Annotated in this window: 45 protein-coding genes and 1 pseudogene; 28 read left to right on the top strand and 18 right to left on the bottom strand. The window is 54.8% G+C overall.

What is annotated here, in order from left to right; genetic code table 11:
* The coding region (locus KW849_RS26900) for a retention module-containing protein (protein WP_218432392.1) at nt 1–4,149 on the bottom strand (4,149 nt) is incomplete at its 3' end.
* Between the two features lie 588 nt (nt 4,150–4,737).
* On the opposite strand from KW849_RS26900, the gene KW849_RS26895 reads away from it, so the two are divergent.
* From KW849_RS26895 to KW849_RS26885, 3 genes are all read left to right on the top strand, one after another.
* A complete protein-coding gene (locus tag KW849_RS26895; RefSeq protein ID WP_218432390.1) occupies nt 4,738–6,096 on the top strand; it encodes a TolC family outer membrane protein in 1,359 nt (452 codons plus the stop codon).
* 150 nt (nt 6,097–6,246) lie between these two features.
* Nucleotides 6,247–8,406: a type I secretion system permease/ATPase gene (locus tag KW849_RS26890; RefSeq protein ID WP_218432388.1), complete on the top strand. Its 2,160-nt coding sequence runs from the start codon at nt 6,247–6,249 to the stop codon at nt 8,404–8,406.
* Between the two features lie 9 nt (nt 8,407–8,415).
* A complete protein-coding gene (locus KW849_RS26885; protein ID WP_218432386.1) occupies nt 8,416–9,771 on the top strand; it encodes an HlyD family type I secretion periplasmic adaptor subunit in 1,356 nt (451 codons plus the stop codon).
* Nucleotides 9,772–9,871: 100 nt separating this feature from the next.
* On the opposite strand, the gene KW849_RS26880 is transcribed toward KW849_RS26885, so the two are convergent.
* Entirely contained in the window at nt 9,872–10,465 is a 594-nt protein-coding gene (locus tag KW849_RS26880; RefSeq protein ID WP_218432378.1) for a tRNA-uridine aminocarboxypropyltransferase, read from the bottom strand.
* 4 nt (nt 10,466–10,469) lie between these two features.
* On the bottom strand, nt 10,470–11,363 hold the full coding sequence (locus KW849_RS26875) for a LysR family transcriptional regulator (RefSeq protein ID WP_218432376.1): 894 nt from the start codon (nt 11,361–11,363) through the stop codon (nt 10,470–10,472).
* Between the two features lie 335 nt (nt 11,364–11,698).
* On the opposite strand from KW849_RS26875, the gene speB reads away from it, so the two are divergent.
* The 6 genes from speB to KW849_RS26845 all read left to right on the top strand — a co-directional run bounded on the left by speB (nt 11,699) and on the right by KW849_RS26845 (nt 17,291).
* Nucleotides 11,699–12,649: an agmatinase gene (gene speB, locus KW849_RS26870; protein WP_218432374.1), complete on the top strand. Its 951-nt coding sequence runs from the start codon at nt 11,699–11,701 to the stop codon at nt 12,647–12,649.
* A gap of 9 nt (nt 12,650–12,658) precedes the next feature.
* Nucleotides 12,659–13,081: a nuclear transport factor 2 family protein gene (locus KW849_RS26865; protein ID WP_218432372.1), complete on the top strand. Its 423-nt coding sequence runs from the start codon at nt 12,659–12,661 to the stop codon at nt 13,079–13,081.
* Between the two features lie 55 nt (nt 13,082–13,136).
* A complete protein-coding gene (locus tag KW849_RS26860) occupies nt 13,137–14,648 on the top strand; it encodes a cytosine permease (RefSeq protein ID WP_218432370.1) in 1,512 nt (503 codons plus the stop codon).
* 128 nt (nt 14,649–14,776) lie between these two features.
* Nucleotides 14,777–16,156 (top strand): sodium:solute symporter, encoded by a 1,380-nt coding sequence (locus tag KW849_RS26855; protein WP_218432369.1) that lies wholly within the window; start codon nt 14,777–14,779, stop codon nt 16,154–16,156.
* Nucleotides 16,157–16,241: 85 nt separating this feature from the next.
* Nucleotides 16,242–16,967 (top strand): MBL fold metallo-hydrolase, encoded by a 726-nt coding sequence (locus KW849_RS26850; RefSeq protein ID WP_218432367.1) that lies wholly within the window; start codon nt 16,242–16,244, stop codon nt 16,965–16,967.
* Between the two features lie 72 nt (nt 16,968–17,039).
* A complete protein-coding gene (locus KW849_RS26845; RefSeq protein WP_218432365.1) occupies nt 17,040–17,291 on the top strand; it encodes an acyl carrier protein in 252 nt (83 codons plus the stop codon).
* 182 nt (nt 17,292–17,473) lie between these two features.
* On the opposite strand, the gene KW849_RS31535 is transcribed toward KW849_RS26845, so the two are convergent.
* Nucleotides 17,474–17,602 carry a PA1414 family protein gene (locus tag KW849_RS31535; protein ID WP_007972508.1) on the bottom strand — a complete coding sequence of 43 codons (129 nt, stop codon included), beginning with the start codon at nt 17,600–17,602 and terminating at the stop codon, nt 17,474–17,476.
* 135 nt (nt 17,603–17,737) lie between these two features.
* Nucleotides 17,738–18,631: a LysR family transcriptional regulator gene (locus KW849_RS26840; protein WP_218432364.1), complete on the bottom strand. Its 894-nt coding sequence runs from the start codon at nt 18,629–18,631 to the stop codon at nt 17,738–17,740.
* A 104-nt stretch (nt 18,632–18,735) separates the two neighbouring features.
* Between KW849_RS26840 and KW849_RS26835 the strand changes: the two genes are divergently transcribed.
* Nucleotides 18,736–19,917, top strand: coding sequence for an MFS transporter (locus KW849_RS26835; RefSeq protein ID WP_218432363.1), 1,182 nt, complete (start codon nt 18,736–18,738; stop codon nt 19,915–19,917).
* Here the strand turns inward: KW849_RS26835 and KW849_RS26830 are convergent.
* Both KW849_RS26830 and KW849_RS26825 read right to left on the bottom strand, forming a co-directional pair.
* Nucleotides 19,862–20,794, bottom strand: a complete 933-nt coding sequence (locus tag KW849_RS26830) for a DMT family transporter (protein ID WP_218432362.1) — start codon at nt 20,792–20,794, stop codon at nt 19,862–19,864. The two genes, KW849_RS26835 and KW849_RS26830, sit on opposite strands and share 56 nt — an antisense overlap.
* 37 nt (nt 20,795–20,831) lie before the next feature.
* On the bottom strand, nt 20,832–21,668 hold the full coding sequence (locus tag KW849_RS26825) for a S1 RNA-binding domain-containing protein (RefSeq protein ID WP_218432361.1): 837 nt from the start codon (nt 21,666–21,668) through the stop codon (nt 20,832–20,834).
* A gap of 351 nt (nt 21,669–22,019) precedes the next feature.
* Here KW849_RS26825 and KW849_RS26820 point away from each other — a divergent pair, with 351 nt between their 5' ends.
* The 3 genes from KW849_RS26820 (at nt 22,020) to KW849_RS26810 (ending at nt 24,214) form a co-directional block, all read left to right on the top strand.
* The gene (locus tag KW849_RS26820; RefSeq protein ID WP_015096330.1) at nt 22,020–22,208 is read left to right on the top strand and encodes a hypothetical protein; all 189 of its coding nucleotides are present in this window, start codon (nt 22,020–22,022) and stop codon (nt 22,206–22,208) included.
* 246 nt (nt 22,209–22,454) lie between these two features.
* Complete coding sequence (locus KW849_RS26815; RefSeq protein WP_218432360.1) at nt 22,455–23,324, top strand: DUF6279 family lipoprotein; 870 nt, start codon at nt 22,455–22,457, stop codon at nt 23,322–23,324.
* 155 nt (nt 23,325–23,479) lie between these two features.
* On the top strand, nt 23,480–24,214 hold the full coding sequence (locus tag KW849_RS26810) for a thioredoxin family protein (RefSeq protein ID WP_218432359.1): 735 nt from the start codon (nt 23,480–23,482) through the stop codon (nt 24,212–24,214).
* A gap of 159 nt (nt 24,215–24,373) precedes the next feature.
* Here the strand turns inward: KW849_RS26810 and KW849_RS26805 are convergent, their stop codons facing one another.
* Nucleotides 24,374–25,714, bottom strand: a complete 1,341-nt coding sequence (locus KW849_RS26805) for a DEAD/DEAH box helicase (RefSeq protein WP_218432358.1) — start codon at nt 25,712–25,714, stop codon at nt 24,374–24,376.
* 193 nt (nt 25,715–25,907) lie between these two features.
* Between KW849_RS26805 and KW849_RS26800 the strand changes: the two are divergent.
* The 5 genes and pseudogenes from KW849_RS26800 to KW849_RS26780 all read left to right on the top strand — a co-directional run.
* Nucleotides 25,908–26,612, top strand: a pseudogene (locus KW849_RS26800) (mechanosensitive ion channel domain-containing protein); the annotation flags it as partial.
* A 1,257-nt stretch (nt 26,613–27,869) separates the two neighbouring features.
* Nucleotides 27,870–29,219: a site-specific integrase gene (locus tag KW849_RS26795; RefSeq protein ID WP_218432357.1), complete on the top strand. Its 1,350-nt coding sequence runs from the start codon at nt 27,870–27,872 to the stop codon at nt 29,217–29,219.
* A gap of 2 nt (nt 29,220–29,221) precedes the next feature.
* Nucleotides 29,222–31,120: a hypothetical protein gene (locus tag KW849_RS26790; RefSeq protein WP_218432347.1), complete on the top strand. Its 1,899-nt coding sequence runs from the start codon at nt 29,222–29,224 to the stop codon at nt 31,118–31,120.
* Nucleotides 31,117–33,090, top strand: a complete 1,974-nt coding sequence (locus tag KW849_RS26785) for a hypothetical protein (protein ID WP_218432345.1) — start codon at nt 31,117–31,119, stop codon at nt 33,088–33,090. The genes KW849_RS26790 and KW849_RS26785 overlap by 4 nt, the downstream gene beginning before the upstream one ends.
* Before the next feature lie 8 nt (nt 33,091–33,098).
* Nucleotides 33,099–33,527, top strand: coding sequence for a hypothetical protein (locus tag KW849_RS26780; RefSeq protein WP_218432343.1), 429 nt, complete (start codon nt 33,099–33,101; stop codon nt 33,525–33,527).
* 339 nt (nt 33,528–33,866) lie between these two features.
* On the opposite strand, the gene KW849_RS26775 is transcribed toward KW849_RS26780, so the two are convergent.
* The 5 genes from KW849_RS26775 to KW849_RS26755 all read right to left on the bottom strand — a co-directional run bounded on the left by KW849_RS26775 (nt 33,867) and on the right by KW849_RS26755 (nt 38,575).
* Nucleotides 33,867–35,021, bottom strand: a complete 1,155-nt coding sequence (locus KW849_RS26775; RefSeq protein ID WP_218432342.1) for a hypothetical protein — start codon at nt 35,019–35,021, stop codon at nt 33,867–33,869.
* A 345-nt stretch (nt 35,022–35,366) separates the two neighbouring features.
* Nucleotides 35,367–36,092, bottom strand: a complete 726-nt coding sequence (gene nucC / locus KW849_RS26770) for a DUF6602 domain-containing protein (RefSeq protein WP_218432341.1) — start codon at nt 36,090–36,092, stop codon at nt 35,367–35,369.
* 62 nt (nt 36,093–36,154) lie between these two features.
* Complete coding sequence (locus KW849_RS26765; RefSeq protein WP_218432340.1) at nt 36,155–37,087, bottom strand: AAA family ATPase; 933 nt, start codon at nt 37,085–37,087, stop codon at nt 36,155–36,157.
* Complete coding sequence (locus KW849_RS26760) at nt 37,087–37,602, bottom strand: hypothetical protein (RefSeq protein ID WP_218432339.1); 516 nt, start codon at nt 37,600–37,602, stop codon at nt 37,087–37,089. Before KW849_RS26760 ends, KW849_RS26765 begins: the two co-directional genes overlap by 1 nt.
* Before the next feature lie 7 nt (nt 37,603–37,609).
* On the bottom strand, nt 37,610–38,575 hold the full coding sequence (locus tag KW849_RS26755) for a CBASS oligonucleotide cyclase (RefSeq protein ID WP_218432338.1): 966 nt from the start codon (nt 38,573–38,575) through the stop codon (nt 37,610–37,612).
* A gap of 185 nt (nt 38,576–38,760) precedes the next feature.
* Between KW849_RS26755 and KW849_RS26750 the strand changes: the two genes are divergently transcribed.
* The 3 genes from KW849_RS26750 (at nt 38,761) to KW849_RS26740 (ending at nt 40,940) form a co-directional block, all read left to right on the top strand.
* Nucleotides 38,761–39,084 carry a helix-turn-helix domain-containing protein gene (locus KW849_RS26750; protein WP_218432337.1) on the top strand — a complete coding sequence of 108 codons (324 nt, stop codon included), beginning with the start codon at nt 38,761–38,763 and terminating at the stop codon, nt 39,082–39,084.
* A 2-nt stretch (nt 39,085–39,086) separates the two neighbouring features.
* The gene (locus KW849_RS26745; protein WP_218432336.1) at nt 39,087–39,980 is read left to right on the top strand and encodes an ImmA/IrrE family metallo-endopeptidase; all 894 of its coding nucleotides are present in this window, start codon (nt 39,087–39,089) and stop codon (nt 39,978–39,980) included.
* Nucleotides 39,981–40,658: 678 nt separating this feature from the next.
* Nucleotides 40,659–40,940 (top strand): hypothetical protein, encoded by a 282-nt coding sequence (locus tag KW849_RS26740; RefSeq protein ID WP_218432335.1) that lies wholly within the window; start codon nt 40,659–40,661, stop codon nt 40,938–40,940.
* 312 nt (nt 40,941–41,252) lie between these two features.
* Here the strand turns inward: KW849_RS26740 and KW849_RS26735 are convergent, their stop codons facing one another.
* The 3 genes from KW849_RS26735 to KW849_RS26725 all read right to left on the bottom strand — a co-directional run bounded on the left by KW849_RS26735 (nt 41,253) and on the right by KW849_RS26725 (nt 42,709).
* Entirely contained in the window at nt 41,253–41,522 is a 270-nt protein-coding gene (locus KW849_RS26735) for a hypothetical protein (protein ID WP_256357386.1), read from the bottom strand.
* Nucleotides 41,523–41,642: 120 nt separating this feature from the next.
* A complete protein-coding gene (locus KW849_RS26730) occupies nt 41,643–42,464 on the bottom strand; it encodes a hypothetical protein (protein WP_218432334.1) in 822 nt (273 codons plus the stop codon).
* The gene (locus KW849_RS26725; protein WP_218432332.1) at nt 42,461–42,709 is read right to left on the bottom strand and encodes a hypothetical protein; all 249 of its coding nucleotides are present in this window, start codon (nt 42,707–42,709) and stop codon (nt 42,461–42,463) included. The genes KW849_RS26730 and KW849_RS26725 overlap by 4 nt, the downstream gene beginning before the upstream one ends.
* Nucleotides 42,710–43,235: 526 nt before the next feature.
* Between KW849_RS26725 and KW849_RS26720 the strand changes: the two genes are divergently transcribed.
* Both KW849_RS26720 and KW849_RS26715 read left to right on the top strand, forming a co-directional pair.
* On the top strand, nt 43,236–44,195 hold the full coding sequence (locus tag KW849_RS26720) for a restriction endonuclease (protein ID WP_218432331.1): 960 nt from the start codon (nt 43,236–43,238) through the stop codon (nt 44,193–44,195).
* A gap of 44 nt (nt 44,196–44,239) precedes the next feature.
* Complete coding sequence (locus KW849_RS26715; protein WP_218432330.1) at nt 44,240–45,142, top strand: bacteriophage abortive infection AbiH family protein; 903 nt, start codon at nt 44,240–44,242, stop codon at nt 45,140–45,142.
* Nucleotides 45,143–45,487: 345 nt separating this feature from the next.
* Here the strand turns inward: KW849_RS26715 and KW849_RS26710 are convergent, their stop codons facing one another.
* Entirely contained in the window at nt 45,488–46,186 is a 699-nt protein-coding gene (locus KW849_RS26710; RefSeq protein ID WP_218432329.1) for a hypothetical protein, read from the bottom strand.
* A 516-nt stretch (nt 46,187–46,702) separates the two neighbouring features.
* Here KW849_RS26710 and KW849_RS26705 point away from each other — a divergent pair.
* Genes KW849_RS26705 through KW849_RS26695 form a run of 3 tightly spaced genes read left to right on the top strand, consistent with a single transcriptional unit; the run spans nt 46,703 to nt 50,234 of the window.
* On the top strand, nt 46,703–47,917 hold the full coding sequence (locus KW849_RS26705; protein WP_218432328.1) for an ABC-three component system protein: 1,215 nt from the start codon (nt 46,703–46,705) through the stop codon (nt 47,915–47,917).
* A 2-nt stretch (nt 47,918–47,919) separates the two neighbouring features.
* Nucleotides 47,920–48,378, top strand: a complete 459-nt coding sequence (locus KW849_RS26700; RefSeq protein WP_218432327.1) for a three component ABC system middle component — start codon at nt 47,920–47,922, stop codon at nt 48,376–48,378.
* Nucleotides 48,375–50,234 (top strand): DUF3732 domain-containing protein, encoded by a 1,860-nt coding sequence (locus tag KW849_RS26695; protein WP_218432326.1) that lies wholly within the window; start codon nt 48,375–48,377, stop codon nt 50,232–50,234. The genes KW849_RS26700 and KW849_RS26695 overlap by 4 nt, the downstream gene beginning before the upstream one ends.
* A 325-nt stretch (nt 50,235–50,559) precedes the next feature.
* Here KW849_RS26695 and KW849_RS26690 read toward each other — a convergent pair whose 3' ends face one another.
* The gene (locus KW849_RS26690; RefSeq protein ID WP_218432324.1) at nt 50,560–51,810 is read right to left on the bottom strand and encodes a GIY-YIG nuclease family protein; all 1,251 of its coding nucleotides are present in this window, start codon (nt 51,808–51,810) and stop codon (nt 50,560–50,562) included.
* Between the two features lie 290 nt (nt 51,811–52,100).
* Here KW849_RS26690 and KW849_RS26685 point away from each other — a divergent pair, with 290 nt between their 5' ends.
* Together KW849_RS26685 and KW849_RS26680 are read left to right on the top strand one after the other, a co-directional pair.
* Nucleotides 52,101–52,394: a hypothetical protein gene (locus tag KW849_RS26685; RefSeq protein ID WP_218432322.1), complete on the top strand. Its 294-nt coding sequence runs from the start codon at nt 52,101–52,103 to the stop codon at nt 52,392–52,394.
* A 495-nt stretch (nt 52,395–52,889) separates the two neighbouring features.
* Nucleotides 52,890–53,465, top strand: coding sequence for a hypothetical protein (locus KW849_RS26680; protein ID WP_218432320.1), 576 nt, complete (start codon nt 52,890–52,892; stop codon nt 53,463–53,465).
* Nucleotides 53,466–54,181: the final 716 nt, after the last annotated feature.

Raw genomic sequence — 54,181 nt, 5'->3', positions numbered from 1 at the left:
GTAGGTCCCGGTGAAGGTCCCGGGGGTGATCGGCCCGGCGTTTTCCCCGAGCGTTACGCGGTCAGCGCCTTGCACATCGTTGCTCAACACATTGCCGCTGAGGGTCAGCAGGGTTTCCGAGGCTGTCAAAGCATGGCTGTCGTCCACGCCCTCCGGCAGGTCGTCGACGATGTTGACGTCGAGTGAACCGGTGGCGGTGGTGCCGTTGTCGTCGACCACGGTCACGGCGAACTGCTCGGGCAGGGTGTTGGCACCGTTGGCCGTCGGGTGCCCTTCGTTGTCATTCAGGGTGTAGCTGTAGCTCACGACACCGGTCGCCGCGTTGAACCCGGTGATGGTCAGCGTGCTGCCCAGCGGCGTGGTGATCGATTGCGGCAAGCCCGCGGCCACGCCACCGCTGACCACGGCGATGCCGCCGACGGTCAGGCTCGTCACGCCGTCGAGGGCGACCACGGTGAAGGTGCCGTTCTGGGTCAGGGCCAGTGCGTCGGGGCTGCTGCCGTCGCTGAGGTTTTTTTCGTCAACCGTCAGCTCACCGCCATACACGTCGAGGCCGTTGAGGGTTACCTGGTCGTCGTTGTTGTAGACGTTGAGCACCAGGTTCGCGGTGCTGGTGTCGCCATCGGCATCGGTGAGGGTATAGGCGAAGATTTCGGTACCGTCGCCACCGCCGTGCAGGGCTGTGAAGTCGGCGTCGCTGGGGTTGAGGGTGTAGGTGTAGGTGCCGTTGGCATTCAGCACCAGGGTGCCGTAGGTCCCGGTGAAGGTCCCGGGAATGATGGGGCCGGTGTTTTCTCCGAGCACTATCCGGTCGGCGCCTTGCACGTCGTTGCTCAACACATTGCCGCTGAGGGTTAGCAGGGTTTCCGAGGCTGTCAAAGCATGGCTGTCGTCCACGCCACTGGGCAGGTCGTCGACGATGTTCACGTCGAGGCTGCCCGTCGCGGTGGTGCCGTTGTCGTCAACCACGGTCACGGCGAACTGCTCAGGCAGGGTGTTGGCACCGTTGCCGGTCGGGTGCGCTTCGTTGTCGTTCAGGGTGTAGCTGTAGCTGATCACCCCGGTCGTTGCATTAAACCCGGTGACGGTCAGCGTACTGCCCAGCGGCGTGGTGATCGACTGCGGGAAGCCCGCAGCCACACCGCCGCTGACCACGGCAATACCGCCGACGGTCAGGGTGGTGACGCCATCGAGGGCGGTGACGGTGAAGGTGCCGTTCTGGGTCAGGGCCAGTGCGTCGGGGTTGCTGCCGTCGCTGAGGTTTTTCTCGAAGACGGTCAGCTCGCCGCCGCCAACGTTCAATCCGCCGATTGTGGTCGAGTCATCGTTGTTGTGGATCTGCAGCACCAGATTGGCGGTGCTGCTGTCGCCATCGGCGTCCGTCAGCGTATAGCTGAAGGTTTCAGTGCCATTGCCACCGCCGTGCAGGGCGATGAAATCGGCATCGCTGGTGTTGAGGGTGTAGGTGTAACTGCCGTTGGCGTTGAGCACCAGGGTGCCGTAGGTCCCGGTGAAGGTCCCGGGGGTGATCGGCCCGCTGTTTTCCCCGAGCGTTACGCGGTCGGCGCCTTGCACGTCGTTGCTCAACACATTGCCGCTGAGGGTTAGCAGGGTTTCCGAGGCGGTACCGGCATGGCTGTCGTCCACGCCACTGGGCAGGTCGTCGACGATGTTCACGTCGAGGCTGCCCGTGGCGGTGGTGCCGTTGTCGTCGACCACGGTCACGGCGAACTGCTCAGGCAAAGTGTTGGCACCGTTAGCCGTCGGGTGCGCTTCGTTATCGTTGAGGGTGTAGCTGTAGCTGATCACCCCGGTCGCCGGGTTGTAACCGGTGATGGTCAACGTGCTGCCCAACGGCGTGGTGATCGATTGCGGCAAGCCCGCAGCCACGCCACTGCTGACCACGGCGATGCCGCCGACGCTCAGGCTCGTCACGCCGTCGAGGGCGGTGACGGTGAAGGTGCCGTTCTGGGTCAGGGCCAGTGCGTCGGGGTTGCTGCCGTCGCTGAGGTTTTTCTCGAAGACGGTCAGCTCGCCGCCGCCAACGTTCAAACCGCCGACCGTCACCGAGTCATCGTTGTTGTGGATCTGCAGCACCAGATTCGCCGTGCTGCTGTCGCCGTCCGCATCGGTGAGGGTGTAGCTGAAGGACTCAGTGCTGCTGCCACCACCGTGCAGGGCGATGAAATCCGCATCGCTGGTGTTGAGGGTGTAGGTGTAACTGCCGTTGGCATTCAGCACCAGGGTGCCGTAGGTCCCGGCGAAGGTCCCGGGGGTGATCGGGCCGGCGTTTTCCCCGAGCGCTACCCGGTCCGCGCCCTGCACGTCATTGCTCAGCACGTTGCCGCTGAGGGTCAGCAGGGTTTCCGAGGCGGTACTGGCATTACTGTCGTCCACGCTATTGGGCAGGTCGTCGACGATGCTGACGTCCAGTGAACCAGCGGCGGTGGTGCCGTTGCCGTCGACCACGGTCACGGCGAACTGTTCGGGCAGGGTGTTGGCGCCGTTGCCCGTCGGGTGCGCTTCGTTGTCATTCAGGGTGTAGCTGTAGCTGATCACCCCGGTCGCGGCGTTAAACCCAGTGATGGTCAGCGTGCTGCCCAGCGCGGTGGTGATCGATTGCGGCAAGCCGGTGGCCACGCCACCGCTGACCACGGCGATACCGCCGACGGTCAGGCTCGTCACGCCGTCGAGGGCGGTGACGGTGAAGGTGCCGTTCTGGGTCAGGGCCAGTGCGTCGGGGTTGCTGCCGTCGCTGAGGTTTTTCTCGAAGACGGTCAGCTCGCCGCCGCCAACGTTCAAACCGCCAACCGTCACCGAGTCATCGTTGTTGTGTATCTGCAGCACCAGGTTGGCGGTGCTGCTGTCGCCATCGGCGTCCGTCAGCGTATAGGTGAAGGTTTCGGTGCCGTCGCCACCACCGTGCAGGGCGATGAAATCCGCATCGCTGGTGTTGAGGGTGTAGGTGTAACTGCCGTTGGCATTCAGCACCAGGGTGCCGTAGGTCCCGGTGAAGGTGCCGGAGGTGATCGGCCCGCTGTTTTCCCCGACCGTCACGCGGTCGGCGCCTTGCACGTCGTTGCTCAGCACGTTGCCGTTGAGGGTCAGCAGGGTTTCCGAGGCGGTGCCATTGTTGTCATCGACTGCTTGGGGGACGTCGTCGATGATGCTGATATCCAGCGTACCGGTAATGCTGTCGCCATTGCTGTCGCTGGCCACCACGGTGACGTGTTCGGCAAGACTATTGGCACCCTCGCCGCTTGCGTGGGATTCGGCACGGTTGAGGGTGTAGCTGTAACTGACCACGCCCGTGGCCGGGTTGTAACTGGTGACGGTCAGCGTGCTGCCCAGCGGGGAGGTGATCGACTGCGGGAAACCTGCCGCCACGCCGCCGCTGATCAAGTTGATCCCGCCGATGCTGAGGCTGCTCAGCCTGTCTGGCGCATTGATGGTGAAGGTGCCGCTTCGCGTCAGCGAGCCTTCGTTCCTCGCCGAACCGTCGGCCAGGTTGGCTTCATTGACCGTCCGCTCACCGTTCTGCTCCGACAGGCCGTCGAAGGTGACCGGATTGTTCGGCACTTCCGGAACCACCGGCGGCACCACAGGAGCATCGTCCGCTACAACGTTGTTGTCCGGATTAACGTTCAGGCGTTCTTCGGGAAGTTCGGGAATGCTATTGAACCCGGCAGTGGGGAAGCCGATGATCGGATCGACTCGCCCGCCCACTTCTTCGAGCAGGACGAAACTATGACCACTACCCGGGATGCCACCCGGCACACCGGTAGTCGTGGCAGGCCCGGCAGCGGTGGCTTCAGCGGTCTGGGTCGGGTCGTCGCCGACCGCAATGGCTTTTTGCAGCTGTTCGACATCCGTCAGCTGCGCCTCGCTCGGCGTCACCACCTCAGACGAGTCCACATGGGGAATCTGATTGGCGAGCAGCTGCGAGGTCATCTGCATGCTGCTGCCGCGCCCGAGGGTCAGTTCCTGGCCATTTTGCAGATGCACCGCCACCGCGCCTTCGGCGCCAGTGCTCAGTTGGTCGCCGGCGAACAACCGGTCCCCTTCGACCAAAGCACGCCGGGTGCCGTCGCTCGCAACCGCGAACACCTGACCGATGACCTTACTGACGATACCGATGAGCGTAGCCATGTGCACTTCCTCCGCTGCCAACCGCTGTTGGCAACCTGTTTGTGCGAAGAACGTGCTCACGACTCAAGCGGGGTGTCTGGCGGATCGTGTTCCAGGTACCGGTTTACGTGAGTAAGCCGTGGTCCCGGCAACGATCTCGCCCAGCCAGTCGCTCACGGCGCTGTTTACGATCTTGGGAAAAACCCTCTGCAATCAATGGCATCGGATCCCTGCGCGCAACAACGTTGCCTGTGAGCAATGCGTAACGATCTTGAATCACTCAAGTGACAAAAAACCGTCGCCACCAGACCGCTCGCGTCCCTCCCCTCCAGCACTTCTCCGCTCTATGTCGATAAGTGGATTGGAACTTTCCTCAAACCCCGACAAGCGCCTTAACGCCCATAAAACAAGGGCTTTCGAATTGAACAATGTGCTGGATTTTGCAGAGCTCATAAGTTTTTTTTGGCATACCCGTTATGAAAAAAATTTCTTAGCTACGCTCCAGAATGTTCTTAGCTCTTTTGTTAAAGATGTGAAACAACTTTAACTATAAATGTCGTCAAATATTTGGCGACTGATAAGCACCATCAGGAATCAGGGAGATGCAACATGCGCCTATTAACCCCCCTCTGCAGCGCGGTTCTCTGGGCCATGGCCTGCTCGTCCCAGGTTCAGGCCATGACGCTGACCGAGGCAATCCAGAGCACCATCGCGACCCACCCAGAGCTGGCATCACGGGTGGACAGCCGCCTGTCGGCGGATGAGGACGTGAAGGTCGCCAAAGGGGGCTTTTATCCATCGGTTGATTTGAACGCCGCCTACGGGCGCGCGTATAGCGATAACACCAATACCCGGGCGTTCGGTAATCACAACACCGAAACCCTCAACTACACCCAGTCGGAATTGCGCCTGCGACAAATGCTCTTTGACGGGTTCAACACCGCCAATGAGGTCGGACGCACCCGGGATGTGGTCAACTCGCGAGCCTATTACGCTCAAGGGACAGCTCAGGATCTGGCCCTGCGCACCACCGAGGTTTACCTCGACGTGCTCAAGCGTCGCGAACTGGTGACACTGGCCAAGAACAACCTGCAAGCGCACTTGCGGGTCAACGACCAGATCGGCCTGCGCACCCAGCGCGGCGTGGGCAGCAACGCCGATGCCGACCAGTCCGCGGCTCGCCGGGCACTGGCAGAAAACAACCTCGACACCGCCGAAGTCGATCTGGCTGACGCCGAATCGAACTTCTATGCCGTTGTAGGGCGCATGCCCGATGAACTCGAAACCCCGCCGTCGATTCGCGGCGAAGTCCCCACCTCACTGCCCGAAGCCCAGCAGAGCATGGTGGAAAACAACCCTTACCTGAAATCCGCACAGGCCGACGTGCAATCGGCCGAAAGCCAGTACGAAGTCGCCAAGTCGCCGTTCTACCCACGCCTCGACGCCGAGGCTGCCGTGGGCGCGAACAACAACGTGCAGGGTGACGAAGGCCACGACAATGAATGGCGGGTCGGCGTGATCATGAACTACAACCTGTTCCGCGGCGGCAGCGACAAGGCGCGCCTGGCCTCCGATTCGCACAAGATCAACCAGGCCATGGACATCCGTAACAACGCCCTGCGCCAGCTCAACGAGAACATTCACCTGGCCTGGAACGCCATGGTCAATGCCAAGAAACAAACCCCGACCGCCCGTGAATACGCCGATACCAGCAAACGCGTACGCATCGCCTACCAGGATCAGTTCGGCCTCGGTCAACGGACCCTGCTGGACCTGCTCGACAGTGAAAACGAACTCTACAATGCCAACCGTCGCTACACCGAAGTGCGCTACACCGAAGAGTTTTCGATGTACCGAGTCCTGGCGAACATGGGCCAGTTGTTGAGCAAACAACGGGTCGTACTGCCCGCCGACGCGATCGCCCAGACCGAAGTGAAAAACGAAGCTCGTCTGCCTGAAATGAAATAACCGAAATACCCGTGTAGGAGCTGCCGCAGGCTGCGATCTTTTGACTTTGCTTTTGAGCAATCAAGATCAAAAGATCGCAGCCTGCGGCAGCTCCTACAGTGAGATATGCAGATATCTGTCAATTGCCGCAGAGCAACGGGAGCAATCAATGTGACCAGCATGGAACCCGGCAACACCGGTGTCGATCCACGCCTGAGCTTCGATGACCCGCTTCTGGACGGTCTGCTGATCCTCTGCAAACTCCACGGCGCGACGGTCAGTCGCGCCAGCCTGAGTGCCGGGCTGCCCATGGCACACCAACGCCTGAGCCTGGACCTGCTGCCCCGTGCAGCGGCCCGGGCCGGTTTACAGGCGCGCTTGCTGCGCCGTGACCTCAAAGACATTTCCCCGCTCAATCTGCCCGTGCTGCTATTGCTCGACAACGGCCGCACGGCGGTCCTGCGCCGTTATGGCGAGGACGGCAAGGTGCTGATCCTGCCCAGCGAAGCCGACGGCGGCGAACAATGGCTCAGCCTTGAAGAGTTGGCCGAACACTACAGTGGCCAGGCATTGTTTGCCCGACCACGCCACGAACTCGAAGACCTGCGCTCGCCGTTGGTGCCACGGGTGCAGGCCTGGTTTCGCGATACGCTGAAGTTGTCGAAATGGTTGTACAGCGATGCGATCCTGGCGAGCTTCCTGATCAACCTGCTGGGATTGATGGTGCCGCTGTTCGTGATGCAGACCTACGACCGCGTAGTGCCGAACCAGGCCACTTCGACCTTGTGGGTGCTGACGATCGGTCTGCTGATCGGTACCGCGTTCGAGCTGGTACTGCGGGTCGTGCGCGCGCACTTGCTGGATTCCGCCGGCAAAAAAACCGATGTGATCCTGTCGGCCACCCTGTTCGAGCGCATCACCGGCATGGCGATGAAAGCGCGGCCGGCGACCATCGGTGGCTTCGCCCAAAGCATTCATGACTTCCAGGGCCTGCGGGAATTTCTCACCGCCGTGACCCTCACCAGCCTGATCGACCTGCCCTTCTGCCTGCTGATGCTGCTGGTGATCGGCCTGCTCGGTGGCTGGCTGGTGGTGATCCCGATCCTGGCGTTCCCCATCACCATCATCTTTGCCATGGTGATCCAGGTCCGCCTGCGCGACACCGTGCAAAAGAGCCTCAGCCTTGGCGCCGAACGCCAGGCTCTGCTGATCGAAACCCTCAGCGGCCTGGAAACCCTCAAGGCCTGCAGCGCCGAAAGCGAACGCCAGCACAAATGGGAAAGCACCCACGGCGCCCTCACCCGCCTCGACAGCCACGCGCGCAACCTCTCGGCCCTGGCTACCAATGGCACGCTGTTCATCCAGCAACTGTCCGGTATGGCGACCATCGTCGCCGGGGTCTACAGCATCATCGCCGGCAACCTCAGCGTCGGTGCCCTGGTGGCCAGCTACATGCTCGGCAGTCGGGTGCTGGCGCCGCTGGGACAGATCGCCGGCCTGATCACCCGCTACCAGCAAGCGCAACTGACCATGAAAAGCACCGACGCGTTGATGAGCCTGCCCCAGGAGCGCGACGCCAAACAGCGGCCACTGGAGCGCACCCAACTGCAAGGCGCGCTGGATGTTGTCGGCGTAACCTTCCACTACAACGGTCAGAGTTCTCCCGCCCTGGCCAATGTCAGCTTCAGTGTGAAACCCGGTGAACGCATCGGCATCATTGGCCGCAGCGGCTCAGGCAAAAGCACCCTGGCGCGACTGGTGATGGGCTTCTACGAACCGGATGAAGGCCAGTTGCTGCTCGATGGCCTGGACCTGCGACAACTGGACGTCGCCGACCTGCGCCATCAAATCGGTTACGTCGCCCACGACCTACCACTGCTGGCCGGCAGCCTGCGCGACAACCTGACCCTCGGCGCGCGCTACATCAGTGACTCACGCATGCTCGAAGTGGCGGAAATGACCGGCGTCACCGAACTGGCCCGGCAACACCCGCAAGGCTTCGACCGGCCCGTGGGCGAACGTGGGCAACTGCTGTCCGGCGGTCAGCGCCAGGCGGTATTGATGGCCCGGGCGATGTTGCTCGACCCGCCCATCATGCTGCTCGACGAACCCACCAGCGCTATGGACAACAGCAGCGAAGACGTCCTGCGGCAAAAACTTCACGGCTGGGTCCAGGGCAAAACCATCCTGCTGGTGACCCACCGCACCTCGATGCTGAGCCTGGTGGACCGGTTGGTGGTGCTGGACAGTGGACGGATCGTCGCCGACGGTCCGAAAGAAGCGGTCATCGATGCACTGCGCAAGGGCCGTGTCGGCTCTGCGGCCGTCTAGGAGTCGTCCATGTCTGCCGATCAAGGATCCCGTGGCTACTTCGACAGTTTCAACAAAAGTGCCGAAACCGAGTTCATGCCGGAAACCGCCGGCGCGTCGTTGCAGGACTCGCCGCGCGGGTCGCGAATCACTGTGTGGCTGGCGGCCGCGCTGGTGATCAGCGCACTGGTCTGGGCCAGATTCGCCGTGTTGCAGGAAGTGACCATGGGCGAAGGCAAGGCGATTCCGTCGAGCAAGGTCCAGGTGATCCAGAACCTGGAGGGTGGCATCGTCACTGAAATTTTCGTCCGTGAAGGACAAATGGTGAACAAGGGCGACACCCTGCTGCGCCTGGATGACACCCGCTATCTGTCAAACAAGGGCGAAAGCGAAGCCGATCGCTATGCCTTGACCGCACAAGTCGAACGGCTTTCGGCCGAAGCCGAAGGTCGGCCGTTCAAATTGTCAGAAGAGGTGATCGCCAAGGCTCCGCAAGTGGCCGAAGACGAGCGCTCGCTGTACGAGCAGCGGCAACGCCGACTGGCCAGCGAGCAGCGCACCCTGACCGAGCAACTTCGGCAAAAAACCCAGGAGTTGGCGGAGTTCCGCTCGAAGCAGGGTCAATTCAGTTCAAGCCTGGCGCTGCTGCAACAGGAAATGAACATGTCCACGCCGCTGGTAGGCACGGGTGCGGTGTCACCGGTGGAAATCCTGCGCCTCAAACGCAGCGCGGTGGAGATTCGCGGCTCGCTCAATGCCACCACCCTGGCCATTCCCCGGGCCGAATCGGCGATCAACGAGATCAAAAGCAAGATCGATGAGTCGGAACAGACCTTCCGTTCCGAAGCCGCCAAAGAGCTGAACGAGAAACGCACCGACCTGTCGAAAATCACGGCATCGAGCATCGCCATCGACGACCGCGTGACCCGTACCACCGTGGTCTCGCCGGTTCACGGCATCATCAAGGTGTTGAAGGTCAACACCATCGGCGGCGTGGTCCAGCCGGGCAGCGACATGGTGGAAATCGTGCCGCTGGAAGACAACCTGCTGATCGAAGCCAAGGTCCGCCCGCAGGACGTTGCATTCCTGCATCCGGGCCAGAAAGCCATGGTCAAGTTCAGTGCCTATGACTACACCATTTACGGCGGCCTGAGCGCCAAGCTGGAGTTGATCGGCGCCGACACCATCACCGACGACAAGGGCAACAGCTTCTATCTGATTCAGGTGCGTACCGATAAAAACCATTTGGGCGGGGATGTGAAACCGCTGCTGATCATTCCGGGGATGGTGGCGACGGTGGACATTATTACCGGGGAGAAAACGGTGCTGGATTACTTGCTTAAACCGGTGTTGAAAGCGCGGACCGAGGCGATGCGGGAAAGGTAAGATCAAAAGATCGCAGCCTTCGGCAGCTCCTACAGGGGATCGCGTATTACCTGTAGGAGCTGCCGAAGGCTCGGTCCGCGCTCGGGCGATCTTTTGATCTTTAACCACCGTGATTACGCTGGTAAACCTCCTCCCCCATCGCCGCGATCTGCCCCTCGATCAACGCCTCGAACGGCTTCAACAACGGCGCAAACGAAGTCGGCGCCTCGAGGGTTTCCAGCGCTTGCACAATCGCCTCCACCGTCGATAACGCTCCCGGCCCCGGCGCCTTGCGCAGGCGATAGCGGGATACGCCGCCTTCGGCCAGCGTCACCCTCGGCAACGCCGCCAGCAGCGGGTTGAGGTGCAACATCTTGCGCGCCTTGCGCCAGGTGCCGTCCGGGACCACCAGCAACAAGGGTTCGTCTGTCGCGGCACAAGCCTGCATCGGCTGGGCATCTTCGCCGGGAAACAGTAACCGCGCCCGATACCCCGGCTGATTCAACAGCGTCGGCAAATCCTCGAACACCTCGCCGACGATCAACTCGGCATTGTTCAAGCCCAACGCCGCCAGCCGCGCCGTATTCAGCGCATGGTTCACTTCGCTCGGATGCTGCAACAGCAACACCCGGGTGCGGCTGTCGAGGCTCGGGATCAATGGGCACAGGCAGTGGCTTTGCGGGCGCAGGCAGCGCGGGCACTGGATTCTGGACATATTCTCAAGCCTGATTCAGTTGGGCTTTAAGCAAGTCGCGAAACGTCTGGATCAGCGGCTCGCGGCTACGCCCCCGACGCACGATCATCGAGAACGGCGCCTGATAACCGAAGGTCGCCGGCAGCAACACCCGCAAGTCACCCTTGTCGGCCCAGGCCTGGGCGTAGTGCTCCGGCAGGTAACCGATGTAGGCGCCGGACAGCACCAGAATCAACTGGGCCTCCATACTTTCCACGGTCGCGGCGCTGTGTTTGAAGCCGTGGCGCGCCAGTTCAGCCTGGCTCCAGTAGCCACGGCCAACCATGCGCTGCTGAGTGATGACTTGCTCGGGAATGCGCCGCTCGTTGAACAGTGGATGCCGCGAGCTGCAATACAACCAGTGTTGTTCACGGTACAGCGGCATGTACACCAGACCGCTCATACGCGTGGAAAACGCACCAATGGCCAGGTCGAGACGGTTGTCCTGCACGCCGAGTTGCAATTCGTAAGGGCTCATCACCGACAGGTGCAAGTGCACGGCCGGGTGTTCCTGGCTGTAGGCGCCGATGGCTTCGGCGAACGGCAGGGCCTTGTCGCTGACCGTGGAGTCGATTACCCCGAGATTCAAGGTACCGCGCAACTCACCCTTGAGGGCGGCGGCGTATTGCTCGAAGCCTTCGAGTTCGCCCAACAGGCGCAGGGTTTCCTGATGGAACAGTTCGCCCTTGCTGGTCAGGCTGAAACCGCCACGACCACGATGGCACAGCACCAGGCCAAGAGCCGCTTCGAGCTGGCTCATGTAGGTGCTGATGGCCGACGTCGAGAGATTGAGCTCCTGCTGGGCGTTGGCGAAGCCCTGATGGCGCACCACGCTGACGAAGATGCGCAATAGTTTCAGGTCGGGTAAAGCGTTGGCCATGGGAACTCCTGCTCTTGTGGCGAGGGAGCTTGCTCCCGCTCGGCTGCGCAGCAGTCGTAAGACGTGCTCATGTGGTTTGTCTGCCGCACTGAGGTGAATGGTTTGGGGCTGCTTCGCACCCCAGCGGGAGCAAGCTCCCTCGCCACAGGATTCTGCGGAGCACCTTAAGTCTATCGCTGTCCCAGCCATTAGTTTAGAAAAATCTGAACTAAGTATTTGCCCGTAGCGATTCTTCCCGGCCACTACATTTCGCAGAATCGGCGCCACAAGGTTCACCCGTACTCCCGTGTACGGCTTACCTGAATAACTAAAACAACGACGATGAGGTCCTACCCGTGGACAAGATTCTTCACCAGCCACTGGGCGGCAACGAAATGCCGCGCTTCGGCGGCATCGCCACCATGATGCGACTCCCCCATTTGAACACCGCTGCCGGCCTGGACGCTGCCTTCGTAGGTGTGCCACTGGACATCGGCACCTCGCTGCGCCCTGGCACCCGCTTCGGGCCTCGCGAAATCCGTGCTGAATCGGTCATGATCCGCCCGTACAACATGGCCACCGGTGCTGCACCATTCGACTCGCTGTCGGTTGCCGACATTGGCGACATTGCAATCAACACCTTCAACCTGCTGGATGCCGTACGGATCATCGAAGAATCCTACGACAACATCCTCGAACACGATGTGATCCCCCTGACCCTTGGCGGCGACCATACCATCACCCTGCCGATCCTGCGTGCCATCCATAAGAAGCACGGCAAGGTCGGCCTGGTGCACATCGACGCTCACGCCGATGTGAACGATCACATGTTTGGCGAGAAAATCGCCCACGGCACCACCTTCCGTCGCGCCGTTGAAGAAGGTCTTCTGGATCCGGACCGCGTCGTGCAGATTGGCCTGCGCGCCCAGGGCTACACCGCTGACGACTTCAACTGGAGCCGCAACCAGGGCTTCCGTGTGGTTCAGGCCGAAGAGTGCTGGCACAAATCGCTGGAGCCCTTGATGGCTGAAGTCTGCGAGAAAGTCGGCGGCGGTCCTGTTTACCTCAGCTTCGACATCGACGGCATCGACCCGGCTTGGGCACCTGGCACCGGCACCCCGGAAATCGGCGGCCTGACGACCATTCAGGCGATCGAGATCGTTCGTGGCTGCCAAGGCCTCGACCTGGTCGGTTGCGATCTGGTAGAAGTCTCGCCCGCTTACGACACCACCGGCAACACCTCACTGCTGGCCGCCAACCTGCTGTACGAAATGCTCTGCGTACTGCCTGGCGTAGTCCACCGCTGAGGATCGGTCATGAACGAACGTGATCAGGTTCTGAAAGCCGCCGCCGATCTGGTGTCCGCTTTTGCCCGTAACGATCGCGAAGCCTACTTCGGCGCGTTCAGTGCCGATGCCAGCTTCGTCTTCTACACCCTCGAACAGCCCCTGCTGTCGCGCGACGCCTATCAGGCGATGTGGGACGGCTGGCGCGCCGAGGATGGCTTCAAGGTGCTCTCGTGCACCTCAAGCAACGCTTTCGTCAGCCTGCAGGGTGACGTGGCGATTTTCATCCATGACGTAGCCACCGAGCTGCGCATGCAAGGGGAACAGCACTTTAGCCAGGAGCGCGAGACGATTGTTTTCAGGAAACAAGCGTCTGGCCAAGAACAACAAGGCCTATGGCTGGCCTGCCACGAACATTTGTCCGCGATGCCGGAAGGGCTGCCACCCCCTTAGCCAACACAGGTGACGCTCACGCACGATGAGCGCGCCTTTATGATCGGAGCTGATCATGAATAACAACAACAAAGACCAAAGCCTTACGCAAATTGAAACCCACGGGGTCGAACAGATCCCGGACAACGAACGCACCGCAAGCCCGACGGACTTGTTCCGGATGATCTTCGGTGGTTCCAACACCTTCGCCACCGCCGTTCTCGGCAGTTTCCCGGTGCTGTTCGGCCTGTCTTTCCAGGCGGGCGTCTGGGCGATTGTGCTGGGCGTATTGCTGGGTTCGCTGATCCTCGCGCCAATGGGCCTGTTCGGCCCGATCAACGGCACGAACAACGCTGTGTCTTCCGGTGCGCACTTCGGCGTGCACGGGCGGATCGTCGGTTCGTTCCTGTCGCTGTTGACCGCCATCGCCTTCTTCTCGCTTTCGGTGTGGAGTTCGGGTGATGCGCTGATCGGTGGCGCCAAACGCCTGATCGGCCTGCCGGAGACCGACCTGACCCTGGGCCTGGCCTACGGTCTGTTCGCGATTCTGGTACTGACCGTGTGCATCTATGGCTTTCGTTTTCTGCTGTGGGTCAACAAGATCGCGGTGTGGAGCGCCAGCCTGCTGTTCCTGCTGGGTGTCTTCGCTTTCGCCGGTCCCTTCGATGCGAACTACGCCGGCACCGTCAATATGGGCCAACCCGGTTTCTGGGCTGCCTTCATCGGTGCTGCGCTGGTGGCCATGAGCAATCCGATTTCCTTCGGTGCGTTCCTCGGCGACTGGTCGCGCTACATTCCGCGTGACACCTCAAAGCGCCGCATCATGGCGGCGGTGGTGATTTCGCAGATCGCAACGTTTATCCCGTTCCTGTTCGGCCTGACCACCGCCACCATCGTGGCGATCAAGGCGCCGGACTACATCGCGGCCAACAACTATGTCGGCGGCCTGCTGGCGGTATCGCCGAGCTGGTTCTTCCTGCCGGTGTGCCTGATTGCGGTGATCGGCGGCATGTCCACTGGCACCACCTCGCTCTACGGCACCGGCCTGGACATGTCCAGCGTGTTCCCTCGGGTGCTGTCGCGGGTCAAAGCCACGCTGCTGATCGGTGTGATGTCGATTGCCTTCATCTTCATCGGGCGCTTCGCGGCCAACCTGGTGCAGAGCGTGTCGACCTTCGCCGTGCTGATCATCACCTGCACCACCCCGTGGATGGTGATCATGATCATCGGCCTGCTGGTACGTCGCGGTTTCTACTGCCCGGATGACCTGCAAGTGTTCACCCGCGGCGAGAAAGGTGGCCGCTACTGGTTCACCCACGGCTGGAACTGGCGCGGCCTGGGTGCCTGGATCCCGAGCGCGGCCGTCGGCCTGTGCTTTGTGAACCTGCCGGGGCAGTTTGTCGGGCCGCTGGGCGAAATGGCCGGTGGTATCGACATCAGCCTGCCAGTGACCCTGAGCCTGGCCTCGGTGGTGTACCTGGCGTTGCTGAGCCTGTTCCCGGAATCACGCGAAGTGTTCGGTCCGAACGATTCACGCAGCAAGGGCACGGATTCGCTCGCTAAACCGGCGATGCGTCAAGTCGCCTGATTTTTTGAAGACAGGGCCATGAGGTGACCTCTGTGGCGAGGGAGCTTGCTCCCTCGCCACAATGGGGTTCTTTCCCATCACTGCAGTTTTAGTTCCACCATAAAAAAGACAATCGGAGACACGCCATAATGGCTTTGGATTTATTCGTCGTACTCATCTACGCCGCCGCGATGCTGATACTCGGCTATTACGGCATGCGCAAGGCCAAGACCAACGAAGACTTTTTGGTCGCCGGTCGTAACCTCGGCCCAAGCCTGTACATGGGCACCATGGCTGCCACCGTTCTGGGCGGCGCGTCCACCGTGGGCACCGTGCGTCTGGGCTACGTGCATGGCATCTCCGGTTTCTGGCTGTGTGCGGCCCTCGGCTGCGGGATCGTGGCGCTGAACCTGTTCCTCGCCAAACCGCTGCTGAAACTGAAGATCTACACCGTTACCCAGGTGCTGGAAAAACGCTACAACCCGATGGCCCGCTCCGCGAGCGCGGTGATCATGCTGGCCTACGCGCTGATGATCGGCGTGACCTCGATCCTGGCGATCGGCACCGTGCTGCAAGTGCTGTTCGGCCTGCCGTTCTGGATCTCGGTACTGCTCGGCGGCGGCGTGGTGGTGATCTACTCGGCCATTGGCGGCATGTGGTCGCTGACCCTGACCGACATCGTCCAGTTCGTGATCAAGACTGTCGGCCTGATGTTCATCCTGCTGCCAATCTGCCTGTACCGCGTTGGCGGCTGGGATGAGTTGGTGTTGAAACTGCCGGCGGCGAGCTTCAGCTTCACCACCATCGGCTGGGACACCATCATCACCTACTTCATGATCTACTTCTTCGGCATCCTGATCGGTCAGGACATCTGGCAACGGGTGTTCACCGTCAAGACCGCCAAAGTGGCTCAGGTTGCCGGTACCGCTGCCGGTATCTACTGCATCCTCTACGGCCTGGCCTGCGCCCTGATCGGCATGGCTGCACACGTACTGATCCCGGATCTGGACAACGTCAACAACGCCTTCGCCGCCATCGTCAAACTGTCCCTGCCGGACGGTATCCGTGGCCTGGTGATCGCTGCCGCACTGGCCGCCATGATGTCCACCGCCAGCGCCGGCCTGCTGGCCGCTGCCACCACCCTGACCGAAGACCTGCTGCCGAAACTGCGTGGCGGCAAACAGTCGAGCCTGGCGATCAACCGCCTGTTCACCCTGTTGACCGGCATCGTGGTACTGGGCATCGCCCTGATCGTGAACGACGTGATCAGCGCCCTGACCCTGGCCTACAACCTGCTGGTAGGCGGCATGCTGATCCCGCTGATGGGCGCCATCTTCTGGAAACGCGCCACCACCGCCGGAGCCATCGCCAGCATGGGTATGGGCTTCGCCACTGCGCTGCTGTTCATGTTCAAGGACGGTCTGGACGCCAACACTCCGATCTACTACAGCCTCGGTGTAGGCCTGGTGAGTTTCGTGGTGGTGAGCCTGCTGTCCCGTCGCCCGGTGACTGTGGCCAGCGCTGCCTAGACTGAAAACAATGGAATGACTTTTTCTTCGACGAGTGTGGCGTCGGTTGCCATACTCGTTTTTTTTCGTCTGGAGAAAACATTTTATGAAGATTGTTTCTCGCGACCAGTGGTTCGAAGTGAAACCGCTCAGTGACGGCATCCGCCTGATTCACGAGCCGTACATCCGCCCCTTCTACCGCTGCAACCTCTGGCACATCCAGGGTCGTGACAAAGACCTGCTGCTGGACAGCGGCTCGGGCCTGGTCAGCCTGCGCGAGCAACTGCCGTGGATCACCGAACGGCCGCTGGTGGCGGTGGCCAGCCACTGCCACTTCGATCACATCGCCGGTCATCACGAATTCGCTGAACGGCTGGTACACCCGGCCGAGGCGGACATTCTCGCCGCGCCCGATGGCGACAACGACCTGAGCAAAGCCTTTGTCGGCGACGACATGTTCGAGGCGCACCCTGATTGCCCGCTGTGCTACGCCGAATACCGGGTCAAGGCCGCACCGGCCACGGGGTTTGTCGAAGATGGAGATGTGCTGGACCTGGGCAATCGGGTGTTGCAGGTCATGCACACACCGGGACATTCGCCGGGTGGCATCTGCCTGTATGAAGCCGTCACCGAAACTTTGTTCAGCGGCGACATCATCTACGACGGCCCGCTGGTCGAAGACGCCTACCATTCCAACCTCGATGATTACGCCCGCAGCCTGCAACGCTTGCACGCGCTGCCGATCCGTACGGTGCATGGTGGACATTTCGGCAGTTTTTCCGGGGAATATTTGCGCAACATGATTGACGAATGGCAGCGCTCACACGGCTAAAGCCTGCTGTACTCAACGGCAGGAACTGCTCCGGCACAGAGAATAAAACCGCCTCCTCCTCGAAGAGCGCTCATGAAAAAAGCTGCCGTTCGTGCTGTCGTGCACCACTACATTAGCCGCCTGCTGGAAGGCCGGGATGACTTCGACGACAACGTCAGCCTGGCGCAATTGGGATTGGATAAAGAAGATATCGAAGAGCTGATCTTCCATCTGGAAGATGAACTGGGTGTGACGGCGTTGACCGCCAGGGAAGACCGGATGCTCAAGACCGCCAGGACGGCGAATGATTTGAGCCGGTTTTTGCTGGAGATTGGGCGGTATTGAGGTGGATTGCCAGGTGCGCCCCTAACAACGACGCAACCTATGTGGCGAGGGAGCTTGCTCCCGCTCGAGTGAGCAGCACTCGTAAAAACCTGCGACCGTGCACCTTGGGGCCGCTTCGCAGCCCAGCGGGAGCAAGCTCCCTCGCCACAGCAAGCCCCTCATCAGTCAGATAGCATCAGCCGTTACCGGCGACGCTGCTGGCGTCGGCGCTGTTCGTCGTCAGTACGAACAGGCACGGGTTGCAGAGGCGGCTCGATCAAACCGAGAGCCACGCCCAGGTCATGCAGCCAGTTTTGAATTTTCTCTTTCATGGTGCCCCCTTCAGGGTAGTGCCGAGCGGCCAAAATTCTGTAGCCCCTTCGCACAGATAATAGTCCGAAGTCCTACGCAATGCTCGCGCAAAGTCGCAACGATCTGTTACTGAATCCATCACAATCAGCCTGTGTTCAGGCAATTTCCTGCGCCTGCACCGGTGCCGGCGGAAAAACCACCTGTTGCTGCTCGATCCAGGCATTCAGGTTGGCCCCGACCATGCCCTTGCGCCACATCAGCCAGGTGGTAGCGCTGGCGAACGGCTCGGCCAGCGGATGCACTGCCACACTCTCACGGCCCGGCAGGCTGGCGAGCATCGCCTGCGACATCAGCGCCACACCGGAACCGGCAATCACACACGCCAGCATCCCCGGATAGGACTCGATCTCCATCGCCCGGCCCATGGCCGCGTGGTCATGGGCGAACCAGGCCTCCAGGCGCATGCGGTAGGAGCAGCCCTGGCGAAAGGTGAACACCGAACGACCTTGCACATCCAGCGCGCTGCGCACGGGCGGATGATCGGCCTCGCTGATCAGTACCAGGCGCTCGTCGCACAAGGGCACCCCGTCGAGCCCGGCCAGTTCCATGGGGCCATCCACCAGTGCCGCATCGAGTCGGCCGGTGAGCAGGCCTTCGAGCAATTCACCGCTGGGTCCGGATTGCACTTGCAGGTTCACGGCCGGATACAGGCGGTGGTAGCGCGCCAATAGCCGCGGAAGATGAATCGCCGCCGTGCTGTACATGGTGCCGAGCACGAAGTCGCCCGCCGGTTGCCCGCCCTGCACTGCCGCGCTGGCTTCGTCGCGCAAGGCAAACAGCCTGGCGGTGTAGTCCAGCAGGACTTTTCCCGCAGGAGATAACTGCAAGCGCTGACGCTCGCGCAGGAACAGTTCGACACCCAGTTGCTCCTCCAGCTGTTTGAGCCGGGTCGACAGGTTCGACGGCACTCGATGCAGCCGTTCGGCGGCTCGGGTGATGGACCCTTCTTGCGCCACCGCCTGGAAGATGCGTAATTGGCTGAACTCCACAACATTCACCAAAAAAGAACAAGTTGCTCACTATTATTCATTTTTAAAGAAAGTCAATCAGTCCTAGCCTGACGGCCATCGATCCTCTGAACGGAGTCCAGACCATGTCTCCCTTGATTCGCTTATCCGCCAGTTTCGTTGCCCTGATGATGGCCATGGGCATCGGCCGTTTTGCCCTGACACCGCAACTGCCGCACCTGCTCAGCGAAGGTCAGATCGACCTGACCGCCGCCGGACTGATTGCCGCCGCCAATTACCTCGGTTATTTCATCGGCGCGGTGGACGCCATGTTCTCCCTGCGTCCCGCGCAAGTGCGCCGGCGCTTGCTCGGCGGATTGTGGCTCTGCGTGCTGCTGACCCTGGCGTCGTTCTGGGCCAATGGTTTCTGGTCGCACCTGCTGCTGCGCTTCGGCACCGGTGTGGCCAGCGCCTGGGTGCTGGTGATGATCACCGCCCTGAGCCAGCCGCTCGCGGCAGAAGCCGGTCGCCCACGATTAGGCGCCCTGGTCTTCGCCGGACCGGGTTTGGGAATTTTTCTGACCGGCTTGCTAGCTCTGGGCTCGAATCTGCTGGGCCAGACTTCCGCTACCTTATGGCTGGTGTACGCCGCCACAGGGCTGGCGATGCTGCTGGGGATCCTGCCGTTCCTGCCACAACCGGGCGCAACCGCAACTGCTGCGCCCAGCACCAACGCATCGCACACCCAAGGCATCGGTCGTCTGGGCTGGATCTATGGCTTGTACGGATTGGGCTACATCATCCCCGCGACCTTTCTGTCGCAGATGGCCAACGCGCAATTCCATGGCCAATGGCAGGCCGACCTCTTCTGGCCGTGCTTTGGCCTGGCGGCTGCCACGGGAGTGGTGCTGGTGAGTCTGCGTCGGCAAAAACCTGGCGCCACACGTCACTGGCTGATGGCGACGTTATGGCTGCAAGCCGCAGGCGTGTTCGCCTGCCTGCTGGGTAACGGGCCAGGTCTGGCGTTGGGTGTGATCCTGTGCGGCACGCCGTTCCTGGCCTGCATGCAACTGGTGATGCAACGCTCCCGGGAACTGGCGCCCGACGCCACCCAACGCAATGCCGGCCTGCTGACGGCCTGCTTCGCCGTGGGCCAACTGAGCGGGCCATTGCTGGCGGCGTTGAGCAGTCATTTCAGTGGCGGATTGCAGCCGGCACTGGTGGTCGCCGGCTGCGGTCTGTTGATCGGCGGCGGTCTGTTGCTCGCGCCGGTCAGTGCTGACCGAGGGCTTTGCGCAAACGACGGCGCAGCCACTGCTCAGCGCTGACAAAGGTGATGCCTGCCAACACCAGCACTGCACCGATGACGAAATTCAGGCTCAATTCCTCGCCGAGCAGCACCACACCGAACGTGACGCCGAACAATGGCGTCATGAACGAAAACACCGCGATGTTGGCCGCCAGGTAACGGCGCAGCAGCCAGAACCAGATCAGGTAACTGAAGAACGACACGACCACGCCCTGAAACAGCACACTGGCGACCGCCACGCTGGTCAGGCTGACATGGGTGACCTGGCCGCTGAGCAGCGCAATCAACAACAAACCGAAGAAGCCGACAATCAACTGATAGAACAGCGTCAGGGTCACCGGCGCTTCCGACAGGCGCGAGGCCCGCACCACCACTGTGGTCGCACCCCAGGCGGCACCCGCCAGCACACCCAGGGCATCGCCCATCAACATGCGGTAATCAAGGTTGTCCCAGGACACCCCGCCGGCAAAGGCGATGGCAATTCCGATAAAGGCCAGGACAATCCCCAGCCATTGCAAGGGCCGCAAACGCTCACTGGGCAGCAACCAGTGCACACCCAATGCGGTGAAGATCGGCGCGGTGTAGAGGAACACCGACATGTGCGCCGCCGTGGTCAGTTGCAGGCCTTCGGAAATGAAGAAGAACTCCAGGCCGAACAAGGCACCGGCCAACAGACCGCCGCGCCATGTCGTACCCACCTGGTTCCAGCCGCCCTTCCAGCAGATCAGCAGCCCGACCAGCAACGCCGACATGCCGGAACGTCCGACCGCCTGCATCACCGGCGCGATATCGGCCGCCGCCCACTTGATCATCACTTGTTGAACGCCCCAGACCAGGCACAACCCGACCATCACTTGCAGGGCAAACCCATCGGCGCTGCGCCGGGTGGCGCTCACCGGAACACCTCGAAGACACAATCCATGGCAAGTGGAATCAACTGAGCTCGATGCGATCGGCATGAATGACAATCTGGCCATTCTTGTACAACGCACCAATGGCCTTCTTGAAGTTGCCCTTGCTGACCCCAAAAAGGCTGCTGATCAACGCCGGATCGCTCTTGTCGCTGACCGCCAGGCTGCCGTTGTTTTCACGCAACCTGGCGAGGATCTTCGAGTTCAGGCTGGTGGCCGCTTCCTGGCCGACCGGCTGCAGGCTCAGGCTGATCTTGCCATCGGCGCGAACTTCCTTGATGAAGCCCTTCTCTTCTTTACCGGCGCGCATGAACTTGAAGATTTCGTTCTTGTGGATCAGGCCCCAATGCTTGTTGTTGATGATGGCCTTGAAACCCATGTCCGTCGCTTCGGCCACCAGCAGATCCACTTCCTGACCCGCGGTGTAGTTGGCCGGGGTCTTGTCCAGGTAGCGATCCAGGCGCGCGGTTGCGGTGATGCGACGGGTGTGCTTGTCGAGATAGACGTGCACCACCACATACTCGCCTGCCGTCATCTGACGCTTCTCTTCGGAGAACGGCAGCAACAGGTCTTTCGGCAACCCCCAGTCCAGGAATACGCCGATGCTGTTGACTTCAACAACTTTCAAACTGGCGAATTCACCGACTTGAACTTTCGGTTTTTCAGTAGTTGCGATGAGTTTGTCATCGCTGTCCAGATAAATAAAAACGTTGAGCCAGTCTTCATCTTCGCTAGGAATATCTTTTGGAATATAACGATTAGGCAGAAGGATTTCGCCATCCGCACCACCGTCCAGATATAAACCGAAGTTAGTGTGTTTAACCACTTGCAAACTGTTGTAACGCCCGACTAAAGCCATGTCCAATACCCTCATTGCGTGGGCGGCATTCTACCCGGTTTTAGGCGCCGCGTTCGGCACCCGGCCCGGTGGTACGAGAAATTCCTCTGAAGACCTTGATTTTCCGGGGTTCGCATCGAGCACCTGGCCGCTCGTCAGACCGATCCGGGGATTTACGCCATGCTCAGGCCAACGCATTGCGGTATTTTTCCAGGCAATGTTCTTAGTTAAAACAGCGGCTTAGACGCCTATTTCGAATACTGACCGATGCCTGATTACCCCGACTTCACAATTATGGCGAGGGGATATTTGCCAAGCAATTATCAGGTAATTCCTGTACGATGCCTGGCCAAGTTAATTTTCTACAGGTTAATGGCCGCCATGCGTGTAAAAGCATCCACCAGCAAAGCAAAGCCAGCTCCAGCCGTCGAAACCAGCGAATCGATCAACAGCCAGATCGCTGCGTTCCTCAAGTCCGGCGGTGAAATCCAGCAAATTGCCAAAGGCGTCAGCGGCCAGACATTCGGCCCGTCCAAGCAGATCACCCTGGGCAAAAAGTAATTCCCTCGCGTCACCTGGTCCCAAAGCGCTTTGAGCTTCGAAGCGCTTGGACTGGAACCCTCGCTTCTCCCCTGCGACACTCCAAATCAAATCCTGTGAAAATCATCGACCTCGACCTCGACCTCGACCTGATCTACAGCGATTCCCCCCCCTGCGCGGCAGCAGTTGCCAGGCTGAACTGCCAGGCTCAATCTGGGCTCACATGAGAATCAGTCCCCGAAGGCTGGCTTTCGCAAGGATTCGCCCATGTCCCGCTGGTTCAATCACATCGCCGTAGTACTGACCATCGCCCTCACCCTCGGTGGGTGCAGCCGCGTGGGCCTGGCCTACCGCAACCTCGACGTGATCATTCCGTGGACGCTCAGCGACTACCTGGACATGAACGGCGAGCAAAAAAGCTGGCTGAACGAGCGCCTGAAGGAACACCTGAGCTGGCACTGCACCACCCAATTGCCCGGCTACCTCGACTGGCTGGACCGCCTGCAAACCATGATCGCCACCAACCAGGTCACCGATGCCGCCTTGCAGGCCCGCGCCCGCGAAGCCGAACAGGCGATCGCCGAGACCGCTCGGGAAATAACCCCGTCGGCCGTCGAGTTGCTGCAAGGGCTGGATGACAAGCAAGTTAGCGAAATGAACGATGCCTTCGCCAAGGACCAGCGCAAACGCCAGGAGGAATACCTCAAACCCTCCCTCTCCCAGCAGATCAAGGAGCGTGGCGAACGCATGGACAAGCGCCTGAACGACTGGTTAGGGCCTTTGAGCATTTCTCAGCAACAGCGAGTCGCCACCTGGTCCAACGCCTTGGGCGACCAGAACACCCAGTGGATAGCCAACCGTATCCATTGGCAGAAGCAGTTCAGCGCAGCCGTTGCGCAACGCCAGAGTCCACAATTCCCACAACGGATCGAGACACTTCTGGTCAATCGCGAGAGTTTGTGGACACCCGCCTATCGTCAGGCCTTCGCCAACACCGAAGCCCAGGCGCGCTCGCTGTTCGTGGATCTGATGGCTGAAAGCACGCCGGACCAGCGTGAGCGCTTGCTGAAAAAAATCGAGCGGGTAAGGAAGGATTTCAGCGACTTGAGGTGTTTAAAAACGCTGAAACAAAGTTAAGCCCCGCACAACTCCCCTGTGGGCGATCCTATGGTTGAGGTGAAGCCTTCAGCCGGGCTTCTGCTGACGACTGACCGGCGGTATGTCGAATTCCACGCAAGCCAAACGACTAGGCGGTGTAAGTCACCTCCCCGCCCCACGCAGGAGAAAACATCATGAACATTCAGAATCATCCCGTCGTGTCACGGGAAGAATGGCTCGTCGCACGCAAACAGCACCTTGCCCACGAAAAAGCCTTTACCAAGGAAAGGGATAGACTCAGCGCCGAACGCCGCGCCCTGCCCTGGGTGAAAATCGACAAGGACTACCGCTTCCAGGGGCCCAACGGCGAACTGAAACTGGCGGACCTGTTTGGCGGACGCAGTCAATTGGTCATCTACCACTTCATGTTTGGCAAAGGCTGGGACGAAGGTTGCTCTGGCTGCTCGTTCCTCTCCGATCACATCGACGGCGCCAACCAGCACCTGGCCCACCACGACATTGCGGTAGTGGCGGTTTCCCACGCAACGTTCGCTGAATTCCAGGCGTTCAAGCGGCGCATGGGCTGGAAGTTCGACTGGGTGTCGTCAGCAGGTTCTGATTTCAACTACGACTTCGGCGTCAGTGCCCGAGCCGAAGACGTCACCGCCGGAACGGCTACGTACAACTACGAAAAAACCGACGGATCCGAGGAAGAACTCCCCGGCCTCAGCGTGTTTTATCGCAATGACGCCGGGGAAGTTTTCCATACCTACTCCACCTATGCCCGGGGCCTGGACATGCTGGTCGGCGCCTACAACTACCTCGACCTGACGCCCAAGGGCCGCAACGAAGAGGAAATCATGGAGTGGGTGCGGCATCATGACAAATATGAGGAACAGGAGCAGTCGAGCTGCTGTCATGGTGGTTAGCCCCAGGCACCGAGGCGCGGCCTTCGCGGGCAAGCCACGCTCCCACAGGTTTTGTGCCTTACACAAGATATGTGTTCGCACCAGGTCCCTGTGGGAGCGGGCTGGGCGCACATAAAAAAACCGGACATCAGTCCGGTTTTTTTGGGTCACGACAACGACTTACTCAGCAGCCGGCGCTTCCGGCTTGCGGCGCTTGAGCGGGGCCATGCCGTCCTTGCTGACCAGCGAATCGCTCTTCGGCCGGTTGGCGCTCTTGCGCTTGGTCGGGGTCTTGGCGGCGGTTTTCTTCTTTTCGCCCTTGGCGTCGGTCTTTTTCTTCTTCACGCCGACGGCCTTGCCCGAGGCCTTGACCTTTTTCGGTCCGCCGTAGGTGCCTTTGACTTCCTTGATGGTGCGGCGCTCGAAGCTCTGCTTGAGGTAGCGCTCGATGCTCGACATCAGGTTCCAGTCGCCGTGGCAGATCAGCGAGATGGCCAGGCCATCGTTACCGGCGCGACCGGTACGACCGATGCGGTGCACATATTCGTCGCCGCTGCGCGGCATGTCGAAGTTGATCACCAGGTCCAGACCGTCGACATCCAGGCCGCGGGCAGCGACGTCGGTGGCCACGAGGATTTTCACGCCGCCCTGCTTCAAACGGTCGATCGCCAGTTTGCGATCCTTCTGGTCTTTCTCGCCGTGCAGCACGAACGCTTTGTATTCCTGCGCCACCAGGCGACCGTAGATGCGGTCGGCCATGGCCCGGGTGTTGGTGAAGACGATGGCCTTCTGGTAGGTCTCGTTGGCCAGCAGCCAGTTGACGATCTGTTCTTTGTGCTGATTGTGGTCAGCGGTAATGATCTGCTGGCGGGTGGTGTCGTTCAGCTGGCTGACCGCGTTGAGCTGCAAGTGCTCAGGGTTGTTCAGGACCTTGGCGATCATCTCGCGCAGGCCCGAACCACCGGTCGTAGCGGAGAACAGCATGGTCTGCTGACGGTTGGTGCACTCTTCCACCAGACGCTGAACGTCTTCGGCGAAGCCCATGTCGAGCATGCGGTCGGCTTCGTCGAGCACCAGTACTTCAACTTCTTTCAAGTCAAGGTTGCCGGCGTTCAGTTGCTCGATCATCCGGCCCGGCGTACCGATCAGGATGTCCGGCACCTTGCGCAGCATCGCGGCCTGGACTTTGAAGTCTTCGCCGCCGGTGATCAGGCCGGACTTGATGAAGGTGAACTGCGAGAAGCGTTCAACTTCTTTCAGGGTCTGCTGGGCCAGTTCGCGGGTCGGCAGCAGGATCAGGGTCTTGATGCTGACGCGGATTTTCGCCGGGCCGATCAGACGGTTGAGGATGGGCAAAACGAATGCTGCGGTTTTGCCGCTACCGGTTTGCGCCGTCACCCGCAGGTCACGCCCTTGGAGCGCCAGCGGGATGGCCGCGGCTTGCACAGGCGTTGGCTCGACAAATTTCAGCTCGGCCACGGCTTTGAGCAGGCGTTCGTGCAGGGCGAATTGGGAAAACACGGGTGCTACCTCGAAGAAATGCAAAAAAACAGCTGCATAGGGTAACGGTTTCGAGCGCTCAGGCCGAGTTTCTTTATACAAATGGCGGTAAACAGTTGGTTTTTTGTTGCCTGATTTTTCCCGAAACGTAATACAAGGCGTCTTAAATGCTCTAATCCCCCTCTCGCGCCTTACAGAAGAATCGTTTTCGACCATGGATATCAAACAGCTCTGGACCAACGTCCTGGACCTTTGGGGTGCCCTCGACCAGCACCCGCTCGTGCACTCCAGCCTGTCGCTGTTGTTGCTGCTGGCAATTGCGCTGTTCCTCGGACGGGTGGCGCGCTACCTCATTCTGCACGCGACGAAAATGCTCGGCCGCCAGCCGACCTTGCACTGGATCAATGATTTCCTGCAGAACAAGGTGTTCCATCGCCTGGCGCAGATCACGCCTTCGCTGGTGATCCAGTTCGGTCTCAACCTGGTGCCGGACCTGAGCAAGGCCAGTCTGAATTTCCTCGGCAACGTCGCACTGTCCTTCACCTTGCTGTTTCTGCTGCTGTCGGTCAGCGCCCTGCTCAATGCCCTGCTGGACATCTACGCCCGCACCGAGCACGCCCGCACCCGCTCGATCAAAGGCTATGTGCAACTGGCGAAAATGGTGTTGTACGTGTTTGGCGCAATCATCATCGTCGCCACGCTGATCGACCGCTCGCCGCTGTTGCTGCTCTCGGGTCTGGGTGCCATGTCGGCGGTGATTCTGTTGGTCTACAAGGACACGCTGCTGTCGTTCGTCGCCAGCGTGCAGTTGACCAGCAACGACATGCTGCGGGTCGGCGACTGGATCGAGATGCCCCAGGTCGGCGCCGACGGCGATGTAGTGGACATCACGCTGCACACGGTCAAGGTGCAGAACTACGCGTGAGTTGAAGCCCATTTGAACGTATCGTGAGCTCAATAGAAATCCGGACAGCTACTAACGTTAATATCCTGTCGCTCTTGCAGCCTGAACACACCGTCACACTCTCCCGCCTCCCCTTCTCCACGTCTAGTACAGACTATTACCCAAAGACTGTTCCCTCGCACCGAATTCACCTTTCAAAGTGCTATTTCTCAGCGGAGCATGGATAACTTCAGAGAGCTGTGCTTGATCAGCTCTTCTTCTAGGACAGCAGTAACCTTAACTATAGTGGTGGTGCATCTGCAAAATGAAGTCTGCCCAGAAAGTCTCGCGGCACAGCTGAAATGGCAGACGAAACGAATCCATCTCCTTGATCGACCATACGCCGCGCTCATCCCATCAGTCAGACCACATGCGTTGAAACCATTCGGCTCGGCAACTCGCTATCCCGCATCATTCGAGTATGCGTCTCTACTCAAGCCCATTGACGTAATACTGTGACGGCAGAGCCAGAGTGTTTCGTACCTTTTTCACGGTGTGCTGACAGTCCTACGTGATGAAAGGAGAAAACTAACCTAGCCGACGGCTATGACCCGGGAGCAAGCCCCGTGCTCTTTAGGTCAGTAGTGGGCAGCCATCTGCACTGGCGTCGCTCGAACAGTACCGACACAACCGCCATCCAAAAGGCCCGACCTTGAGCGGGAGTTTAGACCGACGTGACATACCGATCAGAAATCCGCAGATTTCAGCATTTTTTTGTCCACTTGGAATTTTTTTTTCGCAGATTTAATACTCAATGACAATTGATGACTAATCATCACCCGAAGAGGCTGATTTGCCATTTTTTAGTAATTGTTGAAAGCGTGAGTCAAAAGTGCCGAACCCACCTACCATAGGGCTTAGAGAACTAGGCACGCCTCATAGGGCACCCTCGCTCCAATCATTTAACAATAATTGACGTAAGCAGTACATGTAAGAAAACGATAAAACTGACATTTAACATCAACAACCACCGAAGCCACTGTCAATATTTGGAATATGATAAACCATAACCACGGCATTCCACGCCCTCCAGCGCACTCCCCACCCCCTACAAGCTGCAAAACAACAACTAAAAACATATTGTCAATTTATGGATAATAAAACCACCAGCAAAGCACCTCTATAAAATACTAGTTGCGAAATTTTAAGCAGCCATTACTATTGCCGGCGTTCGAAATCTCAATCGAGCCCGACCTCTAACTCTTTGACAAATATCCGACTTACAGGCACGACATGTTCACAACAGTGGAATTGAAAAGCCTTACTCCTTTCGCCAAGTGTTATGACGATGCGATAGAGGGGATGATCTCAGTACCCACCCAGCCTCCTATTTTTTACCCTGTAAAATTCGAAGACTCAGATTACATTGAGGGGATGAAGCTTATTCTTCAGCCGGACGGTACTCCATGGGTCGAGGGAAATCTTTTTCTCTTCTGGCGAGCGAAACAACACCCCAAGCTTTCGGATACGACATTAGGTGCTGAAGCAGTCAATCTAAAAGAATTCATGAATGTGATGCACGGGCAAGGTCTAGACCACCTCGATTTCAAAGGTCGCGAATTTGAAAGACCGACATATATTTTCAAGGCCCACTTCAAGCTTGACGTCGCACGCGGTGCGATAGACGCACAAACCGCCAATAACAAAATAAGATCGGTAGTCCGTTACTACAGATGGAAAATGAAATTTCGATTTCTTAGGCCGACCAGACCCCCTTGGAAAGAAAGCATTATCTGGGTCACGCACACCAACCGATTTGGTTTTGCAAGATCTAGAGAAGTAGTCACAACCGACTTAACGCTTGCCAAGAACACAGACGAATCGAGCGACTACATCTATGACGGGGGAAAACTAAGGCCTCTCGACAAGCTACAGCAAAGCGCGATGATAAAGTCGCTTCTTGAGAGTCACAATACTGAAATGCTCTTGGCTTTTCTATTAGCACTTGTTTCAGGAATGCGAATTCAGACGGTACTCACTATCCGCATCGGAGATGTACTCGAAGCGAGCACCTTTGACATGAACACCTACGCAATTAATGCTGGAGAAGACTGTCTTGTAGATACAAAGTATGACAAAAAACAGAAAATTAAAGTGCCCGGCTGGATGCACCATAGGCTTTTCACTTACCTTCTGTCTGAGCGATATCTCGCTCGAAAAGAAAAAGCACTTGAAAGAGAGTCCAGTGAACAATACATATTTCTCAGTAGAACGGGAAAGCCGCTGTACGTGAGCAAACTAGACAAAGAGAAATACAAGAGACACGAAAAAGGCTCAGCAGTTAGAAAATTTATTAAGGACACTTTGTCTCCTCTGCTCAAGTCAAGGGGGCACAACTTTAAATTCAGTTTTCACGACTTAAGGGCCTCCTACGGTATGAATTTGGTCGAAGAGCGCCAAGAACTCCTGGCAGAGGGTGAGATCGGTCTACTGGAGCTGATTGATTTCGTAGCCAAGCGTCTGCACCACTCAAATCCAAAAACCACAATGGGTTATTTGGATTACCGAAGGATCAACAAATTGGTTCACGAAGCTGACGCCCATTTCCAGCGACATATTATCGATCTGCTTGGGAACGAATAACAATGGACAGACCGGTTATTGAAATCCGCATCGACGGCCTGGTCAATAATGCTGACCTCTTAAGGTCAGCGCAGAATATACTCGCAAGCAATCCCATCGAGACAGTAATTATACGATTTAGCCATCGTCACGCATTCGATTTCGGCGCTTGGTGCTTTGCTGCACGGTTCGGTAGTAGGGCGACAAAGAAGGTTGACCTATCAACCCACTTGCCGAGAAGATTAGCAGTGCTAAAGAACATAGCCAGCTACGTAATCACTGAAAGCCTGACTAACAATACTCCTGCTACGGGATATTCCACAATGGCCGATTGGGTGATTATGGCTAACTGGTGTGAGGACAATTATCACCCAAGCTTTCTAGATACGCCCGCACAGTACCATGAAGCCCTTAAGGCCTTCTCCGAGCACTTGAACACCGATCACCGCGAATATTCCACTCGGCGCCGTATGCAGAAAGTTTGCGTGAGATTAGGGGACGAAGGTTTTTTTGATAGCGGGTACATTTTCACAACAAACTTATCGCCTATCAAACGCCCTGGGGATTCAAAAACCTCCTTACCACAAGTTCCCACAGAGGAAGCATTGAAGCATTACCTTCAGGTGTGCGAGCCAATATTTACTGGGCTGACTCAATTCTTGATTACCAATAGTCAATTCCCCTACCAACTTTACTTCAAGGAAGATTCTGCATGGCTTGTTGCTGATCAGCGATATCCATTGATCAGCCAAAAAGCATTGAGTCAAAGTGGAATACGCTCAGCAAACTCCGTTACCTTTGACTACGGCGAAGGAAGAATGAGGACATTGCAGGAATATCTTATACGCACTAAATCATCAGAATCACTAGCCAAAAAATCTTATTACGATGCTGAAAAAGCCTATGTTGTTAGGACTGCAGAAGCGAATGGCTCAGACGGGAACCAGTACCGAATTCGTTTAGGGCGCATAGCGCATGACTCCTTCATTTCGATGTTTGTCGCCGCGACAGGAATCAATGAGTCACCATTACGCGCACTACCTTGGGATGCGAATTTTAAAATCGAATCTGACGAGATTGGCTTCAAAGCCATAAAATTTCGCGCAAACAACAAAACATTCACTGTCAAAGTTAAATCAAGCTTCATTAAGCATTTTCAAAAATACATACAACTTCGTAGTTTTCTTTGCAAAGAGATCGAGCACCCCTACCTATTCATTGGCTTCAATGGAAATAAGATGTCAAATACCCGAATGCTCGATACAAACATATTGAGTCGTCTACATGCTAGTTTGCACCGCTTCGCAGATCCTAACCTACCCCGCTTAAGCTATAAAGCGTTCAGAGATTACAAGGACAATTACATCGCGAAAGCGCACGGGCATGAAGCCTCAAGAAACATCCTGCAGCACAGTGAAAAAACTCAATTACAAAGCTACTTAAAAGCCAACGAGCAAACAGCTGTCGACCAAATCAACAAATTCCACTCAGCAGTTAATGCTTTTTTTGGAGCTCCGCACCCCTGCGCTACACCGCTGGGTGGTTGCGAGATTGAAGGTACACCCGAAGTAATTTCCGATGGCTTGGTCACAGCAACGCCTGACTGCAAAAACAGCGTGGGATGTTTGAATTGCGTCAACTACAAGGCACATGCCAACCGAGAAGATGCATGGAAACTGATCAGCCTTGAATATGTCACCAATCAGATGATTCACTCCAGTGCTGATATTCAACACTTCCATACAACTCACGGCCCCACGCTTCAACGGATCGATAGCATCCTAAGCGGTATGGCTTCTTTTGAGCCGGACATCATAAACACAATTACTGAGTTGCGGAAAGAGGTCTATGAGGATAATAGCCTTACCGATTATTGGAAAAGGCACCTCGAGCGGCTTGTAAAACTCAAGGTAATAATATGAAAGATATGCAAGAAAAGGTCGTACATGACATTCAAGTCACCGACAATTACGTCAAGCCGCCGTTGTCGGCTGCTTACATCGGCATGAACTTAACTGAGCTGCGTGCAGATACCATCATCAGTTATGGCCGCGATGGCCAGCCCATCTATCTAAATGACTCAGAATGGGACTTTCCAACCCTCGCACTTACTCCCATTGATAAGACCTCATTCAACTTTACCACTGTAGAATCGGCAGCACCATTTAATAAGAATAACATTCTTACCAGTCAAATAATTCTGGCAACAGAGATTTTTTCTCTAAGTCGTAGAGGAGAAGCCTTAAGAATAACTAGCATTAGAAATACATTCAAGGCGATTCTTCGCCTAGTCAAAATTGCAGACAAACGCAACATGACGATTCAAGAATTAATCTCGCCTGAAAACCACCCTAAGGATTTCGTCAAAGAGATCCCAATAGAAATCTGCGGAAACTTATCCAAGCTGATTAGTAGTTATCTTATGCTCACTAATAATGCGCTTAGCTTACGTCCACACAAGGCCCTCTTTAAAGAGTTACAGAAGCGTCATCGAGAGAGAGAAAAAAATGGTAAACAGACTCCGGTAATACCAAGTCGCATACTTCACGCTCGTTATCATCATTACAATGACATCATCCTAGATTTCACTGGTTCTGCAGAAAAGCTGCAGGCCTTGGCCGAAGAGCTGTCTTCAGATCCTTATTACGGTCGAGATATATCCAAGGCCAGCAGGCCCAGCAAGGCCAATCATGGCTTCGAGAAGCCTTACCCAAAACCTAACTTCGCGAAAGCGACTCTAGATCACGACCTTGTTGATTATTGCGCCAAAAACAACATCAAGTCAGCTGCGAATTTTAGCTCACACATTGGGCTAGTACAACACTGCGCCAAAAGCCTAGTGCATATTTACACTTTAGTTCGCGACCATGAAGCCAAGCTACTGGAAAACAATTGCGTCCAACCAGCACAGGGCTGGAGTTCGAAAGGGCTCTACATGATGGGCGTATCCACAAAGCTAACCGGCACAGCTAAAGACACAGCCTGGATTGCCAACGAGCTAATCGTTGAGCCAATTGCGGCACTGAAGACTATAAAATCAATAATCTCCCCCTATCTTCCCGATAATTTTGTAGATGGAGACTACTTGCTAATCACACCATCATATTTACCATTTTGCGGAGTAAGACCTGGCAAAACCGTAATCCGAGCAGACACTACTAGATATGAAAAATACCTTCCTCCTATTCTCATCGAGGAGGATGACATACTTCAACTCGAGGCCATTGATCCACTTGCCGACTGGCGCTCAGATCCGAAGTACAAGATCGGTAATCCCTGGAAAATTGCAACGCATCAATTCCGCAGGACGATGGCTGTATTTGGCGCTCAAAGCCAAATCCTAGATATCCCAGAGCTCAAACGGCTCCTCACCCACCTTACTGAAGCAATGAGTGTCTACTACCAACGAGGATGTTCAGCGGGTGGCTATAACATGAAATTGAAGAGCCCTGAGCTTGCTAAGGAAATCAAACAGGCGCTACAGGATTCTCAATGGATTTCTTACCTCAATGAAGTTTTGTACTCAACAGAAAAACTGCATGGCGGACACGGCGACCGAATCATCCCATCGGATAAGACAGGCGACATTGACAGAATTATTTTCCGCCAAACAGCCGAAGAGACCAAGCACAAAGTAAAAAAAGGGCTTCTATCTTGGCAACCAACCCCGATGGGTGGCTGCACAAGCAATAAGCCATGCAATGATCGAGCACATGGTAATTTTGCGAATTGCTTTGGATGTGCCAGTTCGGTTCTCAAGGCTAGCCGCGTTGAATCAGTGATCGAGCATGCTAAGGCCGACCTCATAAGTTTAGATCCTAAATCTTTCGAGTATCGAATGGAAAAACGCAATATCCAAGACTATGAATTCATACTCAGCCATTTGAATTAGAAACCGACATGACATCGAACAACATTAAGGGCGCAGGACTTGAAGAGCTATTTGAGGCGCTCCTTCGTTTGTACAACAACAATCCAGAGCGCTTACCAAAGGGAACGAAAATTACACTTAGCTCAGTTGCACTCGAAGCAGGAAAAGATCCTAGCCTTATCAGAAAAGGGCGCAATATTTATGAAAAACTTATTGAAGACATCAAGCATTATGCTGCGATTCAGAAAGAGAAACTACCGAAAAAATCTTCTGAAATAGCTGCTTTAAAGGGCCGTATTACGCATTACCGTGGTGAATCCGCACGATTTGAAGAGCTATGGAAAGCCGCACTTGGACGAGAGCTCATGCTTTTGGCCCAACTTGATGAGTACGAGCTACGCTGGAAAAAACAGTCGAACATTGTTGACATTTCGGCGGTCACCAAAGACTTGAAGTGATAGCTTCCCTACCCCCCCCTTCAACCCACAAATACTTTCGCGGTCACAAAAGGTTATTCACAATGAAAGGCGTAAAACTCATGAAAGATTTTAGTATCAACAACGGCTTGCTTACTAAGCATTACAAAAGTTATAACTACCTAGCCATGACCGCCTACTACCGAAAATCCGTCATTGGAGACTGTACCAATGCTCGCTTTTCAAGTTCAGCCTCTACAAATCTAGTCGGATGCCAAACTTGCGGATCAGCTACCTGACATGGATTGGCTTTTTATAGACCTAAACTTGGTTCAGGTCAAAAGTATCTGACGAGTTCTACTAGCCGTATATTGCCCACGCCTACTCTGTCGAATGACAACCGGGGTAAGGCGTGTGCGCTTGAGGGTCATAGGCTTGATACAGACCCACACGACGACGAGCATCTGTAATCCACACTTCCATTTCTTCCTTAACCGTGAGCATAGGCACTTCAATGTCCTGAAGGCCCTGAAGAACCTTCAACGTCTCCCAAGCCTCAAAGTCGTGGAATGGGTTAAGCCCCATTACGTTACCGAGACTCTCGTCCACCGGAACCGCAGCGGACGCTATCCGTGCAAACTTTCCTACGGCGACATCAGGCTGCCAATCTGAAATGAACAGCAATAAGGCAGCAAAAGCCAAGAGATACTTGGGATTTTTCAGGCTTGCCAGTGGAGCATAATCTTTTCCCAGTTTGGCGAGCGGGGCATAATTTACATAGATGAATTCAGCGAAGTTTTGTGTCAGACCATAACGCTCAGAGAGCACAGTCGGATCGAAAACTGACTTATCCTGAAAATCAGTGGCCATTTTTTCGATCCTACTTGCCATACCATGAATGAAAACTTTCTTTTCGAATAGCTCCTCCAAGATCGGCTGGTACCGTAGAGAAAGCTCAGCTCTTGCCGCAGCTCTGAAATCGAAGTCTGGAATCCTCAAAACATCATCGCTAAGGACGAAACGTCTCAGCGGACGGCGCGGATTCCAATGGCAGTACCGCTTCAGCGACTCCAACCATCCGGGTAGTTTGGGTTCCAGCGACACCACAAATTGGGACTCCAGCTTCTGTCGAAAAAACCACTCCCGCATAGCTCGAATATCCCGCTGTTCGAATACCTGGAGTGCTATGCCTTTGCAGACGAGCTCGCGAACAGCTCGCGATACGCCGTCCTTGGCGGTAGAGAACAGAACGAGGTTCTCAGGGGTGTGCCCTGCCGGTACATTTCCTGCGAAGTCACAAAAGGGATGATGCCCTGTACCCGCACCGCTTTTTGCAAATCGGAAGTAAGCTTGGCGAACGACCTGCCCGTCTGTTTTTGACCTGCCAGCCCGAACAATCTCGGCACCGTAGCGAAAGCACGACGGGCATTCGAGATCGGTCGCAATGTGGGATTTCCACGCCTCAGGAATGGCCGCAGCTTTGCCCAAGCCAGGCTGCGCTGACTCCTCTGACATGCGAGCCAGGATCTGCTCCACGTCAAGCTCCATACCACGGGACGATGAAAAAGCGGTGATTGGCATATTATGAGTTAACTCGGGGCTGGTGCAGAGGCGCCGTAGCTTGGTCTAGCTTTCGGCCCGGGGTTCATGACTGTGAGCCGCGCAGACAGGATCAAGCTAATGGTCGCGGGCGCTCGTTTTAGGCCGAGTAGCATCCGTACATGTGCCTGTTTTTCCAAGAGCCCATAGCCGTAACTTAAGCGAAGGTTAGTCAGGTGCTCAGCACAAATTGTTTCTAATACGCTCGCGGTTGCTGGGCAGCACTCATTCAATTGCTAACGTCATTCGCGGTAAATGCAGCTATAGAAAAGGGGCAAATGACTACTTTGCCAACCATTCTCCGTAGGCATCGATATCAATCATGGGCACTGTGCCGCTGAATTGGAGCTGCGCTATCAGCTTGAACAGGAACGCCGTTGCAGGCTTATTCTCACTTTCAAAATTGAACGTATTGCCGCTCGCGTCATAGAAAAAATGACCATGGGAAGCGACGCAACCGAGATCCAGTCTTCCGTCAGCCATATCTACTTTGAGAGCCTTTTCGAATGACGGCCCCAACGCCGGGCTCCAGTCACTCTCGAAGGTCAACAGACCGCCCAGGATCGGAATGAGGGGTTTAGCTGGGTAGACACCGCCCGCATGAGGTATTGGCAAGCTGGTACGCTGAAGCTTGCGGACACTCGCAACCTTTCGTTGGGCATAGGCGACGAGGTCTGCCGAAGCAGTCTGCTTCGCTTCGAAAACAGCATATACGCTTTCCGCCGGCACAATGATGTGCTCATCAAATTTGAAGATGAATGGGGAATACTGCCGGTCAAAAACCACCACATCTATCTGATCGCTGAAGCTACCTAAACTGTCCACCACAAATGCGTTGGCTGCTTGGTAACGCTTGGGAAGATACGTATTTAGCATCTCGATCCATACGCCCTCGCTCGCGTCACCCTTTGCGCCAGGATGTGCGAACGCCTTGCGCGCCGTTCCCAAACGGAGCTGGATATCATCATGCAAGGATGCAAGCAGTGTTGATAGTGACCATGCTGACATATTGCCTCCGAAACACAGGACAAGCCCGAGCAGCAACTTTGGGGCTTGCTCGAACTAGGTAGTTAGCGATCTTGAAAAGCGGGTGTAGGTGACATTGCTTTGGCTGTCAGCAATGCCTTCCTGGCATCCACTGCAGTGTGCGGGTAGGCCGAAAGCACAATGGCAGGGATCAGTCGCTGGTTTATGTCGGAGAATGTAAAACCTGGCGCATCAGCTGCTCGCGGGCCGGTCAGCTTAACAAGCTCATCAATCGCCTGAACGCCCAACCCGATGCCTTGCAACTTTGTCGTCAGCAGATATCGCCTCTGGTTCTCGTCAGGACGGCCAAATGTCAAAACTTCCGCCGCGCGCCGTTGGACTGCAGGGTCGAGAGCTTTTAGGCGGTTTGTGCACATCAGCACAGCTGCCGGCAGCTTCTGGTTAGCAATACGATCGATGCCGCGAATTAAGGCGTTTACCCCCGCGCGATCCTCATGGTGCATCTGAGAGTTTTCTCGGGATTGAGCCAAAGCGTCAGCCTCGTCAATGAGCAACAGCACCGCACCCCGAGCCTTACCACTGCGATTCTGGAGCTTTTCAGCAGCCTCGATTGTGTAGTCGAAGGCAGCCGAGACCAGTTGAGTCATTTCGCCCACTCGTCCCTGACCCCGGGTCGCTAGACTCAATGGATACAGCGTGATATCGATGCCTTCTTGCCGAGCGACAGCGTCCCCGATCGTCTCCGCCAATTCAGTCTTCCCTGATCCGACATCCCCAGCCAGTACAGCAAGAGGTGGTCGGCGCATTACGGTATCGACTGCAGCCCGAGCTTGCGGGTGATATTTCTCCGCCCACTCCTGTAAGCCAAAAGGGTTGACCAGTAAGCCCAATACCTTGGCGAGCCGATCCTTCTGATCATCAAGACCCACAAGCCGCGCCAGCCGCTCCTGTGGTTCAAAGTCAGGGAAGGACACACGCCGCTCAAACAGTTCGTCCAGAGACGGTTTCACGTTCATCAGTAGCTCCTTACGCTTGCGCGATTGAGGGCGCGACCGCCCGCTGAGTAGGTTTTGTCGTTGTCGAGATAACCGCTGATGCCGGGTTCCGATGCGCTGCCGCGCGCAAATGGCAAGTCTTTCAGCGCGTTCTCCGTATCTGCAGACGAAGCGTTGTGGTATTTCGAGCTGTAAGTCAGGTAGCTATAGAAAGACGCGCCGGATACGTCCCGCCCCTGCCGAACACGCCCTGGGTCATCGTCAGAGCCCGATCCAATCAGGTCGCCCGCGGTATATCTCAGCGTCGGTTCGATCCAATCGTCGCCACGTTTAAAGCCGTACGTCACCTCCCCTAGATACCCTGCCTTGAGCAGAACAATCAGCTCAGCCTCGTATTGCTCGATCGAGACATCGCTGGGTTTGCCATAGAAGCGCTGCATACGGCGCAAATCCGTTGCAACCTTGGCTGCCATGTGGCGGGCATGGGTGACGGTAAAAGTCTGCGACTCAGCAACCGTAAAACTGTAGGAAGACATAGTGTGATCACCCCTGAAAAGAAGAACCGAAGACCTTCTGCCAATAGCCCACCGTCAGCTGTTTAGTCGGCGCGTAGAATGCGGCGTCGATAGCGTCACCTGCGTCCATTGCCGCGTCGATGATTGCGTCTACATTGCGCTGATTGTACAAACGGGCCACGTTGTTATCGGAGTTAACCGGGTCGATGATCTGAACCAGATCGGTCAAAGGGCCGACCTTGGAGGCAGGGTAGTTGTCCTCAAAGACGATGCGCTCGCGGAGCTCGCTGGTGACCAGATAGGTAAAGAACGCCTGCAAGGCTTCAGGATAATTGGAGAAGTTCACGCCGTTGTCGCTCAGCTTGGCAAGGATCAACTCGATCATGAAGGATTTGAACCTGAAGTCCTGACGCTCCTGCTTCATCAGGCGTGCCCAATATTTGGCGAGTCGAACAACCTGAGCGAAATGCGTCGGGGACACCCGTTTTCGCGCATTCGCGAACTCAAGGTGCAACGGAATACTGGTTTCCAGGAAAGACCCATCCTCCTGGCTAACCAGGTTACCCCGCCACTGCGGTAGGCCGGAGTACAAGACCGGTACGAGATCGACATCCAGGCCAGACCCTTTGAACGACACGGTTACCGAGTACGTCTGAGGCTGGACTTGATCCGCGCTGAAATTCGGGAACGCCTTACGCAGTCGTTCCGCCAGGTAATCCAGAAGAGCGCGGGTGTCGTGTGGTGCATCGGAACCACTGATGTAAACCGCAACGTCGATATCATTCAGCGAGCGCAGAGCGGTGCCCTTGGCCAAGCTGCCCGACACCATCATGCGCTTGAGCGAAAAATCAGGATGATCCGATAGATAACCTTCCAGCTTGTCCTGCAGGCGCCCGGCCTGCTCCCGGTACTCCTTGGCCTTTTCTTTGGGCAGGTTCACCCGCTCTTCCGCAAATAGGACTATATCCTTGTGATCGACGTGTTCTTTCGACATCTCATCCCCCCTGGGAGATCTGTGGGACTAAAGGCCGGGCGAGGAGCTCAGAGGCCACGTCGTCGAGCCAAACAAAAAGTTCGGAGTAGCGAACTTTGTGACAAACTGCTCCCGCCTAGCGTCTTTGTCAAACGATTTGTTCGGAATCGTGGTACATTTTTCACCATTATTGGAGGAGATAGGACATGACTACCCATCTCGGCGAGAAACTCCGCGATCTGCGCAAGCAGCGCGGATTGACCTTGGAAAAGCTCGCGGACATGGCGGGGTTGAGCAAGAGCTACCTATGGGAGCTTGAGAATCGGGAATCTCAACGCCCTTCTGCTGAAAAGCTCACCGCGTTGGCAGATGTTTTGGGAGTAGGAACTGCTTACTTTTTCGAGGATGATCTGAGGGAGCCTGAAGAGAAACATCTCGATGAGGCTTTCTTTCGTGGATACAAGAATCTTGAACCAGATGCCAAGGCGCAGCTGAGAAAGATTTTGGATACCTTCAAAAAGGATTTTTGACGATGCCTGAGCCTGAGATATGGACACCACAGAAAGCTGCAATTCGACTGACCAAGATTTGTGATTTTTTCAGCCAGGCTCATGCGGTTCCGCGCTTTCCCATAGATGTGACAAAGCTTGCCTTGGGTACAGCAGAGGTCTTTAAGTGGCCTGACCCAATCGCCAAGGTGGATTCCGTCGATATCAAGGGATTTGATGGAGCCCTGTTCGCCAACGAGGCGAGAAGCCGATGGATGTTGCTCTACAACACTGGGCTGACATCGCCGGGTCGAATCCGCTTTACCCAGGCTCATGAACTCGGTCACTACATTCTGCACCGCTTAAAGCGCGATGAATTCAAATGCAGCAGTGATGACATGCTGTCTTGGGAAGACAAGAACATCGAAGCCGAGGCTGATTTGTTCGCCTCCTTCCTGCTCATGCCGCTTAACGATTTCCGTAATCAGCTCACCACGAGCGTCAACTTCGAGGTGTTGGGTCACTGTGCAGATCGGTATGGCGTCTCGCTGACGGCTGCAACATTGAAGTGGATTCAGTGCACTGATGAGAGCGCGGTGCTCATCTTGTCTCGCGATGGTTTCATGAAATGGGCATTCTCCAGTGCTGCAGCTCATAGAAACGGCGCCTTTTTCCGCACGCGCAGAGGCGCTGTGGAGATTCCAGCAGGTTCGCTGGCAGCGTCTTTAACCATTACGCAGGAGCGCCTAGGAGTGGAGCTTCCGGCATCGCTGTGGTTTCCACACGCCGATCGAAGTGCCGGCGTTCGCGAGATGAAGATTCAGTCCGAAAAATATGAGTACACGATTACTCTACTGTGCCTTGCGCGTAATGCATCGGTATGGCCGCCCTTTGATCAGAGCGAAAATGAAAGTGGTGATTGGCGCGATGATCGATAGCTAAAAAGCACCCACGTAGAGCGCTCGACTTTGAAAGCAACTTTGCTTGCAACTAAACATCGCGCTTCTCGCACCGGGGGAACTGACTCGAGCTCAGAATGAATTGAACACAACCTCCCCTCTCACCGCCCACGAAGTCTGCCAGATGCTGACGGACGTCGCACTCGGTAAACGCATCATGACGCGAAGCTCCACGCAGTCCTGGAGCGAGATTTATCACGGCCTCATACCCGTGGAGATTGATGGATGGCTACTCACACTCTTCAATGATTGTGACACCCTGGACTACTGCGAGTACTGCAGGTCGCCTGACGGCCGAGTCGGTACACTTGAACTCTGGCAGCGCGACGGAGCCGATCCTGTCGAGCTATTGAGCGCCTGGAAGCGAGAACAGCTTGAGCGACTGCTCGCTGGGCTCTGAGCATGCATGCAAAACGGCAGGTGAATTTTTGGCCACTTCAGTCATCTCGAAAGCTGCTACCAAAAATGTTGCTATGGCATCATTTTCATCACAGCGGTTGCCGCTTAGGCTTGGTAGGCTGACCAGGATTTTTAACCTGCAATCCGGGTAACTGCCGATCTGCGATGCAGACACTAATATAAACAGCCCTGCCCTCACCAACTGCTCAATGTACTAATTGAATAGCTAATGCCTGGCTTCCGAATAGGAGTAACAAATTGCTGAACCGTCCCGACAAAGACGCGCTCCGTGCAATGCTGGAATCGCAAGTTCAAGAAAAACTACAGCACGACCCAGATGCGGTGACGACCTATGCCGCCCAACATGTACCTGACCGAAAACCGTACACCAGCAAACCCACGGTTCAGGACAAGGCATTTCACAAAGAGCTCCAGCAGATGCGTGCAGACGCCGAAGCTGGAGTGATACATACGCCTAAGCGTGAGCCGGAGAACGAAGACGCTCCGAGCCTTAAGCTTGATGATTATCCGGATCTGTAAAAAATGTCGCCGAGAACCTTTCCCCAAGCCCTGCTATCTAGAAAACATACATTGACACGAAATCTGGTCGCTTAATCAGAGATGGGACAGTTATCCGCTACAGATGAGGGCAGTCATAGAGGCATTTGCGGCTGTTGAAACTGCTGAAACCGCAGAGACCGCAGAGACCGCTGAGCCGGCAGAATCTTAAAGGATGGCCTGCCAGCCGGTTTCAAAACCTTTTCAACAGCTGGTTCATTTTCCTGGTGGCCGACCTAGCCCCATTGATTTTGAGCTTCCCTCGACAAGCTGATTGATCTGGTTCGATCAGATTTAGCGCTTCGCCGGCGGCTTTAAGGCAAGCATGAGCAGGGCGTTGAGGTCAGAATTGTCCAAGCCCGAGTAACGACAGCTGCCCGCTCCGGGGCAGTACTGGTAAACAGCATGTTCCCAGTCAGAGTGAGTCGGTTGAATCCCCTGATCCCTTAAGGACTGGATGTGTCGTTTGATGGCAGCCAACTGACCGGCTGAAGGCTCATGCGGCCCCAAACCGAACTTTATCTTCAAGCTGTGGGCGAGTTTCTGATCTTCTGTCATTTGCATAACGTCTTCCAGGATGCGGGCAGTTGTGAGCGGGTGCCGATGATGGCTCTCGACGAGGGCTGCCTGACTTGAAGTCGAAGTCCTCGTTTAAAGCGTCCAGAACCTCTAAAACTGCTGGCTTTACGGTTGTTGGGTTTTGGACTGATGGTCGGTCTGAACACTGGATTGGATGCCAGGCGACGTGTATCCCTCAGGAGGATTGAAAAAATACACGACGAAGAATATGACGACAGCTCCACCTGCGATAACGGAGAAGAGCTGCCCAAATGAGGAAATCCGGAACTTCATCTTCATGAAGCCAGGCACACCGGTAATAACCAAAGACAGAGCTAGGGCAAAAATTCCGCGAAAAATAAAACCTTGAAAGGTTGTGGGGCTAGGGACGAACAACGCAACCGCCCCCACTGCGAGCAACAGAACGGCTCCGATCCCTACGCAGAGTGGAATTTGCCAAGCAGGAAGTGTTTCTCGGTTTTGATGTGCTGCCACGGTAAATCCTTTTGTGGGTAGTTTGGCTTTCTTGAAAGCCTTGAACAGTTTTTTGAACTCGTCCCTGGTGCAATATTCTTTCACCATCCTTTGCATGCTCGCCAGCGCATGTGGATCTGGCTCAACAGCAACATTAGGCAAGTAGCTCGAATGAACCCTCAAGACCGCAATGTGGGTGAGATAAGTGTTGAGGGTAGAGTGGCAGGTTTCAGCAAAGTTGGTGACCCAGCGCCCCGTATCGTGTGCGCCCAGAAGATCGCTATCAGCCACGAAGCTTTCCACAGAATTGAAGTAAGCGTTGCCCAGCCGCTGGCACTCCAATAGCTCTGTGAGAGTAAACCGACGCCCGTCCTCGGTATAGGCCACTGCCAGAGGTCGCAGGTACGCGTAATAAGCCTCTTTCAGCTCCTTTGCCACTTTTTCGGCATCAACGACCGATTGCTCGTTGGTCATTTGGTCTTCGGTTGCTGAGCGGCCATCAGCAGCAATGCGTTGAGGTCGGAGTTGTCGATCCCTTCGAGCGACCAGCTTTTGCGCCATTCCGACGCCTCTTTGACGATCTCAGCCAAGGCCTTTTTGGTCTTAGGATTTCTCTCCCGGATGAGCCGAAGGACTTCGGTCATTTCAGGGTCACCAGGCTGCCATTCGGGAATTTCCAACTCTTCCCGAATCATTGTTTTTAGCTGTTCAAAATCCATGTCGATGTCCTGTCGGAAGTGGTCAGCCCCTAAGGGGAATCGCCCATGATAACGATCTGCCAGTATTTGTGTCGAGCCGCTCACAACCCTTCGCACACCTCTATCTCTGGCGTTCTGGGCCGGAGTGCTACTGCAATCTCGGAACGACTTCTCTGCCTATCACCACTACGGATGATGCTGTCTGGCTGCCGGGGCGTTTCACTTGGTCGGTGGCTTGGGGCTCACTAGGCTGATCGGATGTCGCTCGGGCTGCTACTGGCCATCCAACGTCGTTCACGCCCTACTTGTACTGCCCCGAAGCCTGGGCAGAAGCCAAAAGTAAGCTGACGCGCAAAAGGCGCCCGGCATCGGCCCATCCCCACCATCAAAATCCCCGCCCCTTCTCGCGACTATCGAGATTTGTGCGGCTCAGCACGCATCAACACGGGCTTTCAGGGATTTACCTTGCCCTTGGCTCACGTCATTATGGCTAAAAGAGGGCTCGCTGCTTGAGCCACCAGAGCGGTTACGGATAACGAGATCTGTCATGGCTGAGCAGTTTCACTACCCCCACGATATCTTCGAGCTTTTGGTGGAGACCATCCCGCGCCTGGTCAAAGCAAAGAAAGATGTCATCTTGTTCTTCGAAGGTGCGGGTGTAGCCGAAAGCGACTGGTCGGAGATACGCAGAACCCTTGCCACCGCTCCCAAGTCCATTAGCAAATTTGACATAGCTCGTGACGTGCTGACTCGGCTGAACAGGCGCGGGGACAGCGGTCTTGCACCCCGCCGAGAAATCATCAAGAGGGTTACTCAGTTCGAGAGTTTCGAATCCTGCTGGGAAAACGAGCGCCTTAAAGCCAAAGGGTTGGTGGCGAGCGTTCGCGAAGTCGTCAATGCGAAAGATGCGTTTACGCGCATGAAGCAGGAGCGAGACTCGGAACGCGAGCAGACGCAAGCCCGGCATCGCGAAGAGCAGCAGCAGGCCGTTCAAAAGCGCAACGAGATCGACGATATCAAGGCTCGGCTCTTCAGCCTGTTCAGTCTGAACGACAAGCCTCAAGAACGTGGAAAGCTCTTGGAGAGTGTACTCAACGATCTCTTCCGCGCTTATGGCATACATGTTCGTGAGAATTTCGTCCGTAAGCCTGCGGACAGTGCAACAGTCCTGGAGCAAATCGACGGAGTGATCGAACTGGGAAGTGCCGTGCACCTGGTGGAAATGAAATGGCTGAAGGATCCTGTTGGGGTAGCTGAGTTCGGCCCACACCTGGTCAGGATCATGGGCCGAGCGAACGCCTCCGGAATCTTCATTTCAAACAGTGGGTTCACTCAGCCCGCTATCACGCAATGCGCTGAGTTCCTGAACTTCAGAACGACATTTCTGTGTTCGCTGGAGGAAATCGTCATGCTTCTGCAGCGCCAAGGTGACCTCGTGGACTTCCTGAAGACAAAGTCCCAGGCCGCAATCATCAACAAGCAGCCATTTTTGAAGATCCTCAACTGAGCCCCCTCCGCCGCCGAACTGCCAAGAATGCCCAAGAGGCTTGTATGGATGCAACGACCCTGTACATCATCGGCAACGGATTCGACCTGCATCACGGAATGCCGACCCGGTACTCGGACTTCAAGAAATTCCTGCAGAAGATCGACCATGAAACCTATAACTGGGTGGAGACCTATGTGCCTGCCGGCGGGAACTGGGCAAACTTGGAGCAGGCTCTTGCTGAGCTGGACACCGACAACATCGTCTCCGACATGGGGTGCTTTCTAGGGTCGTATTCATCTGACGACTGGAGCGATTCGGGTCACCATGACTTCCAGTATGAGGTTGATCGCGTCGCCACCGGGCTCTCTCAAACCTTGCAGAGACGATTCGCTGACTGGGTGCGATCAGTCACGATTCCTGCTCGATCCGAGGTCAAAGGCCTGCTGACGACCCTGGACGTGAACGCAACGTTCCTGACATTCAATTACACCAGCACGCTGACTCACCTCTACGATGTGCCAGCCGAGAACATTCTGCACATCCACGGTGAAGCTTCTGACGCGGAGTCACTAATCGTCTTGGGGCATGCGTGGTCTGACGAACAGCGGCCACTGCTTTACAACAGTGTCGACCCAGAATCGGCAGACCATCGACTGCTGGAGGCGTATTCGACCTTGGACGACTACTTCAGCAGCACCTTCAAGCCCAGCGAAAAAATCATCCGGGAGAACCCGGACTTCTTCGAACACCTTGACGCGATCAACCAAGTGGTCGTGCTCGGGCATTCAATCTCACCGGTCGACAATGCCTACTTCCTCAAGCTTATCGAAGCGTTCGATGGCAGACAGGTTCACTGGACAATTGCCCTGCGTCCCGAAGACGACGGAAGGGAGATCATGGACAATCTGAAGCAGGTGGGTGTTTCTTACGACCTCACTACCCTAATGCTCTGGTCTCAGTTATAGGCCCTGAGGCCAACGCATTTTTTCTACATTGAAGCACTTCGGTCAGGTCACATGACACAAACGAAGGATCCAATCGTCAGAGTCTTGCGAATAAGATGCTCCAAGCCATTGGATATCTGACTCAAGACTGGAGTCGCGTAAGCCTAACAACGATAGCGTCCTGTCAGCCCAACCAGGACGCTATCGACCGATATGGACTGCCCCCAAAGCCGAAACCTAAGAGGCCAAATCCAGTTTGCATGTCCACTTCAATAAGCTGGCCTTCCCGTTTACCCACGACGTTTCAACCCGTTCATGCTAGGAGTCGAAGCTAAAAAGTTGCTGTAACTCAAAGTTGGCTATTGATTAGTCTTTCGCGAAAGGCCTGTACATCATCCTCGTCACATCTTCGTCGTCACTGTAATTAGTTTCACAACTGCAACGCCGTACACACACTCGTTTTTTTACATTAACCTGCTTCGGCCCTTGGTGCATTGCGAGTTTTAGAGCACCGGCTGCGTAGCTGTACAAGTCTAGCTCGGGCCTATCATCTAAGTTACTCGGTGCGTCTACAACCAAATGCTTCAGAGCGTTACGAATAGGCAATATTCCACCCATATGCCGAAATACTACCATCTCATCAAACGAATTCGCATCGAAGTCATCCCAGTCATTCGCATCGACAAACCATCTTGCTTCTTGGGTCTTGCCTCTCCATTTGGTTGGATTAAGTCGAGTGATCCAGATCTGCCCAGAATTGACATCCTGCAAGAGCTTCTCGGTATCAAGGACAAACAAAACTGGCCCATACATATTAGCTCTCGACGCCCTTTTGTGGATGTCGACAGAATCCACGAACACATCGTTCCAGATGTGATATCGCCTATCGAGAGTATCTGTATATTGAGCAGTTTGCGGTAAGTCCAATGCCTCGATCGAACCTCGTGACATCAATGCCCCATGCTTAAGGAACTGACAAGAAGTTAGTACGCTATTTGCATGGTAGAGTTCGTCCACTCCTAACTCAAGAAGCTTCCTCAGCCCTTTCTTTACAGTAGCAACCATACGATTCTCCGTGAACTCATTGCTTAGCTCGGCGAGACCGGGCCTCGGTGAATGTCCTATAAACGATGGTGAAGCTTGTCCATCCAATAGTGAGCAAAGGCTCCTTCCTGGCTATGATACTTCTTGCATCAAACGCTAGTGCTCATCCTTCAAAGATAGTAAATCCAAACGCCTCCTCAACCTTTTTTTGTATAAAGCATCCCGACGATATTGCGCAGGCAGAGAGCGTGCGAGGCCTGGATCATTCCGCACCGATAGGCCAAATCGCTTACTGAAATACTGCAATTAGCGTTCAGAGCTGTACAAACAAACAGTAACCACTGTTATTTTATACAGTACTCACGCAATTAATCTGATCTTAGATATGCAATTCATCAGAAAAAAAACAGCATGATATCAAAATAGTTGCACGACACTTTCGATCATGGCCTGATACTGCACTGAAAGGTCATGGATGGCATTCTCAGAAATCGCCAGCCGTGGCAACCCGGCTGACGAGAACACTGAGATAAGTGAATGGGCACCCCAAAAAAATTCATGGACAAAACAGCAGCTCCAGGTGCGGGCGCTGGCTTTGATTATCAATATTATTATTTCCTCTACCAGATTCTGAACCTAAAGAAAGGTCAAACTGCGGGTTTGGAGAGCAAAGACGATGTCCATTCTGATCTTGAGAATGACGTTCAGTTGCTATTCCAGCTAAAACACACTCTCCAAAAACAAGCTTCCGGCTTGCCGATCTCACTTACCGAGCTAGATAGCGACCTTTGGAAAACTTTGTACAATTGGACGATGGTAATCACTGACCCCAATGACAATCGAAAACTAGAAAAAGATCAACTTTCTTTCGTCAAACGAACTGAGTTCCACCTGGTCTCTAACAAGAGTCAAAGCAGCAGCAATAAATTCGGCAAACTCCTAACGACCTACTCAGACGATCACGACTCAGATACATTTGAACTGATCAACGATCGAGTCAGCGCGCTAGAAGCCTCCACATCTGACAGCACGATAAAAAAATACATCAATACTGTTAACTCGATCTCACCTAAAGTAAAGAAGGAATTTTTTAAGCGAATATACTTCAAGCTATCTGAAGCTGAGCTAATCCAAAAAATCAAAGACTCACTTTCATGCAAGCTAATCCCGCCACACCGAATAGATGAAACTTACGAAAGATTGAACTCAAACATCCGAGATGACAATTACCTGACTATTGTTCAGGGTGGTTCATTTACAGTGCAATTCGATGATTTCTACAAAAAATACTGGAAGATATTTCACGACAGCCGCAACAAAAGACTATCTCAACTGCGATTTGAACCCGCACTCCCAGACAACCTACTTAACCAAAAATTCATCAAGCAATTAATTGCAATTGACGATATATGCGCGGACGAAGAAGAGATAGTCACTGAGTATTCCACCTTTAAAGTGCGATGGGAGAAAATACTAGAACAATGGCAGCAGGATGGTGAGATTGTATTTGACGAGGTGACCGAACTGCATAAAGAAGTCCACCTACGATGGAGAGATCACCACAGAACAACCTTTAAAGACTGCAATGAAAATGACATTAACAAGATTGGCCGGGGAATTGTAAGTCTACTGAGAAAAGACAAGTATAAATTAGGGGAAGACGAACTCAGCTTAGAATATTCAAACGGCGAATTGTACAATCTTTCAGATATTGGGCGTATTGGCTGGCACAGAGACTGGAGGAGTATATAAACATGGACGATCACAAAATAGTCGCCTGGAGCGGTTACAACAATTCTGGAGTAGCTGCAATTGCTATTGCGGCGACCCTCGAACACTGCAAGTCCCTCTCGCTTTCTAAAGCATTATTGGTAATGCCGTTGGCAATGCACACTTCGACAATAAAATATCTTGCAAAAGGCAACATACGCTCTCGAGAAATTGCGTCACTATTGGCTATTCGCCCTGATTTTGTTCAAAACTTTAATCAACGCTATCATTCAAGCCTAGTGCACTCAGTCAATGGAATTCAGCTATTAAACAGCCTCGACATAATTAAGCTTGATGATGGACTACACCTTCAGCGAAGCCTGAACATCAACAATTCCTACGGCAAAAGGGCAGATTTGATCGCAAAGGCCGCATTGGAAATATCTCATCTCCTTAAATCTTCCGAAGTAGAACTTTACGTGAATCTGCGGGTGCAACTTTGAATTTTGGCATTGATAAAATTCGCCTCTGGTCTAAGCGTGGCGAGATACGCGATATTGACTTCAAACGCGGTCACATCAACATTTTAACAGGTGGCAGTAGCCGAGGTAAAACCTCCCTATTGCACATCATCGACTATTGTATGCTTTCAAGCGAGCACAAGCTCCCCCATGACGTTATCAATGATAATGTAGCATGGTACGGCCTACAATTTTACATCAACGATAAAACCCTCACGATCGCAAGACAAAGCCCTACCGCTCAGCAAGTCTCTAACCTGTTTTACTTTTCTCCAATTGGAAAAATACCAGAAAGCCCGAACGCAAACGCAACAAGCGAGGATATCAAGGTTATTTTACAATCCGAATTCGGATTGGATAGTAGCGTTGTACTTTATGGTGGCCGAGGACTGAAGGACGGCACTCAAATGTCCTTCCGTTACTTCATGCTTATGAATACCATTTCGGAAAACACCATAACAAATAGCGACGTATATTTTGACAACCAGCAAAAAGACCGCTATCGAGTGGCCCTCCCGCAAGTTCTTGACTTAAGCCTAGGCATCGACTCTCTGGAAAATATCTCTGCCCGCGAGCGAAGAAATGACCTTCAGAGACAAATTGATAAATTAGAGAAAAAGAAGAGCTTATCAACCGGTAAAGGTTTATTTGAAAGCGAGGCCAGAAAAATTGCGGCCACCGCAGCCGAATATGGGCTGATCGAAAAGATCCCAAAGACCGTAGATATTGCATTTCTGAAGGAAATCGTTGCCAGCTCGCCGTCTCCTGAAGCGTCCGGACAAGATGCCAAGCGCTATGCAGATGCGAAGGCCAAAATGTTCCAAATCAATCGAAAAATGCGAAAACTCCGCGAGTTTAGTGATGAGCATAAACAGTACAAAGCAACACTAAAAAACACCCTAGACAGTCTTAAGCCGATGGAGACATTGATAGGGCAATCAGACCAGCTATTACAAACAGAAATCTTTGACGAGCTGATCAACGGCCTCCATGCTGACCTCAAGGCATTGAAAAAAGCAACGGCCACTAATCTGCCTGTTGATACCCAAGTGGCAAACATGCTGAGGGAGTTAGAAAAAGAGAAAAAGGAAAATCAGGAACTCATTGACGCCCTACCGAAGAAAACCAAATCCTTCGAAACAATCATCGAGCACGCTAAATTTATCGGGCGGATTGAGGCCAAGCTAGAATCATACCATGAAGTAGTTAGCGACGACCCAGAAAGCTTTAACGGAAAAATATCTGAGTTACAGAGTGCAATACAAGATATAGGTGTTATTGATGTTGTGGAAACACGACAGAATATAAATCGACAAATTGATGACTTAGCTCAATCACTTCTTACCGAAGCTGATTTTGTGATGGATAACTATGCAACGTGGCATCCCGCATTTAGCTTCAAGCATAACGTCCTTCAGCTAAGGAAGCCCCATTCGTCTTTGGTGGAGAACGTCGGCAGTAGTTCAAACCACATGTTTATGCACCTTATACTCTTCCTTGCGCTTCATGAAGCAGCGGCAGTAAACGAATCACGTTTCGTACCTAACTTCCTTTTCATTGACCAGCCGAGCCGTCCTTACTATGGTGAAGAGAAGGTAAAAGACGAGTCTCATCTAAAAAGCTCTGACGCTGCACGAGTTAGCCAAGCATTCGTATTGCTAGACAATTTTGTTAGTCGAATGAAGAGCAAGCACCACACCGACTTTCAGATGATTATTTTAGAGCACGTTCCTACAGAGGTGTTTGCGGGACTTAAAAATGTTCATATTTTGCCAGAGTTTCGCGAGGATAATGCGCTGATTCCTGCGACTTGGAAGAGCAGAAATACTACTCAATAAGTGATGAATTTGACGGCCACGGAGGCTAACGTGGCCGTCAATAAATCATTGCCATAGATCGGAGGCATGCATTTTGCGAATTTACTAGTATCTAGTTAGTTAATTCTCGCTCCTCACAACGATATGCATACAGGATATACCTCCAAGAAGTGTGCTCCGAACAAAGTTTTTTTCTTTACATGCCCAGATCGTGCTCATCCCGGAAGCCTTTAAGGACGGGTGGCGGCTTTTCGACTGGTATTCTCTGTAGCAGGCCATCTGCAAGGTGTCAGCTATAGCAGGGAAAAAAGCGCGATATGCTCGGGTAGCCTAGCAGCCCCTTTCTTCATACGGGCGCAGCGTGAGTTCTACATTGTCGCTGATAGTCGTACTTTACTGATGTTAGGTTGGGGAATTTGAATCTCAGCTTCGGAGTGCTAAAGTTCACGACAATTTCGATTTCAAAGCGTTTCGCAGTCAAAGCATCCTCAAGCTCAATCGAAAACTCTACGGTGTTCTTTGATTCATCGTGCCTGAAAGGATTCCGCGATACGAATCTACAGTTCAGCAGGCCAAGGTATTCCTGGGGGCCAAAAAACTCCGTAAAAGTCTGATGTTTGCCGAGTTCTAGGTCTATAGCGTAAATAGGATCGTCTGGAATATTTATTTCTAGATTAGTTACCTTTCGCGATGAAATAAATTCTCCGATAACGGGTATATATGACTCAATTATTGGCCTTACTATAAGTTCATGGCAGTTCTCATGATTCATTTTTTCGAGCATGCCAAACATATTGCAGCAGTGCGCGACCTCCATGTAGCAGGACAGCATTATGAGATCCGCTGTCATGCTATTAGCAATGTCGCGCGCCAGTTCAGGGATTTCCACAACCTGCTTGAAAGAATCAAGATCAGAAAAAGAAAACGAAGATATTAGCCCGATCAGCTTTAGTTCCTTTAATGTTCTTAATTGCTTTTTCTCCTGATCCTCTTTCAACTCGAACAGGAATTTTTTTGCCGTGCTATGCATACTCAAAACGCTAGGTGGCAAAGGTGGCTCTGACAAGTCAACACCCAAAAATCGCTGAATTCTTCTGATTGACCATCCTATAAGCTTGGCCACGCCAATCAATGCAGAGAACGCGATATTGTTGACAGCAAGCATTCGCTTGGCCCAAACCTCAGAGGTATAAGTTCTCTTAGCAACGGCCAATTCGACCATCTTCCGCGCCTGATCAGCTTGGGCAGGTGAATACTTGGTGTCGAGACCCAGGACGTCTTCGAAGTAAAGTTCACTCTGCCCATTGCGAGCCAATGGCATATCTGGGGAGGCGCTATAAGTTGAAAATGCTGCCTTAGATCCAAAATAGGTATGCAAACATTGCTCTAGCTCAAATGCGTTATGATGGGGTTCAAAATATAAAACTTCTTCAATAAGCTTTTCATCGCCTGTACCTTGATACGCCAATCGCTCATGGACGGATTTGAAACTGGTAAACCCAATCTTATAAAATTTACCAAGCTGAGTATTCAGCCTGATGTAATAGAGGCTGCCGCGTTTCCCTTCAACAGCAAGCGGGTTTCTTTGCTCTAGCATATAAACTCCATAGTACCCAGATGCTACACATCAATGTGTGGAAAGAGTTGATCTGACTTAGTTACTTCGGCAATTTTGAACAGCTCATCAGTCGGCCAGTGAACATGCTCTGCCCCGGCTTCTTGGAGCAAATGCTCAAACGCTTCTTTGATCTCTGTATCCGCTCTGCGACCCCAAGCGCAAGCATGATGTGAATGCTCCCTGCGCCATAAAGATACTGCTTTCTCCAACCTCATACCGCTACGACCTCCGCACCAGAGCTTTTGGGCATCCATGCTACACAGTCGCGCATGGTAGAGATCAACTCAGTGCTTCAAATCGCGATCGAGTCAATCGAAGCCTTCCCGGATGCTGAGGAAGCGATCGATTTGCTCCAGGAGCACGGCATCGCGACGGCCATCCGTATAAACCTGGCCTACCGCTATGGATCAGCAGTGAAGACGCAGCATCCTGAACTCGACTCTTATGCGTTCAACTACGAGCTTGGGGTTACCAAGCCTGATCCTGCGATGTACCGAATTGTGCGCGTGAGGATCTTGGAGCAGCGCCTGGCCAAGTGTTCGGGGAAGGTGCATCTCAGATAGTGATGATTCGTGACTCATTACGTTGTGATCGAGATGGGCCTCGAGCTTTAGGCATCAAAGGCTTCCACTTGGATCGTTCCGACGTATGACAAATCCGGGATCTAACGCAGCTCGCCAGGCTCATCATCCAGCAGTCTGAAGTCTCAGCATGAGGTTCGTCTAACGCGCGGTGCCGCTCGGCGAAGATGAGTCTTCGACTGAAGTCCGGACTACCGTCGCTCCCCCAAACGGGTCAGCTCTCCTCCCGCCACCTAGTCGGCGTCACCTTGTAGAGCAGTCCGCCTCTCGCGAAGGCTTGACCTGCTTATACAGCTGCGCCTAAGCTGCGCAGGTACCTCACCTGCTTGCGAGTAAGCTAAAACGGTACACAGCTACCTTGTTGTACAGCCACGCCTCTGTAAGGGCGTTTCCTTATCCAGGCTGACAGCACGCTTAAATACTCGCCGCGTTCCTCCCGGAGCTATCTGTCAGCTGCCTGATATAGGAAGCGTTGCCATGTCTATTCCAAAACACCCTGATGTCATCGACGAAGCTGTCGAATTCCTGCGCGAACATTACCGCGCTCGTGGTAAAGATATCCGATCGGCTCATGCACATGCTGCGGTTGCCCACTACCTGGGGTACAACAGCAAGGTCGCTCTCAAAAGCGATCCACACTTCGATGCAACCGATGTGGATCTCCTCAGCTACCGCAATACGGGTATTGAAAAACTCGTTGAATGCATTCCGCTCATGAAACCCACGCCGTTGCAGGAGATCGATCCGAGCAGCCTAGGCAATGTCATCTATGCCGGCTTGGCGCCAGCGTGCGAGTGCTGCAATGAGAAGTCGTTAAGGATTACGCCACTCGGCTATGAAGAACGGGAGCCCGATGGCTGGATATGCCGAGACTGTGCTGCCAGGCATGATGAAGACTATGCCACCTGCAGGTTCTGTGGTGACGACTACATCTATCGCGCCTCTAAAATCAACCACAGGGGTGAATGCGCCGAGCATAACGGCGAGTCCGTCTACGACGAGGAAGAACGCGAGGACATGGACTCCCTCGCAGAATACTTCCAGAACCACTAACTGCTGAGACTGTATTGCTGGCTCCGGGCGGCCATTGGCCACTGGAGCCTCTTCATAAATGGACTGACTGTATGAAACGTGACAGTGCTCGACTTTAGCAGGCCACTCCCCCACCACACCGAGCGCATGATGTTTCGAAGGTGCGCAGCTTGGATTTAGAATGTCAGACTGACAACAACGCCCACCCGGCTGACAAGCTAAGAAAAGATTTGCGCCGCCTCGGTAGTCTGCGGCGTATCGACCATTAATCAGCTGTTGCAGGAGTTTGAGATTCGATCTGATCTTTGCGGGCCGAAACCTTTTTGAAGGTATCGGGGGAGGACAGACTGGACTTTGCGAACAGCAAAGCCAAAATATTCATCCGCCTTGGCGTAATCCTTGCTGTAGCGGTCTGAGTTCGAGTTCACCGGCCAGACAGGGAATGTCGATTTCATCGACAGTCACTTGGGACATCCATCAACACGGGCCTGGGCGGAATAACGTGGCATCTTGGTTTTATGCGGATTGATCTCCTGCTGAGCTGTGGCTGCAGTCGAAGGCTTGAATATCTCGCAATTTGTCTCTTAGCTTCACAATCGTGAAAGCTTCGAAGTCATTCAAGCTGGCTCAGCCGGGCCCGCCGGCCCGAAGCAGCGACCTTCAGAAAAATGCATCAACACACCACCTATTGCTGAGCCTGCCTCCGCGCAAAGGCGAGCGCATTGCACTATCGTAAT

This window comes from Pseudomonas sp. PDM26, assembly GCF_019219185.1.
Taxonomy (GTDB): Bacteria; Pseudomonadota; Gammaproteobacteria; order Pseudomonadales; family Pseudomonadaceae; genus Aquipseudomonas.
This window is presented reverse-complemented; position numbering and strand designations above follow the sequence as displayed.

Bases quoted from the DNA above. Each gene is read 5' to 3' on its own strand.
- KW849_RS26865 (WP_218432372.1), top strand. From the start codon at position 12,659: ATGAACGAACGTGATCAGGTTCTGAAAGCCGCCGCCGATCTGGTGTCC.
- KW849_RS26780 (WP_218432343.1), top strand. From the start codon at position 33,099: ATGACATCGAACAACATTAAGGGCGCAGGACTTGAAGAGCTATTTGAG.
- KW849_RS26720 (WP_218432331.1), top strand. From the start codon at position 43,236: ATGGCTGAGCAGTTTCACTACCCCCACGATATCTTCGAGCTTTTGGTG.
- KW849_RS26745 (WP_218432336.1), top strand. From the start codon at position 39,087: ATGCCTGAGCCTGAGATATGGACACCACAGAAAGCTGCAATTCGACTG.
- KW849_RS26715 (WP_218432330.1), top strand. From the start codon at position 44,240: ATGGATGCAACGACCCTGTACATCATCGGCAACGGATTCGACCTGCAT.
- KW849_RS26710 (WP_218432329.1), bottom strand. From the start codon at position 46,186: ATGGTTGCTACTGTAAAGAAAGGGCTGAGGAAGCTTCTTGAGTTAGGA.
- KW849_RS26810 (WP_218432359.1), top strand. From the start codon at position 23,480: ATGAACATTCAGAATCATCCCGTCGTGTCACGGGAAGAATGGCTCGTC.
- KW849_RS26880 (WP_218432378.1), bottom strand. From the start codon at position 10,465: ATGTCCAGAATCCAGTGCCCGCGCTGCCTGCGCCCGCAAAGCCACTGC.
- KW849_RS26700 (WP_218432327.1), top strand. From the start codon at position 47,920: ATGGACGATCACAAAATAGTCGCCTGGAGCGGTTACAACAATTCTGGA.
- KW849_RS26690 (WP_218432324.1), bottom strand. From the start codon at position 51,810: ATGCTAGAGCAAAGAAACCCGCTTGCTGTTGAAGGGAAACGCGGCAGC.
- KW849_RS26860 (WP_218432370.1), top strand. From the start codon at position 13,137: ATGAATAACAACAACAAAGACCAAAGCCTTACGCAAATTGAAACCCAC.
- KW849_RS26835 (WP_218432363.1), top strand. From the start codon at position 18,736: ATGTCTCCCTTGATTCGCTTATCCGCCAGTTTCGTTGCCCTGATGATG.
- KW849_RS26820 (WP_015096330.1), top strand. From the start codon at position 22,020: ATGGCCGCCATGCGTGTAAAAGCATCCACCAGCAAAGCAAAGCCAGCT.
- KW849_RS26730 (WP_218432334.1), bottom strand. From the start codon at position 42,464: ATGACCAACGAGCAATCGGTCGTTGATGCCGAAAAAGTGGCAAAGGAG.
- KW849_RS26755 (WP_218432338.1), bottom strand. From the start codon at position 38,575: ATGTCGAAAGAACACGTCGATCACAAGGATATAGTCCTATTTGCGGAA.
- KW849_RS26790 (WP_218432347.1), top strand. From the start codon at position 29,222: ATGGACAGACCGGTTATTGAAATCCGCATCGACGGCCTGGTCAATAAT.
- KW849_RS26760 (WP_218432339.1), bottom strand. From the start codon at position 37,602: ATGTCTTCCTACAGTTTTACGGTTGCTGAGTCGCAGACTTTTACCGTC.
- KW849_RS26825 (WP_218432361.1), bottom strand. From the start codon at position 21,668: ATGGCTTTAGTCGGGCGTTACAACAGTTTGCAAGTGGTTAAACACACT.
- KW849_RS26785 (WP_218432345.1), top strand. From the start codon at position 31,117: ATGAAAGATATGCAAGAAAAGGTCGTACATGACATTCAAGTCACCGAC.
- KW849_RS26725 (WP_218432332.1), bottom strand. From the start codon at position 42,709: ATGGATTTTGAACAGCTAAAAACAATGATTCGGGAAGAGTTGGAAATT.
- KW849_RS26885 (WP_218432386.1), top strand. From the start codon at position 8,416: ATGTCTGCCGATCAAGGATCCCGTGGCTACTTCGACAGTTTCAACAAA.
- KW849_RS26705 (WP_218432328.1), top strand. From the start codon at position 46,703: ATGGGCACCCCAAAAAAATTCATGGACAAAACAGCAGCTCCAGGTGCG.
- KW849_RS26795 (WP_218432357.1), top strand. From the start codon at position 27,870: ATGTTCACAACAGTGGAATTGAAAAGCCTTACTCCTTTCGCCAAGTGT.
- KW849_RS26875 (WP_218432376.1), bottom strand. From the start codon at position 11,363: ATGGCCAACGCTTTACCCGACCTGAAACTATTGCGCATCTTCGTCAGC.
- KW849_RS26750 (WP_218432337.1), top strand. From the start codon at position 38,761: ATGACTACCCATCTCGGCGAGAAACTCCGCGATCTGCGCAAGCAGCGC.
- KW849_RS26765 (WP_218432340.1), bottom strand. From the start codon at position 37,087: ATGAACGTGAAACCGTCTCTGGACGAACTGTTTGAGCGGCGTGTGTCC.
- KW849_RS26850 (WP_218432367.1), top strand. From the start codon at position 16,242: ATGAAGATTGTTTCTCGCGACCAGTGGTTCGAAGTGAAACCGCTCAGT.
- KW849_RS26735 (WP_256357386.1), bottom strand. From the start codon at position 41,522: ATGCAAATGACAGAAGATCAGAAACTCGCCCACAGCTTGAAGATAAAG.
- KW849_RS26845 (WP_218432365.1), top strand. From the start codon at position 17,040: ATGAAAAAAGCTGCCGTTCGTGCTGTCGTGCACCACTACATTAGCCGC.
- KW849_RS31535 (WP_007972508.1), bottom strand. From the start codon at position 17,602: ATGAAAGAGAAAATTCAAAACTGGCTGCATGACCTGGGCGTGGCTCTC.
- KW849_RS26685 (WP_218432322.1), top strand. From the start codon at position 52,101: ATGGTAGAGATCAACTCAGTGCTTCAAATCGCGATCGAGTCAATCGAA.
- KW849_RS26815 (WP_218432360.1), top strand. From the start codon at position 22,455: ATGTCCCGCTGGTTCAATCACATCGCCGTAGTACTGACCATCGCCCTC.
- KW849_RS26895 (WP_218432390.1), top strand. From the start codon at position 4,738: ATGCGCCTATTAACCCCCCTCTGCAGCGCGGTTCTCTGGGCCATGGCC.
- KW849_RS26680 (WP_218432320.1), top strand. From the start codon at position 52,890: ATGTCTATTCCAAAACACCCTGATGTCATCGACGAAGCTGTCGAATTC.
- KW849_RS26855 (WP_218432369.1), top strand. From the start codon at position 14,777: ATGGCTTTGGATTTATTCGTCGTACTCATCTACGCCGCCGCGATGCTG.
- nucC (WP_218432341.1), bottom strand. From the start codon at position 36,092: ATGTCAGCATGGTCACTATCAACACTGCTTGCATCCTTGCATGATGAT.